Source organism: Streptacidiphilus jeojiensis, from assembly GCF_042510965.1.
Lineage (GTDB): Bacteria > Actinomycetota > Actinomycetes > Streptomycetales > Streptomycetaceae > Streptacidiphilus > Streptacidiphilus jeojiensis.
This window is the reverse complement of sequence record NZ_JBEUKS010000022.1, coordinates 1-57,671: the sequence shown is the minus strand read 5'-3', so window position 1 is coordinate 57,671 and position 57,671 is coordinate 1. Positions and strand designations below refer to the sequence as shown.

The 57,671-nt window shown below is 71.3% G+C and carries 39 protein-coding genes, 1 rRNA gene and 1 other RNA gene (1 of these 41 running past the window's edge); 9 read left to right on the top strand and 32 right to left on the bottom strand.

From position 1 onward, the window contains the following. From ABUW04_RS38495 to ftsE, 8 genes are all read right to left on the bottom strand, one after another. Window positions 1–1,389, bottom strand: partial view of an NAD-dependent malic enzyme gene (locus tag ABUW04_RS38495; protein WP_030260607.1) — the 5' portion only. The gene continues 63 nt to the left of window position 1, outside the view; only the first 1,389 of its 1,452 coding nucleotides appear in the window; it begins with the start codon at window positions 1,387–1,389; its stop codon lies beyond the left edge, outside the window. 315 nt (window positions 1,390–1,704) lie between these two features. Continuing rightward, complete coding sequence (locus tag ABUW04_RS38490) at window positions 1,705–3,957, bottom strand: HelD family protein (protein ID WP_380568966.1); 2,253 nt, start codon at window positions 3,955–3,957, stop codon at window positions 1,705–1,707. Window positions 3,958–4,123: 166 nt separating this feature from the next. Beyond that, window positions 4,124–5,236 carry a winged helix DNA-binding domain-containing protein gene (locus ABUW04_RS38485; RefSeq protein ID WP_380568941.1) on the bottom strand — a complete coding sequence of 371 codons (1,113 nt, stop codon included), beginning with the start codon at window positions 5,234–5,236 and terminating at the stop codon, window positions 4,124–4,126. 99 nt (window positions 5,237–5,335) lie between these two features. Continuing rightward, window positions 5,336–5,705, bottom strand: a transfer-messenger RNA (tmRNA) gene (gene ssrA / locus ABUW04_RS38480). Between the two features lie 167 nt (window positions 5,706–5,872). Continuing rightward, complete coding sequence (gene smpB / locus ABUW04_RS38475) at window positions 5,873–6,358, bottom strand: SsrA-binding protein SmpB (RefSeq protein WP_380568939.1); 486 nt, start codon at window positions 6,356–6,358, stop codon at window positions 5,873–5,875. 45 nt (window positions 6,359–6,403) lie between these two features. Further along, a complete protein-coding gene (locus ABUW04_RS38470) occupies window positions 6,404–7,522 on the bottom strand; it encodes a S41 family peptidase (protein ID WP_380568938.1) in 1,119 nt (372 codons plus the stop codon). 128 nt (window positions 7,523–7,650) lie between these two features. Further along, complete coding sequence (ftsX, locus tag ABUW04_RS38465; RefSeq protein ID WP_030260619.1) at window positions 7,651–8,571, bottom strand: permease-like cell division protein FtsX; 921 nt, start codon at window positions 8,569–8,571, stop codon at window positions 7,651–7,653. Between the two features lie 74 nt (window positions 8,572–8,645). Then, window positions 8,646–9,335 (bottom strand): cell division ATP-binding protein FtsE, encoded by a 690-nt coding sequence (gene ftsE, locus ABUW04_RS38460; RefSeq protein ID WP_030260622.1) that lies wholly within the window; start codon window positions 9,333–9,335, stop codon window positions 8,646–8,648. A gap of 429 nt (window positions 9,336–9,764) precedes the next feature. Here ftsE and ABUW04_RS38455 point away from each other — a divergent pair, with 429 nt between their 5' ends. Further along, the gene (locus tag ABUW04_RS38455; RefSeq protein ID WP_030260626.1) at window positions 9,765–9,959 is read left to right on the top strand and encodes a hypothetical protein; all 195 of its coding nucleotides are present in this window, start codon (window positions 9,765–9,767) and stop codon (window positions 9,957–9,959) included. A gap of 80 nt (window positions 9,960–10,039) precedes the next feature. Here ABUW04_RS38455 and ABUW04_RS38450 read toward each other — a convergent pair whose 3' ends face one another. The 4 genes from ABUW04_RS38450 to ABUW04_RS38435 all read right to left on the bottom strand — a co-directional run bounded on the left by ABUW04_RS38450 (window position 10,040) and on the right by ABUW04_RS38435 (window position 15,460). Continuing rightward, window positions 10,040–10,588, bottom strand: a complete 549-nt coding sequence (locus ABUW04_RS38450; RefSeq protein ID WP_380568937.1) for an LPXTG cell wall anchor domain-containing protein — start codon at window positions 10,586–10,588, stop codon at window positions 10,040–10,042. Window positions 10,589–10,796: 208 nt separating this feature from the next. Further along, complete coding sequence (gene prfB, locus ABUW04_RS38445) at window positions 10,797–11,906, bottom strand: peptide chain release factor 2 (protein ID WP_030260631.1); 1,110 nt, start codon at window positions 11,904–11,906, stop codon at window positions 10,797–10,799. A 52-nt stretch (window positions 11,907–11,958) separates the two neighbouring features. Further along, window positions 11,959–13,488 carry a serine/threonine-protein kinase gene (locus ABUW04_RS38440; RefSeq protein WP_380568935.1) on the bottom strand — a complete coding sequence of 510 codons (1,530 nt, stop codon included), beginning with the start codon at window positions 13,486–13,488 and terminating at the stop codon, window positions 11,959–11,961. 145 nt (window positions 13,489–13,633) lie between these two features. Continuing rightward, window positions 13,634–15,460 (bottom strand): serine/threonine-protein kinase, encoded by a 1,827-nt coding sequence (locus tag ABUW04_RS38435; RefSeq protein WP_380568964.1) that lies wholly within the window; start codon window positions 15,458–15,460, stop codon window positions 13,634–13,636. A gap of 308 nt (window positions 15,461–15,768) precedes the next feature. Here ABUW04_RS38435 and ABUW04_RS38430 point away from each other — a divergent pair, with 308 nt between their 5' ends. Beyond that, window positions 15,769–18,645, top strand: a complete 2,877-nt coding sequence (locus ABUW04_RS38430) for an FHA domain-containing protein (RefSeq protein WP_380568934.1) — start codon at window positions 15,769–15,771, stop codon at window positions 18,643–18,645. A gap of 161 nt (window positions 18,646–18,806) precedes the next feature. Here the strand turns inward: ABUW04_RS38430 and ABUW04_RS38425 are convergent, their stop codons facing one another. The 4 genes from ABUW04_RS38425 to ABUW04_RS38410 all read right to left on the bottom strand — a co-directional run bounded on the left by ABUW04_RS38425 (window position 18,807) and on the right by ABUW04_RS38410 (window position 23,792). Beyond that, window positions 18,807–19,778, bottom strand: coding sequence for a carbohydrate ABC transporter permease (locus tag ABUW04_RS38425; protein ID WP_030260638.1), 972 nt, complete (start codon window positions 19,776–19,778; stop codon window positions 18,807–18,809). Then, a complete protein-coding gene (locus ABUW04_RS38420) occupies window positions 19,775–20,749 on the bottom strand; it encodes a carbohydrate ABC transporter permease (RefSeq protein WP_051726113.1) in 975 nt (324 codons plus the stop codon). Before ABUW04_RS38420 ends, ABUW04_RS38425 begins: the two co-directional genes overlap by 4 nt. A 100-nt stretch (window positions 20,750–20,849) precedes the next feature. Continuing rightward, a complete protein-coding gene (locus tag ABUW04_RS38415) occupies window positions 20,850–22,235 on the bottom strand; it encodes an ABC transporter substrate-binding protein (RefSeq protein ID WP_051726114.1) in 1,386 nt (461 codons plus the stop codon). Between the two features lie 174 nt (window positions 22,236–22,409). Further along, the gene (locus ABUW04_RS38410) at window positions 22,410–23,792 is read right to left on the bottom strand and encodes a hypothetical protein (RefSeq protein WP_380568933.1); all 1,383 of its coding nucleotides are present in this window, start codon (window positions 23,790–23,792) and stop codon (window positions 22,410–22,412) included. A 380-nt stretch (window positions 23,793–24,172) separates the two neighbouring features. Here ABUW04_RS38410 and ABUW04_RS38405 point away from each other — a divergent pair, with 380 nt between their 5' ends. Next, on the top strand, window positions 24,173–25,276 hold the full coding sequence (locus ABUW04_RS38405) for a glycosyltransferase 87 family protein (RefSeq protein ID WP_380568932.1): 1,104 nt from the start codon (window positions 24,173–24,175) through the stop codon (window positions 25,274–25,276). Window positions 25,277–25,294: 18 nt separating this feature from the next. Next, window positions 25,295–26,833, top strand: coding sequence for a methyltransferase domain-containing protein (locus ABUW04_RS38400; protein ID WP_380525267.1), 1,539 nt, complete (start codon window positions 25,295–25,297; stop codon window positions 26,831–26,833). A 69-nt stretch (window positions 26,834–26,902) separates the two neighbouring features. Here ABUW04_RS38400 and ABUW04_RS38395 read toward each other — a convergent pair whose 3' ends face one another. The 4 genes from ABUW04_RS38395 to ABUW04_RS38380 all read right to left on the bottom strand — a co-directional run bounded on the left by ABUW04_RS38395 (window position 26,903) and on the right by ABUW04_RS38380 (window position 35,021). Beyond that, on the bottom strand, window positions 26,903–31,864 hold the full coding sequence (locus tag ABUW04_RS38395) for an NAD-glutamate dehydrogenase (protein ID WP_380568931.1): 4,962 nt from the start codon (window positions 31,862–31,864) through the stop codon (window positions 26,903–26,905). A 263-nt stretch (window positions 31,865–32,127) separates the two neighbouring features. Then, entirely contained in the window at window positions 32,128–33,753 is a 1,626-nt protein-coding gene (pruA, locus tag ABUW04_RS38390) for an L-glutamate gamma-semialdehyde dehydrogenase (protein ID WP_380568930.1), read from the bottom strand. A 13-nt stretch (window positions 33,754–33,766) separates the two neighbouring features. Further along, window positions 33,767–34,423 (bottom strand): HAD family hydrolase, encoded by a 657-nt coding sequence (locus tag ABUW04_RS38385; protein ID WP_380568929.1) that lies wholly within the window; start codon window positions 34,421–34,423, stop codon window positions 33,767–33,769. An 82-nt stretch (window positions 34,424–34,505) separates the two neighbouring features. Then, complete coding sequence (locus tag ABUW04_RS38380; RefSeq protein WP_380568928.1) at window positions 34,506–35,021, bottom strand: DUF6912 family protein; 516 nt, start codon at window positions 35,019–35,021, stop codon at window positions 34,506–34,508. Between the two features lie 308 nt (window positions 35,022–35,329). On the opposite strand from ABUW04_RS38380, the gene ABUW04_RS38375 reads away from it, so the two are divergent. Beyond that, a complete protein-coding gene (locus tag ABUW04_RS38375; protein ID WP_380568927.1) occupies window positions 35,330–35,767 on the top strand; it encodes an Rv3235 family protein in 438 nt (145 codons plus the stop codon). A 33-nt stretch (window positions 35,768–35,800) separates the two neighbouring features. Here ABUW04_RS38375 and secA read toward each other — a convergent pair whose 3' ends face one another. After that, complete coding sequence (gene secA / locus ABUW04_RS38370) at window positions 35,801–38,563, bottom strand: preprotein translocase subunit SecA (protein WP_030260662.1); 2,763 nt, start codon at window positions 38,561–38,563, stop codon at window positions 35,801–35,803. Between the two features lie 245 nt (window positions 38,564–38,808). On the opposite strand from secA, the gene ABUW04_RS38365 reads away from it, so the two are divergent. After that, entirely contained in the window at window positions 38,809–39,354 is a 546-nt protein-coding gene (locus ABUW04_RS38365; RefSeq protein ID WP_380568926.1) for a GNAT family N-acetyltransferase, read from the top strand. Between the two features lie 19 nt (window positions 39,355–39,373). Here ABUW04_RS38365 and ABUW04_RS38360 read toward each other — a convergent pair whose 3' ends face one another. The 5 genes from ABUW04_RS38360 to ABUW04_RS38340 all read right to left on the bottom strand — a co-directional run bounded on the left by ABUW04_RS38360 (window position 39,374) and on the right by ABUW04_RS38340 (window position 46,258). Further along, window positions 39,374–40,225 (bottom strand): endo alpha-1,4 polygalactosaminidase, encoded by an 852-nt coding sequence (locus ABUW04_RS38360; RefSeq protein ID WP_380568925.1) that lies wholly within the window; start codon window positions 40,223–40,225, stop codon window positions 39,374–39,376. Beyond that, window positions 40,222–40,977 carry a spherulation-specific family 4 protein gene (locus tag ABUW04_RS38355; protein WP_380568923.1) on the bottom strand — a complete coding sequence of 252 codons (756 nt, stop codon included), beginning with the start codon at window positions 40,975–40,977 and terminating at the stop codon, window positions 40,222–40,224. The genes ABUW04_RS38360 and ABUW04_RS38355 overlap by 4 nt, the downstream gene beginning before the upstream one ends. A gap of 56 nt (window positions 40,978–41,033) precedes the next feature. Further along, window positions 41,034–42,437: a hypothetical protein gene (locus tag ABUW04_RS38350; RefSeq protein WP_380568921.1), complete on the bottom strand. Its 1,404-nt coding sequence runs from the start codon at window positions 42,435–42,437 to the stop codon at window positions 41,034–41,036. Beyond that, window positions 42,434–43,909 carry a GT4 family glycosyltransferase PelF gene (gene pelF / locus ABUW04_RS38345; RefSeq protein WP_380568920.1) on the bottom strand — a complete coding sequence of 492 codons (1,476 nt, stop codon included), beginning with the start codon at window positions 43,907–43,909 and terminating at the stop codon, window positions 42,434–42,436. The genes ABUW04_RS38350 and pelF overlap by 4 nt, the downstream gene beginning before the upstream one ends. A 117-nt stretch (window positions 43,910–44,026) precedes the next feature. Continuing rightward, entirely contained in the window at window positions 44,027–46,258 is a 2,232-nt protein-coding gene (locus tag ABUW04_RS38340) for a hypothetical protein (RefSeq protein WP_380568919.1), read from the bottom strand. 358 nt (window positions 46,259–46,616) lie between these two features. Here ABUW04_RS38340 and ABUW04_RS38335 point away from each other — a divergent pair, with 358 nt between their 5' ends. Then, on the top strand, window positions 46,617–47,810 hold the full coding sequence (locus ABUW04_RS38335; protein ID WP_380568918.1) for a winged helix-turn-helix domain-containing protein: 1,194 nt from the start codon (window positions 46,617–46,619) through the stop codon (window positions 47,808–47,810). Between the two features lie 16 nt (window positions 47,811–47,826). On the opposite strand, the gene ABUW04_RS38330 is transcribed toward ABUW04_RS38335, so the two are convergent. Together ABUW04_RS38330 and hpf are read right to left on the bottom strand one after the other, a co-directional pair. Then, the gene (locus ABUW04_RS38330; RefSeq protein ID WP_030260686.1) at window positions 47,827–48,555 is read right to left on the bottom strand and encodes a response regulator; all 729 of its coding nucleotides are present in this window, start codon (window positions 48,553–48,555) and stop codon (window positions 47,827–47,829) included. Window positions 48,556–48,737: 182 nt separating this feature from the next. Continuing rightward, the gene (gene hpf, locus ABUW04_RS38325; protein ID WP_030260689.1) at window positions 48,738–49,370 is read right to left on the bottom strand and encodes a ribosome hibernation-promoting factor, HPF/YfiA family; all 633 of its coding nucleotides are present in this window, start codon (window positions 49,368–49,370) and stop codon (window positions 48,738–48,740) included. A 431-nt stretch (window positions 49,371–49,801) separates the two neighbouring features. On the opposite strand from hpf, the gene ABUW04_RS38320 reads away from it, so the two are divergent. Further along, window positions 49,802–50,539, top strand: a complete 738-nt coding sequence (locus tag ABUW04_RS38320) for a ComF family protein (RefSeq protein ID WP_380568917.1) — start codon at window positions 49,802–49,804, stop codon at window positions 50,537–50,539. On the opposite strand, the gene ABUW04_RS38315 is transcribed toward ABUW04_RS38320, so the two are convergent. From ABUW04_RS38315 to mtrA, 3 genes are read right to left on the bottom strand one after another with little or no spacing between them, the layout of a single operon-like run. Next, the gene (locus tag ABUW04_RS38315) at window positions 50,527–52,407 is read right to left on the bottom strand and encodes a hypothetical protein (protein WP_380568916.1); all 1,881 of its coding nucleotides are present in this window, start codon (window positions 52,405–52,407) and stop codon (window positions 50,527–50,529) included. The two genes, ABUW04_RS38320 and ABUW04_RS38315, sit on opposite strands and share 13 nt — an antisense overlap. Further along, complete coding sequence (mtrB, locus tag ABUW04_RS38310; RefSeq protein WP_380568915.1) at window positions 52,391–54,532, bottom strand: MtrAB system histidine kinase MtrB; 2,142 nt, start codon at window positions 54,530–54,532, stop codon at window positions 52,391–52,393. Before mtrB ends, ABUW04_RS38315 begins: the two co-directional genes overlap by 17 nt. Window position 54,533: 1 nt before the next feature. Beyond that, window positions 54,534–55,211: an MtrAB system response regulator MtrA gene (mtrA, locus tag ABUW04_RS38305; protein ID WP_030260697.1), complete on the bottom strand. Its 678-nt coding sequence runs from the start codon at window positions 55,209–55,211 to the stop codon at window positions 54,534–54,536. A 703-nt stretch (window positions 55,212–55,914) separates the two neighbouring features. On the opposite strand from mtrA, the gene ABUW04_RS38300 reads away from it, so the two are divergent. Beyond that, window positions 55,915–56,898: a hypothetical protein gene (locus tag ABUW04_RS38300; RefSeq protein ID WP_380568914.1), complete on the top strand. Its 984-nt coding sequence runs from the start codon at window positions 55,915–55,917 to the stop codon at window positions 56,896–56,898. Window positions 56,899–57,591: 693 nt separating this feature from the next. Here ABUW04_RS38300 and rrf read toward each other — a convergent pair. Further along, window positions 57,592–57,671, bottom strand: a 5S ribosomal RNA gene (gene rrf, locus ABUW04_RS38295); the annotation flags it as partial.

Below are 57,671 nucleotides of genomic sequence, written 5' to 3'. Positions count from 1 at the left end.
CCCGGCCGCGTGCGCAGCGTCACGGACGGCGGCCGCGACGGTCTTGGCGACGTCCGGGTGGAACACGCTGGGGACGATGTAGTTCGCGTTGCGCTCCTCGGCGCTGACGGTGGCCGCCAGGGCGCGGGCCGCGGCGATCATCATCTCGCTGTTCACGGTGCGGCTCTGGGCGTCCAGCAGGCCCCTGAAGACGCCCGGGAAGACCAGCACGTTGTTGATCTGGTTGGGAAAGTCGCTGCGGCCGGTGGCGACCACCGCGGCGGTCTGCCGGGCGACCGCAGGGTCGACCTCGGGGTCCGGGTTGGCCAGCGCGAACACGATGGCGTTGTCGGCCATGGCGGCGATGTCGTCGCCGTCGAGCACGTTGGGCGCGGAGACGCCGATGAAGACGTCGGCGCCGCGGACGGCCTCCTTGAGGCTGCCGGTGCGCCCGCTGCGGTTGGTGTTGTCGGCGATCCAGCGCAGCGAGTCGTTGAGGTCCTCACGGCCGCCGTGGACCACGCCGTGCACGTCGGCGACGGTGGCGTGCTGCACACCCGCGTCCAGCAGCAGCTTCAGGATCGCGGTACCGGCCGCGCCGGCACCGGACATGACGACCCGTACGTCGCCGATCTCCTTGCCGACCACCTGCAGCGCGTTGGTGAGCGCGGCGAGCACCACGATGGCGGTGCCGTGCTGGTCGTCGTGGAAGACCGGGATGTCCAGGGCCTCGCGCAGCCGGGCCTCGATCTCGAAGCAGCGCGGCGCCGAGATGTCCTCCAGGTTGATCCCGGCGAAGCCGGGGGCGATGGCCTTGACGATGGCGACGATCTCGTCGCTGTCCTGGGTGTCCAGGCAGAGCGGCCAGGCGTCGATGCCGGCGAACCGCTTGAACAGCGCGGCCTTGCCCTCCATCACCGGCAGCGCGGCCTTGGGGCCGATGTTGCCCAGCCCCAGCACGGCGGAGCCGTCGGTGACCACGGCGACGCTGTTGCGCTTGATGGTCAGCCGGCGGGCGTCCTCGGGGTTCTCGGCGATGGCCATGCAGACCCGGGCCACGCCCGGGGTGTAGATCATGCTCAGGTCGTCACGGTTGCGGATCGGCACCTTGGAGGACATCTCGATCTTGCCGCCGAGGTGCATCAGGAAGGTGCGGTCGGAGACCTTGCCGATGCTGATGCCGTCGATGGTGCGGAGCTTGTCGACGATCTCCTCGGCATGCGCGACCGAGGCCGCGGCGATGGTCACGTCGATCCGCAGCGCCTCCAGGCCCGAGGCGGTGACGTCGAGGCCGGTGACGGTCCCGCCGCAGGACTCGACCAGGGTGGTGACCTGGCTCACAGCGTTTCCGCGGGCCGGGACCTCCATCCTGACCGTGATCGAGTTCGACACACTGGGCACCGTCGCCATCGACGTTCCTTCTCTCGTACGCGCGCTCATCAGACTTCCGACGTTGTGGTCTGATCGTCGCACCTACTACCGCGTAACTGGAAATGTTGTTCCACACAGTGGAGGCACACGAGGTTTCTCGCGGGAAGGGAATGCGTTCCCGGGAGGCTTTGTTAGTCTGGGTGTACGGCACCGGCTCGATCCAAGCCCCCGGGCCCAACCTTAGTCGCTTCGAGCGACCACTTGCCGCGAGGCGAGCATGGCGGGTCGGTGTCGTATAGAACGTCAGGAAGGGCTCCGCCAACGGAAGTTGGCGGAGCCCTTCGGCGTTCCTGACTACTCGTGCAGCAGTGCCGGGACGCCCGCGGCGTCCGGCAGGTCCAGCGGTCCGGAGAGCACGGTGAGCCGCTGGGTGGCCCGGGTCAGCGCCACGTAGAGGACCCGCAGCCCGGCCTCGGACTCGCCGGCGATGCCGGACGGGTCGGCGACCACGGTGGCGTCGTACTCCAGGCCCTTGGCCTCCAGGCTGCCCAGCGCGACCGCGCGCTCGCCGAGCCCGGTGATCCAGCCGGCCGCCTCGCCGCGCCGGTCCATCGGCACCACGATGCCGACGGTGCCGTCCACCTCGGCCAGCAGCCGCTCCACCTCGGCCCGGGCCGCCCGGCCCACCTCGGCCTCGGCGGCCACCGAGACGAAGCGCGGGTGCACCCCGGTGGAGCGCACCGCGCGCGGCGACTCCGTCCCCGGCGCCGCCTGCGCCAGCACCCTGGCGGCGACCTCGGCGATCTCGGCCGGGTTCCGGTAGTTGGTGGTGAGGGTGTAGCGGCGGCGCGGCTTGGCCCCCAGCGTCTCGTCCATCGCGGCCTGGGCCTCGGCCGGGTCGATCCAGGAGCTCTGGGCCGGGTCGCCGACGATGGTCCAGGTGGCCTGGCGGGCCCGGCGGCCGATCATGCGCCACTGCATCGGCGTCAGGTCCTGCGCCTCGTCCACGATGACGTGGGCGTACTCGCTGCGCTCGACCGGCTCGCGCTCGCCGCGGCGGGTCCGGTCGGCGAAGGTGGTGACCTCGTCCAGGCCGGTCAGCAGGTCGGCGGCGTCCACCTCGCGGGCCCGCGGCCTGGCCGCCTCGCCGAGCAGCACCTGCAGCTCGTCCAGCAGGGCCACGTCGTGCGCGGTCAGGCTGCCGCGGCCGGTGTCGTCCAGATGCCGCCAGGAGGCGGCCAGCAGCCGGGTCTCCTGCTGGCTCAGCGAGCCGCGCGCCTGCCTGGCCAGCTGGCGCGGGTCGCGCAGGGTGGCCAGCACCCGGCGCGGGGTCAGCGCGGGCCACCAGGCGTCGAGGAACGCGAGGAAGCGGTCGTCGTCGCCGACGTGGTCGTCGAAGGTCTCCCGCTCGCGCTGCTGCTGCTCGCGGTCGACCCGGTCGCCGGTCCGGGGCCTGGTGCGCAGCAGCAGGGACCAGAGGGCGTCCAGCAGCAGCCGGCGGGCCCGGGGGCGGAGCAGGTTGATCGGGGTGGCGCCGTTGCCCAGGATCGAGCGGCGCAGGTTGCGCAGCGCGTTGGCGTCCAGCCGCAGCACCTCGCCCAGGGCGCTGACCCGCAGCTCGGCGGGGCTGCCGGCAGCGTCCAGCGCGGCCCGGGAGGCGCGGCGCATCAGCGCGACCATCCGCGAGGAGCCCTTGACCCTGGCCGCCTCGGGGCTGTCGTAGCTGTCCGCCTCGACGCCGTCGACCAGACTGCCGACGGCCCGGATCGCGACCTGGCCCTCCTCGCCCAGTGCCGGCAGCACGCCCTCGGTGTAGGAGACCAGCAGCGGGGTGGGGCTGACCACCAGGATGCCGCCGGCGTAGCGGCGGCGGTCCTGGTAGAGCAGGAAGGCGGCGCGGTGCAGGGCCACGGCGGTCTTGCCGGTGCCGGGGCCGCCGGTGACCAGGGTGGCCCCGGCCGCCTGGGCCCGGATCACGATGTCCTGCTCCTGCTGGATGCTGGAGACGATGTCCCGCATGGTGTGGCTGCGGGCCCGGCCCAGCGTCGCCATCAGCGCGCCGTCGCCGACCACGGCCAGCGGCTCGCCGTCCAGTACCGGCTCCAGGTCGGGGCGGAGCAGGTCGTCCTCGACGCCGAGGACCCGGCGGCCCCGGGAGCGGATCACCCGGCGCCGGACCACCCGTCCGGGCTGCAGCGGAGTGGCCCGGTAGAAGGGTGCGGCGGCGGGCGCACGCCAGTCGATGACCAGCGGGCCGTACTCGGTGTCCAGCACTCCGAGCCGGCCGATGTGCAGGGTCTCGGCGACGGCCGGGTCGGCCGGGTCGAGCGGGGTCTGCGAGGGGAAGCCGTCCTCCTCGGGACCGTCCGGCTGCTGCAGGTCGATGCGCCCGAAGAGGAAGTCCTCGAACTCGTTGTTCAACCGCTGGAGGTGCCGTCCGGCCCGGTAGACCTGGGCGTCCCGTTCGGCCAGGGCGCCGGGGGTGCCGACGAAGGCCTTGCGGCTGGCGTCGCTGAGGATGAACTCGGCCTCCGCCAGCTTCTCCTCAAGACGGTGGTAGACCCGGTCCAGGTGCTGCTGCTCGACCGCGATCTCGCGATCGCGCAGGGTCTCTGCGGTGGCGTTCTCGGGGTCGGCGGCGGTGTTGGCGGCAGCGGCGGTGTCGCTGGGCGCGGTCAAGAAGGCCCCCTGTGTACGTGGTGTGCGGCGCTCGCCCCTTGATGCGCAAAGGGAGACGGACGATCCTACGTCATCCGCCCCCGACTGCGGGTTCTCAGCCCGGGTCGGGGAAACGCGTCATCGACTCGGTCATGGCGGGGCGGTGGAACCGCATCAGCTTCTCGGCCTCCTCCTGCACCGCCTCCATCTCGACCTCGGTGAGCTTGGCGAAGGCGCTGACGGTGAGCTCCGGCCCCTGCTTGGTGAAGCCCAGCGACCAGTGCCCGCGCACCGTGCCGTCCACCAGGAAGGCGGCCCTGAAGCCGTTGCCGGTGCGCAGGCCGAGCTCCGCCTCCTTGGCGGCGATCCGGGTGCGGTCGGCGAGGCCCAGGACCACGTTGTCGTACTCGGGCAGGAAGCGCGTCGGGGCGGGGGTGTCCGGGTCCGGACGGGGCGCGTCGGGGAGGTCGAAGAGCTCGCGGCCGGTCGCCGCGTCCTGGAAGGTGCGCAGCTGCGGGCGCAGCCGCTCGAAGACCTCGACCAGCCGGGTCAGCCCCGACCAGGCCTGGGCGTCCAGCACACCGGCCGGGCCGAAGGCGGCGAGGTAGCGGAGCACCATCGCGTCCGGGCTGGGGTCCGGGTCGAGCGGTCGGCCGAGCCAGTGCTCCAGGGTGGTGGAGGTGGTCTGCCCGCTCTTGCCCCACAGTCCGCGCGGCGGCACCTGCACCAGGGCCAGGCCGTCGCGGATCGCCCAGGCCAGGGTCCCCGGGTCGTGGCCGGGGAAGGCCTCGGCCAGGGCGGCGCCCAGGGCCGCGTTGGTCATCGGCTGCTCCGCCAGCAGCTCGGCCGCGGTCCCCTTGAGCCGTGCCGGGTCGATCCCGGACAGCGCCTTGCGGTAGATGTTCTTCCCGTACGGGCCGCGGTCGTTGACGACCTGGCAGAGCGGGCGCCAGGAGAGCGCGTCGTCGGCGTCGAGCAGGTGCACGGTGCCGCGCATCGCGGAGACCCGGACCAGGGCCCGCTCGGTCATCAGCGCGGAGACCTCCTCGGGGTCGAAGCCCAGCAGCCGGGTCCACAGTCCGACGTAGGGCGCCCCCGGCACCTGCGACTGCATGCCGGCCAGGAACCGAACGGTCTCCAGGGCGCTCCGCTGCTCCCGGGCCAGCAGCAACTGCCGGGCGAGCAGGGCGCGGTTGAGCGAACGGACGGTCAGCTTCTCGGTGGCCATGGCCGAACCCTAGATCACCTGCCGGAACGCCGAAAGCCGCCTCGTCTGCTACGACGGGCGGCTCATGACGCATGGGGGCTGCTCTGCTCTCAAGCAGTGTGGTGGAGGTGGCGGGAATCGAACCCGCGTCCTGTGGTGCAAAACCAGGGCTTCTCCGAGCGCAGTCCGCTGTGCTTTTCTCGGCCCCGGCAGTCACACGGACAAGCCGCCGACAGGCCCAGCCACTGTTTGATTTCCCGCCGCATCCCGTGACCGGACGCGACGGTGGAGTTCCCTAGATTATGCCAGGGTCCGGGACGGGAACACGCCCGGTCTGACACCTTCAGTTACTCGCTCAGGCGGCGAGGGTGAAGGAATCGCGCTTGGAGTTGGCGATTATAGTTTGCGACATATGGTTTACGAGATCATTGCCGCGTTCCTCGGCTCGCTTCCCCTGGATCGACATCCCCAGTCGAAACCGATCACCCCCATGGGGTGCTATTCATTTTTCAAGACCCGCACTCCGGATCTCCGGTCCGAATCGCGTGCCGTTCCGCGTGGACCTGGGGGGTCCTGCGCAACTCTGTCATCCTACGTCCCCGCCGGGGGGACGGTCCAGCTCATTACCGCCGACCGACACCGCGTCAGACCTGCACGTCAGCCCTGCGCCCGGCGGCGCACCGCGGACAGCGCCCGGTCGGTCTCGCGGCGGTCCTGCTTCTCCCGCAGCGTCTGCCGCTTGTCGTGCAGCTTCTTGCCCTGGGCCAGCGCCAGCATCAGCTTCGCCCGGCCGTCCTTGAAGTAGAGGGACAGCGGGACCAGGGTGAACCCCGACTCGCGCAGCTTGGCGTCGAGCTTGTTGATCTCCTCCTTGTGCATCAGCAGCTTGCGCTTGCGCCGGGCGGCGTGGTTCGTCCAGGTCCCCTGCGCGTACTCCATGATGTGGACGTTGTGCAGCCAGGCCTCGCCGTTGGTGATCTCGGCGAAGCCGTCCACCAGCGAGGCGCGTCCCGCGCGCAGCGACTTGACCTCGGTGCCGGTCAGCACCAGGCCGCACTCGATCTCGTCCAGGATGTTGTAGTCGTGCCGCGCCTTCTTGTTCTGCGCGACGATCTTGCGTCCGGGTTCTTTTACCTTGGCCATGATGCGGGCCATTCTCGCACTCCGGAGCGGCTCTCGGCACGGGAGTTACCTCGGGCCCGCGGCCGCCAGGTCGTCCAGCACGGTGATCGCGGTGTGCTCCGCCGCCTGCGGCCCGGCGGAGGGCGGGACCGCGACGTCCGGGGTGATGCCGGTGCCGTCGAGGTCGCGTCCGGCCGGGGTGCGGTAGTGGCCCACGGTCTGCTCCAGGGTGCCGCCGCCGCTGACCGGGCTGGGCTGCTGCACCGCGCCCTTGCCGAAGGTCCGCGAGCCGACCACGACGGCGCGGTCACGGTCCTGCAGCGCGCCGGTGAGCAGTTCGGCGGCGCTCATGGTGCCGCCGTCCACCAGCACCACCACCGGGGTGGCGGTGTCGCCGCCGCGGGGCGCAGTGAGCCAGTGGGTGGCGCCGTCCGCCTGGTAGGAGCCGACCGGGCCGCCGTCCAGGAAGGCCGAGGCGGCCCGGACCGACTCGGCCACCAGGCCGCCGGAGTCGCCGCGCAGGTCCAGCAGGATGCCGCCGCGCGAGCCCGTCCCGCGCTGCCGCACGGCGTCCGCGACCTGGTCGCCGGTGCCGGCGGTGAAGGCCGAGACCGCGATCCTGGTGATCCCGGCCGCCGGCCGGTCCACCACCACGTCGTCGGTGTCCAGGAGTTCACGGCGCAGCTCGACCTGGCGCACCGACCGTCCGCGCTGCAGCCGCAGCACGACGGTGCTGCCGGCGTCCTGGGGGGCGCCGCGGAGCAGGGCGACCGTGTCGGTCACCGGGAGTCCGCCCACCGCGCGGCCGTCCACCGCGAGCAGCCGCTCGCCGACCCGGACCCCGGCCCGGTCGGCGGGGCCGCCGGCGGGCACCTTGGAGACCGTGACCACCCCGGCGGCGCTGCGGGAGACCCACAGCCCGACCCCGGTGTAGCGCCCGTCCAGCGCCTCGGCCATGGTCGCGTACTGCTGCGGTGTGTAGAACGCGGCCCAGCGGTCGCCGCCCGTCTCCACCCAGTCGCGGGCCGCGGCGTCGCCGCTGAGCCGCACGCCGGGCGGCTGCGGCAGTTGCACGGGGCGGCCCTCGCTGCCCCAGGCGCCGGTGGCCGCGCCGGTGGCGAGCAGGGTCCCGAAGACCAGCCCGAGGGCCAGATGCAGGCGGAGCTGCGGATAGCTACCTGACATGGCAGGTGAGTCTAGGGGCGTACGGCGGCCGCGAAGGTCCGTACCCGGCAGAACGCCCCGGACGCAGTACAGCGGCCGGGGCGTTCATCGGAATGTCGGACCGGAAAGAACCGGAATCGGTCCGGGGCTCAGACCTTGAGGTACTTGCGCAGCGTCAGGAAGGCGGCGATCGAGGACATCCCGACACCGAGCACCAGCATCAGCGGCATCACCTGGAACACCGGCCCCCAGCCGATGAAGTTGATGAGCTGGATCTGGTTCTTGAGGAACCGGTCGATCAGCAGGTACTTGCCCACCGCCAGCATCCCCGACGCAAGGACCGCGCCCACCACGGCCGCGAACGCGGCCTCCGCGATGAACGGCATCTGCACGTAGTAGTTGGAGGCGCCGACCAGTCGCATGATCCCGGTCTCGCGTTTGCGGCTGAACGCGGACACCCGGACCGTGTTGACGATCAGCAGCAGGGTGACCCCCAGCATGATGACCATCACCACCAGGGCCACCACCTGTGCCCCGTTGAGCAGGTTGAACAGCGGTTTCAGGACCTCGCTCTGGTCCTCCACCTTCATCACCCCGGGCTGCCCGCCCACCAGACCGGTCACGATCTGGTAGTTCTGCGGGTCCTTGAGCTTGATGCGGAGCGAGTACTCCATGCTGTCCGGCGTCAGCGAGGTCAGCAGCGGGTTGTTGGGGTCCTGCTTGGTGTACTCGGCCAGCGCCTGCGCCGGGGTCTCGGTGTAGATCTTCTCGATCAGGCCGGTCTTCTCCAACTGGCTCTGCACCGAGTCGATCTGATTCTGCGTCGCCGCTCCGGTGGAGCAGTTCTTGTTCACCGAGCCCTGGTTGGCGTCGGTCTTGTTGCAGAAGTAGACCGAGACCTCGATCTTGCCGTCCCAGTAGCCCTTCATGGTGCTGACCTGGTCGCGCAGGAGGAGCGCCGCCCCCGCCAGGGCAAGCGAGAGCGCCACGCTCACGACGACCGCGATGGTCATCGTCAGATTTCGGCGGAGACCGATTCCGATCTCCGACATGACGAACTGTGCTCGCATGACTTCCTAGCTGGTCGGGACGTCGGCCTGGTGCGGACGCCTGGGCGTGCGGTACGTGCGGCGGTTTCCGGCGGTCAGTGCTGGTAGCCGTAGACGCCGCGGGACTGGTCGCGGACCAGGTGTCCGGTGTCCAGTTCGATGACTCGCTTGCGCATCTGGTCCACGATCGCCTGGTCGTGGGTGGCCATCAGCACCGTGGTGCCGGTCCGGTTGATCCGGTCCAGCAGCTTCATGATGCCGACGGAGTTCTGCGGGTCGAGGTTTCCGGTCGGCTCGTCCGCGATCAGCAGCATCGGCCGGTTCACGAACGCGCGGGCGATGGCCACGCGCTGCTGCTCACCACCGGAGAGCTCGCCCGGCATCCGGTCCTGCTTGCCGGCCAGGCCGACCAGTTCGAGCACCTCGGGGACGACCTTGCCGATGACGGACCTCGGCTTGCCGATCACCTCCAGTGCGAAGGCGACGTTCTGTCCGACCGTCTTGTTCGGGAGCAGCCGGAAGTCCTGGAAGACCGTGCCCAGTTGGCGCCGCATCTGCGGGACCTTCCAGTTGGACAGCTTGGCCAGGTCCTTGCCGAGGACGTGCACCTCGCCGATGGAGGGCCGCTCCTCGCGCAGGATCAACCGCAGGAAGGTCGACTTCCCGGAGCCCGACGAGCCCACCAGGAAGACGAACTCGCCCTTCTCGATCTCGAGCGAGACGTTGTCCAGGGCGGGACGGTTCTGCTTCGGATAGGTCTTGGAGACGTTGTCGAATCGGATCACGGCTGCATCACGGTCGGCCAGTCTAGGTGGAAGGGTTGACGCGGGCTCCGGTTACTCCGGAACCTTCACCACCCCCTCGCGGACAGGGACAGGTCTGACGGAGCCGCACCGCAGGACGGCATGGTGCACCCGCGCTGACAGCTCCCCCGGTTGGCCGACCTTACGCGAACCCGACGGCGGCTTGCAGTCGCGCTCACGGAAAGGTGGGGGAGTTCACGGTCAAACGACATCAAATCGGAATTTTCAAGCGTAAGAATCATGGGAACCTGCCATCATGTTCACTCCCCGTGATCATTCCCTGACGGCTGTGCGCCGCCCCTGCCCCCGGTGGCGGAGCCGGAACCCGACCGGATCGCGTTCGGCATGGCACAGTGGAGGGAACCCACCCGGCATGGTGTCTCGTTGGGCAGGTCGAAGGAGGAGATCGACATGACGCTCGACCGTCTGGTGTGCGCCAACTGTGCCGGACCTGTGGCAGAGGGCCGCTGCCCCACCTGCCGCGCCAGCCGGCAGCGGATGCAGGAGCAGCAGGGCCTGTTCGGCTCGCTCTCCCCCGCCGCGCTGATCGCCCTACTGGTGGCGCTGGTCGCCTGCGCCCTGATAGCCAGGCACGCCTTCGCCTGACCCCACAGCGAAAGAGGCCGGGCCCCGGGAAACGTCTCCCGGGGCCCGGCCTCTCTGCTGTCGAGCCTGTGTACCGGCGCTCAGGCCGCGTGCCGGGGCGTGCCGGTACGGGGGCCGAAGCGGAAGACCAGGCCGCCGGCCAGCAGCGTGAGGCCGCCGGCGAACAGCAGCGGGGCGCTGTCGTCGGTACCGGTCTCCGCGAGGGTCTGCCGGGGCTGCGGGGCGCTCGCACCGCCGCCGCCCGAGGAGCCGCTGCCCACGCCGCTGCCGGCACTGCCGCTCGCCGAGGGGGACGCGGAGGCGGAGGCCGCGGCGGACGCCGAGGAGGCGGCCGTGGCGGCCGACGAGGCCGCGCTGCCGGTGGCGCTCGCGGTCGCCGAGGCCGAGGGGGTGCCGGTCGAGCTCTCCGCGGGGTCGCTGGTGGGGTCCGTCGTGGTGGCTTCGTCACTCGCCGTAGCCGTGTCGGTCGCTGCGGCGTCGGACGCCGAGGCGTTCAGGGTGACCGCGCTGTCCTGCGGCCCGTCGACCACCTTCGTCTGCACCAGATCGGGCGTGGTGGCGGCCGAGGCGACCCCGCTGACCAGCAGTCCCGTCCCGGCCAGCGCCAGTCCTGCCGCAGCGACACGCACCCCGCGTGAGCGTATGCCGGTGTACTTCTTCCGGTGTCCGCGCCCTGCCATGGCCACAACGGCCCCTCTCGCAACCTCAGGTCCCGCCCGCACCGGGCATTGCGGGCCAGCATGGTGAATCACACCCGGTAACGTCAACGGCGATCTGTCCCTTTTCAGGGGCAGATCGCCGTGATTGGTATGAATATTGCCGAACTCGCGGCAGGCCCTATTCGGCCTTCTCGTTCTGCTTGCGCCAGCGGATGCCCGCCTCGATGAAGCCGTCCAGCTCGCCGTCCAGGACCGCCTGCGGGTTGCCCACCTCGTACTGCGTACGGAGGTCCTTGACCTGCTGGTACGGGTGCAGGACGTAGGAGCGCATCTGGTTGCCCCAGGAGTTGCCGCCGTCCTTCAGCGCGTCCATCTCCGCCTTCTCCTCCTGGCGGCGCCGCTCCAGCAGTTTGGCCTGGAGCACGTTCATGGCGCTGGCGCGGTTCTGGATCTGCGAGCGCTCGTTCTGGCAGGAGACCACGATCCCGGTCGGGAGGTGGGTGATCCGGACCGCGGAGTCGGTGGTGTTGACACCCTGGCCGCCCGGGCCGGAGGAGCGGTAGACGTCCACCCGCAGCTCGGACTCGTCGATGTCCACGTGGTCGCTCTTCTCGACCACCGGGAGCACCTCGACGCCGGCGAAGGAGGTCTGCCGGCGGCCCTGGTTGTCGAACGGGGAGATCCGGACCAGCCGGTGGGTGCCCTGCTCGACCGAGAGCGTGCCGTAGGCGTAGGGCACCTTGACGCCGAAGGTCGCCGACTTGATGCCGGCCTCCTCCGCGTAGGAGGTGTCGTAGACCTCGGTGGGGTAGCCGTGGCGCTCGGCCCAGCGCAGGTACATCCGCATCAGCCGCTCGGCGAAGTCCGCCGCGTCGACGCCGCCGGCCTCGGCCCGGATGTTGACCAGGGCCTCGCGGGCGTCGTACTCGCCCGACAGCAGCGTCCTGACCTCCATCTCGTCCACGGCCTTGCGGACGCTCTCCAGCTCGGACTCGGCCTCGGCGCGCGCGTCGGCGTCGTTCTCGTCCTCGGCCAGCTCGAACATGACCGAGAGGTCCTCGATGCGGCTGCGCAGCGTCTCCACCTTGCGGAGCTCGCCCTGGAGGAAGGAGAGCTTGCTGGTGACCTGCTGGGCCGCGTCCACGTCGTCCCAGAGGTTCGGAGCGGCGGCCTGCTCCTCGAAGATCGCGATATCGGCACGGATCTTGTCGAGATCGACCACGGCCTCGATCGACGACATCGTCGTCTCGAGGGACTTGATTGCTTCGGAAGGATCGATGGCTGCCACGGTGCAAGCCTAACGGCTTGCGGGAGCGGGTCCCGACTGCCCGTGCCGGAGCTCAGGCGGTGCGGACGGGCGGCGGCATTCGGCTGCCGGACAGGGCCGCCGCGACCGGGGGTCCGCCGACCGGTATGCCGGTGAGCGCGCCCCAGCCGGAGACGGTGCCGGGGGCCCGCTCCGGCCCCGCGGCCTGGGCCGTGCTGGTGGGGTCGGTGCCGGCGGAGGGACTGTCGGTGGAGCTGTCCGTGGAACCGTCGGTGGGGCCGGTGGACGGGGAGTTGGAGGAGTCGCCGCCGGGAGCGCCGGCGCCGCCGTTCTCGCCGGCGAAGGCCTTGTAGGCGCCCAGCGCCCCGGCCGCGACCAGCAGCGCCACCACGCCGACCAGCAGCCGGCGGCGGCGGACGCTGCTGCCCGCGCCGCTGCGCCGGGAGCCGGGGCGGCGGTGGGTGCTGCCGGACCCGGGCCGGGCCGCGGCCGCCTCCCGGGCGGCGCGCTCCTGGCGGGAGGCCTCGGCGAAGGCGGCCAGCTCCTCGCGGTTGGGGCGGCGCAGGCTGGTGTGGGTGTCCCGGCTGGAGTCCGGCTGGGCGCCGGGCACCAGCGGCACCGCGGGGCCGCGCCGGCGGGCGACCCGCTGCCGGGTCCCGCCGCGGCCCGGGTCACCGTGGTCCTCGCCGTCGTCCGGCCCGTGCGGGTCGTAGCCGTCGTCGTACTCGGCCGCCGGCAGGGTCGAGGCGTCGGGGTGGCTCACCCTCAGCACCGGCTGGCCGGCCAGCGAGGGCAGCTGCTCCCGCAGCCGCGCGGCCAGTTCGGTGGCCCGCAGCCGCGAGGCAGGCGCCTTGGCCAGGCACTGCGCGATGACCTTCCACAGGTCCTCGGGCAGCCCCGGCAGCGGGGCCACGCTCTCGGTGACGTGGCGGCGCAGCACCGCGCCGGTGTGGCCGCCGCCGAACGGGGTGAAGCCGGCCAGCAGTTCGTACAGCACCGTGGCCAGGGCGTAGATGTCGACCGCGGCGCGCGGTTCCAGGCCTTCGATGACCTCGGGGGCCAGGTAGTCGGGGGTGCCGATGATCCGGGTGGCCCGGGTCCGGCGGGGCGCGTCGACCAGGCGGGCGATGCCGAAGTCGGAGAGCTTGGCACGCGGCGCTCCGCCGGGGCCCGGCGAGGAGGCCTGGTCGAGCAGGATGTTCTCGGGCTTCACATCGCGGTGGACGATGCCGGCGGCGTGGGCGACGGCCAGCCCCTCGGCGACGTCGGCGGCGATGGAGACGGCGGCCTGCGGGATGAGCGGACCCTCGCGGTCCAGCCGGGAGCGCAGGTCGGTGCCGTGCACCAGCTCCATCACCAGCGCCAGGTCGTCACCGTCCACGACCAGGTCGTGCACGCCGACCACGCGCGGGTGGTCCAGGCTGGTGAGCGCGGTGCGTTCCTGGACGAAGCGGCCCACCAGCACCTGGTCGGAGGCGAGGTCCTCGCGGAGCAGCTTGATCGCCACCGGCCCTTCGGGACCCTCGCCGAGCCAGACGGTCCCCGCCGAGCCACGGCCGATCACCTGGTGCGCGGTGTAGCGGCTGCCGATCTTGCGTGCCAAGGCTGCTCCGTGCGCATAGGGCGGATGTCAGCGACCAAAGTACGCGGAATGGGGCCGGTTGGGGGAACGGGACACCCATTGCCGCAGGTCAGATGTCGACAAAGCGTCAAACCTGGTTCCGCTCCGGACACTTGCCGGTCGCGGGCTAGGGAAGGTTGGTCGGCAGACCCGTGGGGACGCTGTTGACGTCCTTCTTCACCTTGTTCGCGGTGTCGGTGATGCTGCGCACCCAGTTCACCACGTCGTGGTACCAGGTCTGGATGTTGTGGATCCAGTGCTGCATCGGCGTGAAGTACCAGACCACCACCCCGATGACCACCAGGATCAGCAGCGCTCGGAGGCAGCCGCCGCCCGGGATGCGCATCCGTCGGCGGCGCGGGGGCCTGGGCTCACGCTCCCGGCGCGGCTCGGGCTCGCGCTCCGGCTCGCGTCGCGGTTCGCGCTTGGGCGCACGCTGCGGCTCGGGGCGCGCGGCGGGGGGCTCGGAGCGCCGCTGCGGCGCCTGCTGCGGCTCCTGGTAGTCCGGGTTCCCGGAGTACCCCGCGGCCTCCTGGTGCGGCGGCGGCTGACGGTACGGCGGCGGCTGCTGGGGACGCTGCTGCTGCCCGCGGTAGGGCGGCGGGGCCACCTGCGGCTGCTGCTCGGGACCCGGCTGGACCGGGTAGCCGACCTGGGTCTGCTCGTTCCGGGTACGGGCCGCCCGCAGCTGGTTCTCCCACGGGTGCGGTCCGGTCGGCTGCTGCGGGGCGTCCGACCCGAACTGCTGGTTCTGGTTGTAGTTCTGGCCGTAGTTCTGGTTCTGGCCGTAGCCCTGGTTCTGGTTCTGCCCCGGGGGCGTGGGCATCACCCGGGTCTGCTGCGGCGCGCCGGGGGCCTGGCCCGGGTCGAGCCGCTGGGTGCGCTCGGCCGCGCCGGGGGGCAGCACCTGGGTCGGGTCCGCCGCTCCGAAGGCGTTCACCATGGTGGCCCCCGGGCCCGCGGCCGGCGAGCCGCCGAACACCGTGGGGGCACCGGGGTCGTAGCGCATGCCGTTGGGCAGCGTGGGGTCCTGCCCCACCGGGGCGAGCGCCGGGGCCAGCAGTGCGCCGACGGCGATGGCCGCGTCGATCTGGGCCGGGGTGGAGTGCACCCCGATCCCGGCCGCCACCGTGCGCAGCGCGGTGGCCAGCACCACGGCCGTCGGACGCTGCGCCGGGTTCTTGCGCAGGCAGTGCTCGATCACGGTCCAGAGCGGCTCCGGCAGGTTGCGCGGCCGCTCGGGCTCCTGCGAGAGGTGCATCTGCAGGATCTGCAGCGGACCGTCGCCGCGGAACGGGGGCTGCCCGGTCAGCAGCTCGTACATCATGATCCCGGCGCCGTAGACGTCCACGGCCGAGGTCTGCTCGCGGCCCTCGGCGGACTCCGGGGCGACGTAGGCCGGGGTGCCGACGAACTCATGGGTGCGGGTCAGGCCCGGCGAGTCGGCCAGCCGGGCGATGCCGAAGTCGGTGAGCAGCGGGTGCATCTGCTGGCTGCCGTCGGCCGTGACCACCGTCGCCAGCAGCACGTTGGCCGGCTTCAGGTCGCGGTGCACCACGCCGTCCGCGTGGCTGGCCGCCAGCGCGTCGGCGATCTGGGCCATCATCAGGGCCCCGGCGACCGGGCTCAGCGGGCCCTGGCTGCGCAGGTAGCGGTGCAGGTCGGGGCCGTCGATCAGGTCCATCACCAGGGCCAGCAGCTCGCCCTCGACGACCAGGTCGCGGACCCGGACGATATTGGGGTGCACCAGGCGCAGCAGCACCGAGCGCTCCCGCAGGAACCGCATGACCACGTCGGGGTCGGTCGCCAGCTCCTCCTTGAGGACCTTGATCGCGACCTGCTGGAGCACCGCCCCGGTGCCGGACTCGTCCCGCACCTGCGCACGCCACACCGTTCCGGTGGCCCCGCGTCCCAGCGGTTCCTCCAGGAGGTACTTACTGCCGACCGGCCGCACCCGTGCGCTCCTCGCCCATGCTTTCGTCATGCCTGTGGGAGGCAACAGTAAGCCCCTACCCCGAGGACGTGCTCCAGGGTGCTTCAAGTTCCCGTTCCGGCGCTGCGGGGCTCGTCCTCCGGAGTGTCGCGGCGCCGATACGGGTGAGGGGAGCGAGTTGTCGGTGGCGGATGGGAGGATGCATTCAGCACCGTGGCGACCACTCCGCTTGCGGGGTCTGATCGTTGGGTTTGTGGGACCGGGTGGTGCTGTACCGGGTGGGTTGGCAAGTGCCGCTGCCAGGAGCCTGCGGAAGGGGCCGAGGGACGATGCAGATCCGGCTGAGCGTGCTCGCGGCACGTGACGGCGCCGCGCCGTCGCGTGCACATGCCGACGTGCTGGTGACGGCCCCGGTGGGGACGGCCCTCGGCGCGGTGGCGGTCGCCCTCGCGGGCGCGGTGGCCGGGCGCCCGGGGGCGCGCGGCACCCGTTCCGCCACCCATGTGCACCTCTACGCCGGCGACCAGCGGCTGGACGAGCGGGCCGTACTGGGCCACCCCCCGCTGGTGGACGGGGCGGTGCTGCGCCTGGACGAGCCCGATCCGGACCACGTCCCGGACACCAGGGCCGGTTCGCCGACCGAGCTGCGGGTGGTCGGCGGCCCCGACGCCGGGGGGATCCATCTGCTGCTGCCGGGCCGGGTCAGGGTGGGGCGCTCGGCCGAGGCCGACGTCCCGCTGGACGACCCCGACGTCTCCCGGTTCCACCTCTCCCTGGACGTCGCCGCTGACGGCCGGGTCTCGGTCGCCGACCTGGACTCCACCAACGGCACCGCGCTGGACGGCCTGCCGGTGGGCCCCGAGCCGGTCCCGGTGCCGCCCGGTTCGGTGATCGGCCTCGGCGAGTCCGCCCTGGTGCTCACCGCCGGCGGGGGCCGCCCCGGGCCGCTCGGCGGCTCCGGGCTGCTGGCGGACGGCCAGGGGCAGTTGCAGCTGACCCAGCGTCCGGCCGCCCCGCCGCCACCGGCGGCACCCCGGCTGCCGGGCGGTCCCACCGCCACCGGCACCGGCAGTTCCCCGGTGCCGAAACCGTCCGCCGGACGCACCCGCGGGCTGCTGGCCCGCGGCGGGGAGCGGCTGCTGCGCGGCGGCAGGTCGGCGCTCCGCCCGCCGGTGCCGCCCCCGGTCCCGGCCGGGCCCCGGAGCGTCCCGGGCCCCGGCGCAACGCCCCCGCACGGCCTGCGGCTGGCCCCGGCGCCGGGCCTGCGCCGCGCCGACGCCGGGCGCTGGCCCGATCCTGCCGAACTGCTGCACACCGCGCTCGGCCCCGGGCCCCGGCTCTGGGAGCGCGGCCCGGAGCACCCGGACACCCTGGCGCTGCGGCTCGGCACCGTCGGACCGCACGCCGCCCCGGTCACCCTGGACCTGCGCGGCGTCGGCAGCCTCGGGCTGAGCGGCCCGCAGCCCCGGCTGGCCGGGCTGGCCCGCGCCTTGGTCGCCCAGCTCGCCGTACTGCACGGGCCCGCCGCCCTGGAGCTGGTGCTGATCTCCGCCGACCCGGCGCGCCCCGCGGAACTGCGCGCCCAGGACTGGTCCTGGGCGTTCTGGCTGCCGCAGCTGCGCCCGCTGCGGGGGCAGTCGTGCCGGCTGCTCACCGCGCTGGATCCGGAGCAGGCCCTGGCCCGGCTGGCCGAGCTGGGCGCGGCCGGCGGCAGCGCCGCCCCCCGGGCCTGCGCGCTCACCGTGCTGGTGGTCGACGGCGATCCGGGCAGCACCCAGGCCCGCGCCGCGCTGGGCAGCCTGCTGGCGCACGGCCCGGCCCAGGGCGTCCATGTGATCGCCCTCGCCGAACGGCCGGACCTGCTGCCGCACGGCTGCGGCGCCACCGCCGCCATCGGCGGCGAGGTCGACACCCTGCTCACGCTGGAGCGTCCGGCGGAGCGGACCGGCCCCGCGGCCGGCGGCCAGCACCGGGCCGCACCGGCGCCGGAACTGGTGGACGGGATCGCCCTGGACGCGGTCTCCGCCGCCTGGGCCGAGCGGCTGGCCCGCGGGCTGGCCCCGCTGCGCGAGCCCGACGGCAACCGCAGGCCGGGCCGCGGCGCACTGCCGGACGCCCCCCGGCTGCTGGACCTGCTCGGCCTCGACCTGGTCACCCCGGCCAAGCTGGCGAGCCGCTGGGAGGACCTCCAGGTCGCCTCCGGCGCGCTGCCGGCAGTGCTGGTCGGCGCGGACCGCGACGGCGCCTGCGGGCTCGACCTGGCCAGCCATCTGCTGATCGGCGGCGCCCCGGGCTCGGGCCGGACCGAGCTGCTGCGCACCCTGCTGGCCTCGCTGTCGGTCGCCGAACGCCCGGACCGCCTCGGCGTGATGGTCATCGAGGGCCGTCCGCCCCGCGACCCGGCCGACGGGCTGCTGCCCTGCACCGAACTGCCGCAGGTCACCGACTACGTCGACGGCTCGGACCCGCAGCAGCTGCTGCACGCGGCCCAGGGCCTGCTGGGCGAGCTGGACCGGCGTGAACTGCTGCTCCAGGGACGCTCCTTCGCCTCCTGGCACGCCGAGCGCGCGCTGGCCAGGCTGGCGCCCCCGCGCCGGGCCGCCGACGACTACCCGCACGACGCGCCTCCGCCCGGGGCGCCCTCCCCCGCCCGGGTGGCCGTGGACACCGCCCCGCCCGCACACCTGCTGGTGGTCGTGGACGACCACGACGAACTGCTGCTGCCGGGGCGGGAGCGGGCGGCGCTGGCCGCGGCGCTGGACACGGTCGCCGTCCGCGGGCCGCGGCTGGGCGTGCACCTGGCGGTGGCTACCGGCCGTCCCGACCGCAGCAGCGGCACCGAGCTGGACGAGGCCGCCCATCTGCGGATCGCGCTGCGCACCGACGACTCCCGGCTGTCGTCGCTGCTGATCCATGTCGACGACGCCGCGGCGGTCCCGGAGGACCGTCCCGGACGCGGCTGGATCCGTTACACCGACGGCGGGGTGACGGCCTTTCAGGGCGCCAGGGTGAGCGGCCGGATCCCCCGCACCGCGACACTGCGCCCTACCGTGGCGCCGATCGACTGGGCCGCGATGGGCGATCCGCCGGCCCGCCGGCCGGTACGGGAGCTGGGCAACGGGCCGACCGACCTGGCGCTGCTGGCCAGCGCGCTGCAGCGGGCCGCGGAGACCGCTGGGGCGGGGGGCGCCGCGGGGCTGCTGTGACGGTGTCTCCTTCGGCTGCGGACCGTAGGGGGTTGGGCGCGCAGTTCCCCGCGCCCCTACGGTGCTGCAACTGATCCGCCGTGGTCAGGTTGCAGCCCCAGGGGCGCGAGGAACTGCGCGCCCAGCCACGTACGGTCCGCACGTGAAAGTCCGGGCCGGCCCTATCCCTTGACGCTTCCTGCAAGGAGCCCTCGGACGAAGTACCGCTGCAGGCTGAAGAACACGGCCAGCGGAATGATGATGGAGATGAACGCGCCCGCCGTCAGGATCTCCCAGTGGTCCCCGAAGGAGCCCGACAGCTGGGCCAGACGGACCGTCAGCGGGGCCACCTCGGGGGTGCCGCCGGCGAAGGTGAGGGCGACCAGCAGGTCGTTCCAGACCCAGAGGAACTGGAAGATGGCGAAGGACGCCAGCGCCGGGGTGGCCAGCGGCAGCACGATCGAGCGGAACACCCGGAAGTGGCTGGCGCCGTCCACCCGGGCCGCCTCGATCAGGTCGTTGGGCAGCTGGGCGATGAAGTTGTGCAGCAGGAACACGGCCAGCGGCAGCGCGAACATGGTGTGCGAGATCCACACCGGGGCGTAGGTCCCGCCCAGGCCCAGGCTCGGGAAGATGGTGACACTGCCGATGTGCGCACCGCCGGAGTACAGCTGGAGCAGCGGCACCAGCGCCATCTGCAGCGGCACCACCTGCAGCGCGAAGATCACGAAGAAGATGATGTCGCTGCCCTTGAACCGCACCCAGGCCAGCGCGTAGGCCGCCATCGAGGCGAGGGCCAGCGGGAAGATCGTCGCCGGCACGGTGATCGCCAGCGAGTTGACCAGATAGGGCATCAGGCCGTTGGACACCCCGAACCCGCCGTTGAACAGCACGTCGTGGTAGTTGGCCAGGGTGATGCCGGGGTGGGCGAAGAAGGTCCACCAGCCGGTCTGCGCCACGTCCTTCTCCGGACGCAGCGAGGTGGCCAGCAGGCCGAGGGTGGGGATCGTCCACACCACGGTGAGCGCGATCACCAGGAAGGAGGCGATCGGGCTGCTGAACGCCCGGCGCACGGCCTTGGCTCCGGCCTGTCCCCCGGCCGGGACCACCGGCGCCTCCGCGCCCGGTGCAACTTCGACGGTCTCTTCGCTCATCGGGTCGCACGCTCCCTGCGCAGCTGGACGATGTTGTAGCCCACCAGGGGCAGCACCGCGACGAAGAGGATCACCGCGAGCGCGCTGCCCCGGCCCGTGTTGAACTCGGTGAAGGACTGCGAGTACATCTCGTTGGCCAGCACCTGGGTGCCGAAGTTCCCGCCGGTCATGGTGCGGATGATGTCGAACAGCTTCAGCGTGGTGATCATGACCGTGGTCAGCACCACGACCAGGGTGTTGCGGATCATCGGAATGGTCACGTACTGGAACAGCCGCCAGCCGCGCGCCCCGTCCAGCACCGCCGCCTCGGTGATCTCGTCCGGGATGGCCTTGATCGCCGCCGACAGCACCACCATGGCGAACCCGGTCTGCACCCAGACCATGATCACCATCAGCAGGAAGTTGTTCAGCGGGTGCGAGAGGATCCAGTTCGGCGGGTTGTGCCAGCCCAGCCAGAGGCAGATCTGGCTGAGCAGCCCGATCTGCGGCTGCGAGGGGTCCCGGTAGTTGTAGACGAACTTCCAGATGATGCTGGCGCCGACGAAGGAGATCGCCATCGGCATGAAGATGAAGGCCTTGTAGAGCCCCTGGTGCCGCAGCCGGTCCACCAGCAGCGCCAGCACCAGCCCGAGCACGGTGGTGACCACCGGCGCCACGATGATCCACAGCAGCGTGTTGAGCAGGATCTGCTGCTCACCGCTGCTGGTGAAGGCCCAGGTGTAGTTGTTGCCGCCGAGGAACTTGGTGGAGTCGTCGTTGTAGAAGCTGAGGGTGATCGTCCTGATCGCCGGCACCACCAGCCCCACCGCCAGCAGCAGCAGCGCGGGCCCGAGGAAGATGGTCACCGCGAGCGGCTTGGACACCCGGCCGCTGGCGCGTCCGGCGGCGAAGAAGATCAGCAGCAGAACGGCGACAAAGACCACTACGGCACCGGCCGCATTGCCGAACTTGGTCAGCGCGTCAGCCCACATCGTCGTGGCGCTCCTTCGTTCGAAATCGTTCGAAGGGGCGCGGGGAACCGCGCGACAGCGGGACGAGCCTCCGTCGCGCGGTCCCCCGCGCCCGTGCGGGCTACTGGGGCCAGGCCCCGTCGATGTTGGACGCCGTCTTGGCGACCGACTGGTTGTTCGAGAACCAGGCGGTGAACTCGGACCACTCCTTGCCGGAGCCGATCGCGGCCGGCATCAGGTCGGAGGCGTCGAAGCGGAACGTCGCCGCCGGGTCCGTCAGGTACTTCGCCGACAGCTGGTCGACCGGGTCGGTGTAGACCGCCGGGTCGACGCCCTGGTTGGCGGAGACCCATCCGGGCGCGACCTTGATCCTGCTGGTGGCCCAGGCCGCGGTGGAGAGGTAGTTCTGCACCGCCTGCACCTCGGGCCGGTCCGAGAACGCGGCCACGAACTCGCCGCCGCCCTCGACCGGGTCGCTGACCGACGGGTCGGCGGCCGGCAGCTTGAAGGCCCAGATGTCGCCGGAGGGGCCGACCTTGGTGCCCTTGGGCCACTGCGCCTCGTAGAACGACGCCTGCTGCAGCATCGAGCACTTGCCGGTGAGGATCGGCGAGCCCGCGTCCTGGAACGTGGTGGAGGCGATGGTGCTGACCCCGCCGAAGCCGCCGTTGACCCAGGCCGGGTTGTGCATCCAGCCCTGCAGCACGTTCATCGCCGCGATGATCTTCGGGTCGCTGAACTTGACCGTGTGGTTCACCCACTGGTCGTAGACGTCACCGCCGTACTTGCCGAGGACGATCTCCTCCAGCCAGTCGGTGGCCGGCCAGCCGGTGGCCGTGCCGGAGGCCAGGCCGCCGCACCACGGCTTGTTCTTACCGGCCTTGGCGATGGTGTCGCTGAGCTTCATCAGATCGGCCCAGGTCGTCGGGACCTTGTAGCCGGCGGCCGAGAACGCCTTGGGCGAGTACCAGACCAGCGACTTCATGTTGGCGCTCATCGGCGCCGCGTAGAAGGTGCCGTTGACCGACCCGTAGGTCTTCCAGATCGGCGCCCACTTGTCCTCGTTGGTGACGGTCTGCGCCGGCGGCTTGACCACCTTGCCGGTCTTCACCATCTGCGCCAGCAGGCCGGGCTGCGGGATGACCGCCAGGTCGGGGGCGTTGCCGCCGTTGACCCGGACCGGGAGCTGGGACTCGAAGTCGTTGGATCCCTCGTAGGAGATGGTGATGCCGGTGCAGGTGCTGAACTGCTTCCAGGAGGTCTGGAGCGAGTCCGACTCGGGGCTGAGGATCGACGCGAACATGGTGACCTTGGTGCCGGCGTGCCCCGCGTACGCCTGGTACTGGGCGCAGTCCCCGGTGAGGGCCGCCGCCGAGCCCGAGGACTTGGAGCCGCCGGACGAGGACGTGCCGTTGGAGCAGGCCGCGAGCAGTGCCAGGGAGGTCACCGCGCCGACGGCGATGAGCTGCCGACGCCACCCCCCACCCCGACCGACTTGGGTGTGCATAGGACAAGCCTCCTAGAGGGAAGTCGACCGCGCTGTCATATCCCGAGGTGCTGAATCTCTTTGCCGGCAGAACTCTTCGACTGAGCAAGAACTGGACCATAACTTGCAGGGAGAGCCACGCCAATAGATCGCACAGGCTTCGACTCCCGAACGCATACCGATCCGATATCGGTGTCACACAGTGACCGTCCCGGCCTTCGCGGCCGAGGCCTCCGCGACCGGGCCGGCCGGGTGTCGCCGCAGGTGGCGGGCGATGCCGAGGCCCAGGACCAGGGCCACCGTCCAGCATCCCCCGGAGTAACTGGCCTCCAGCCGTGCCATGACAGAACCCGGCAGCAACGCCAACCCGAGGAACACCGCGGCTCCCAGGGCCCACGCGGTGCCCTGGGCCCGCTGCCGGTTCATCGCCAACTGCCCCTGGCTGAGGATCAGGGCCAGCAGCAGTCCGGCGGTCGCGAGCGAGAGCACGGCGAAGTCACCGTTCCCGAGCGCCCGGGGGGTGTGGAACAGCGTCGTCGCGAGCCAGGGTCCGAGCACTCCGCTGAGCAGCAGCCCGGCCGCGCCCAGCAGCAGCGCGCCCGCGGTCGCCCCCAGCAGCTGCCGCCGGAAGGCCGCACGGTTCCCCAGCGCGTAGGCACGGCTGAGCACGCTGAGCACGGACGGCTGCACCGAGACCGCCGCGAAGATCGGCAGCCGGACGATGATCATGGCGCTGAGCAGCGCGGCGGTGAGCGCCGACCCGGCGCTCTTCATCGACGCGCTGGTCATCAGCTCGGCCAGGACCACAGGGGCGTTCGGCAGCACCTGGCCGAGCAGGGTGGAGAAGGTCAGCGGGGCCAGGCCCTTGCGCAGTTCCGTCGGCCCGGCCGCCGGCCCCGGCTGCGCGGTGCGGGCCGTCGTGGCGATGCCGGCGGCCACCGAGATCAGCGGCGCCAGGCTGAGCAGCAGCGCGAACGGGAGCGGCGCGGTGACCCCGGCCAGGCTCAGGGCCAGCGCCAGGACCACCCGCAGGACCGAGTCGATGCCCAACTGCGCGCCGTACGCCCGGAAGTGTCCGGAGCCGGCGAGCAGGCCGCGGCTGATGTGGACCACCGAGAGCCCGGCCAGCGCCGCGCCCAGCGCCCAGACCAGCGACCGGTCGCCGCGGAACAGCTGCCGGGCCAGCGGTCCGGCGAACAGGCCGAGACCGGCCAGGCAGAGCAGCAGCAGGCTCATCGAGATCCGCACCCCGCGCAGCGCCAGCGGCCCGACCCCCTCGCCGCGGGCCCGCCGCGCGGCCACCACCCGCGTCAACTCCTGCTCCAGCGGCAGGAAGAGGCCGGTGCCCACGGAGAACGCCAGCGACCACAGCACCGAGAGGCCCGCCATGGCATCGACCGAGAGGGTCCGCCCGGCGATGGCCAGGTACACGTAGGAGGCCAGCGCCAGGGCGCAGACCCCACCGCCGACCGGGATCGTGCCCGGCGGAAGCCGGCGCAGCGCCGTACGCAGCACGGTACGCAGCGCGCTCGCCCTGGAGTCGGCTGCCGTCCTGGGGGCGGGAATGGGATCGGGCACGGTTTCGGCCTCTCGAAGTGCGGTTCCGGGCGGTTGCCCGCCGTCCACTCCAGGCTGAATAGGTAAACGTATCGGCCTGAATGGATCGAGTACGGTAAGAAGTTCTTGACCGATGCTCAGTTGTATTGCGCGCCGTATAGTATCCGCCCATGTCGCCGCCCGCACAGCAAACCCACATAGGCTCAACCACCCGCGCTCGATCGGTAGTTCTAGCTGTATCACTGGTGTTCCTGGCCTTGAAGGCCTGGCTGGCGGCCACGACCCACGGAACCGACGACGTCCGCACATTCGAGCAGTTCGCCCGAATCATCGGCCGTGTGGGCCCGGTAGGAATCTACGGCGTACCGCACGCGGCCGGTGGCCTTTACAACCATCCTCCTTTGACCGGCGACCTGCTGTGGATCCTCCAGCAAATCAGCCGGGAGGGGGTGTCCTTTCCGCTGCTGATCAGGCTCCCGGCCATCGTCGCGGATGTTTTCACCAGCCTGCTGGTATTCGAATTGGTACGCGACTGGACCGGTAGCGACCGCCGGGCCATGTGGGCCGGGGCGGGAATGGCCTGCAGCCCCGTTCTGATCATCATCTCGGGATTCCACGGGAACATCGACCCGGTGTTCATCCTCCTGGTGCTGCTCTCGGTATGGCTGCTGACACGGCGTCGGCTGCCGCTGCCGGCCGGCTGCGTCTTCGCACTGGCCCTCAGCATCAAGGTGGTCCCGCTGGTCGCCCTGCCGGTGCTGCTGCTGTGGGCGCTGCTGCGCGGCCGCCGCACGCTGCTGCTGTTCGCCGCCGGCCTGGCGGCCACCCTCGCCGTGGTCTGGGGGCCGGCCGTGGTGGCGCACTGGCCCGCCCTGCGCGACAACGTCCTCGGCTACAACGGCTGGAGCACACCGCAGTGGGGCCTCGCCCAGGTCCTCCAGGACCTCGGGATCCGGTCCGCCGAACTGCGCTCCGTACTGGACCATCTGCGCACGCCGGTGGTCCTCGTCTCCGCGCTGCTGGGCATGGGCCTGGTGCTGCGCCGCAGGGACGCCCTCGCCCCCGCCGTGGGCATCTCGCTGGCCACCCTGCTGCTGCTGAGCACCGCCACCGGCACCCAGTACCTCACCTGGGCCGTGGCCGGCCTCTTCCTCGCCGAACCATGGACCGCGCTGGTCTACAGCCTGATGGGCGGTCTGTTCCTCTACCGGCTCTACGACTCCTGGAGCCGGGGGACCTGGGACGTCGCCAGGGCCACCAGCTGGTCCGGCGCCAACACCCAGCTGGCACTGCTCAGCTGGGCCGCGCTGGCCGCCGCACTGGTCTGCTCGGTGCGCGCGGTGCTGCGCTCCCCGGCCGCCGCGGGCCCGGCCCCGAAGCCGGCGGCCACGGCCGACGCCCCGTCAGAGGACTTCCAGGAGCAGCCGGCGGAACGCCGGCTCAGCTCCGCGGTCCGCTCCGCCCTACGTGCTCCCGCCGACGCCGCCGACATCACGGAATCCTGATCCCCAGTGGAGAGAACCTTGTCACCCAGTCCGATCGAGTCCCCGCGCATCGGCGTCCTCGTCGTCGCCTACAACGCCGAGTCGACGCTGGAGAAGACCCTCAGCCGGATACCGGTGGACTTCCGACCGCGGATCAGCGAGATCCTGATCATGGACGACGCCAGCCACGACACCACCTTCCTGGCCGGCTGGCGCTGGTCCCAGCAGGAGGACGCGCCGCCCACCGTGGTCATGCGGCACACCAAGAACCTGGGCTACGGCGGCAACCAGAAGGCCGGCTACCGGCTCGCCATGGAACGGCAGCTGGACATCGTGGTGATGCTGCACGGCGACGGGCAGTACGCCCCCGAGCGGCTCGCCGACATGGTGGCGCCGATCGAGTCGGGCGAGGCCGACGCGGTCTTCGGCTCGCGGATGATGGAGGGCGGTGCCGCCCGCCGCGGCGGCATGCCGGCCTACAAGTACCTGGGCAACCGCATCCTCACCAGGATCGAGAACGGCCTGCTGAACACCAGCCTCACCGAGTTCCACTCGGGCTACCGGGCCTACCGGGTGTCGGCCCTGGCCGAGCTGCTGATCGAGAACAACACCGACGCCTTCGACTTCGACACCCAGATCATCGTCCAGCTGATCGACGCCGGTAAGCGCATCGTCGAGATCCCGATCCCGACCTACTACGGCGACGAGATCTGCTACGTCAACGGGGTCAGGTACGCCAAGGACGTGGTCAAGGACGTGCTGCAGTACCGGCTGGCCCAGAAGGGCTTCGGCACCTGCCCCTGGATACCCAAGCCGGAGGAGTACGCCTTCAAGGAGGGCGACGGCTCCTCGCACGCCGCCATCCTGGAGATGCTGCAGGGCGTCCCGCCGTCCAGGATCCTGGACCTGGGCTGCTCCGGCGGGCTGTTCGCGGAACGCGTCCGGGCCCTCGGCCACGAGGTCACCGGGGTGGACTACATCGAGGTGGAGGGCGTGCGCGAGCGGACCGACCGCTTCCTGCTGGCCGACCTCAACAACGGCCTCCCGGACGACGTGGGGGACGGCTACGACCTGGTCGTGGCCGGTGACGTGATCGAGCACCTGCACCGCCCGGAGCGGGTGCTGGAGGAGATCCGCACGGTGCTGCGGCCCGGCGGTGAGCTGCTGCTCTCGGTGCCCAACATCGGCCACTGGTACTCCCGCGGCCGGGTGGCGCTCGGCGGTTTCGACTACGACCGCCGCGGCATCCTCGACGAGACCCATCTGCGCTTCTACTCCCGGGCCAGCCTGCGCCGGGCGATGCGCACGGCCGGCTACGACCTGCTCGGGCTCAGCTTCACCGGCTCCCCCTTCGTCAACTTCGCCGGCGAGGACAGCGTGGTCACCAGGATCGCCGGGGGCGTCTCCAAGGCCCTGGTGAAGGCCCGGCCGACGCTGTTCGGCTACCAGCTGGTCGCCCGGCTCACCCCGCACGCCGAGCGCATCCTCACCGTGGGCGATGGCGACCACGTCGAGGAGCTGCTGCTGCACCAGTCCGCCAGGGCCGGCAGCGGCAGCATCCACGGCGCCGCCGGCTGAGACCCTGCTCCGAGAACGCCGCTGGGCGGACCCCGAACGGGGCCCGCCCAGCGGCGTCGTGACGACCGGTCAGCGCATCGAACCGCTCTTCAGCAGGGTCCGGATCACCCGCATCGCGACACTGAGGTTGGCCAGGTCGTAGGCCTCCGCACCCCTTATGTCGTCCAGCGTGGCCCGGGCCCGGTTCACCAGCGTGGCGTTGGTCTGCGACCAGGCCTGGAACCGCTGCTCCGGGGTCGACCCCGGATCGCCGTGGTTCAGCAGGTCCGCGGTGAGCGAGGCGTGCGCGGCGAACAGGTCCTCCCTGATCGCGGCCCGGGCCATGGACTGCCAGCGGTCCCCGCGGGGCAGTTCGATGATCCGGTCCAGCAGGTTGGAGATCTGCAGCCGGTCGGCCAGGTCGTAGTACAGCTCAGCGACGGTGCGGACGTCCTGGCCGGTGCGGTCGGCCGTCTCGACGATGTCCAGGGTCGGGAAGACCGAGGACAGCCCGGCCACCCGGACCGCCAGCTCGGCCGGCACCCCGGCCTCCGCCAGCTCGCCGTAGACCAGGTCGAACCACTCCCGGTCCGAGCCGTGCAGCAGCTCCGGCAGCAGGCTCCAGACCTGGTTGCAGCGCTCCCGGAACATCTCGATGGTGCCCGCGATGTCCAGCGGCTGGCGCCGGTTGTTGAGCAGCCAGCGGGTGGCCCGCTCCACCAGGCGGCGGCTGTGCAGCCGCATCCGGGTCTGCACCGCGGCGGGGACCCGGTTGTCCAGGCCCTCGATCTGCGCCCACATGCCCTTGAGGTCGAAGATCGCCCGGGCCGCCGTGTGCGAGCGGACGATCTCCTCGTAGGTGGCCCCGGTCTCCTCCTTCAGCCGGAAGGCGAAGGTGCAGCCGCCGCGGTTGATGGTCTCGTTGACCAGCACCGTGGTGATGATCTCCCGGCGCAGCGCATGGGCGTCGATCTGGTCGCCGAAGCGCTGCTGCAGCTGGGCCGGGAAGTAGCGGTGCAGCTTGCCCTGGAGGTAGGCGTCGTCCGGCAGGTCCGAGGCCAGGATCTCGTCGGCCAGGGTGATCTTGGTGTAGGCCAGCAGCACCGACAGCTCGGGCTGGGTGAGCCCGCGTCCGGCCGAGGCCCGCTCGCGGATCTGCGAACCGTTGGGCAGGAACTCCAGGGACCGGTTGAGGTGCCCGTCGGCGACCAGCCTGCGCATCATCCGGGAGTGCACGTCGAGCATGCTCGGCGCCTGCGCCAGGGCGTTGGCCAGGGCCACGTTCTGGGCGTAGTTGTTCTCCAGGACGTGTGTGCCGACCTCGTCGGTCATCTCGGCCAGCAGGGCGTTGCGCTGCTTGACCGTCAGATCGCCGTCGGTGACCACCCGGTTGAGCAGGATCTTGATGTTCACCTCGTGGTCGGAGGTGTCCACGCCGGCGGAGTTGTCGATGGCGTCGGTGTTGACCGCGCCGCCGGTGCGCTCGCCGTACTCGCCGACCGGGCCGCCGCTGGTGGCGAACTCGATCCGGCCCAGTTGGGTGGCGCCCAGGTTGCCGCCCTCGCCCAGCACCTTCACCCGCAGGTCCGCGCCGTCGACCCGGATCGCGTCATTGGCCTTGTCGCCGACCTCGGCGTTGTTCTCCGCCGAGGACTTGACGTAGGTGCCGATGCCGCCGTTCCACAGCAGGTCGACCGGGGCCAGCAGGATGGCCTTCATCAGCTCGGCGGGGGTGAGCCGGCCGACGCCGTCGGCGATGCCGAGCGCGGCCCGCATCTGCGCGGTGATGTTGATCGACTTGGCGCTGCGCGGGAAGACCCCGCCGCCGGCCGAGATCAGTGCCTTGTCGTAGTCCTCCCAGGAGCTGCGCGGCAGGTCGAACAGCCGCTTGCGCTCGGCGAAGGAGGCGGCCGCCGCCGGGGTGGGGTCGATGAAGATGTTGCGGTGGTCGAAGGCCGCCACCAGCCGGATGTGCTCGCTGAGCAGCATGCCGTTGCCGAAGACGTCGCCGGACATGTCGCCGACGCCGACCACGGTGAAGTCCTCGGTCTGGGTGTCGTGGCCCAGCTCGCGGAAGTGCCGCTTCACCGACTCCCAGGCGCCGCGGGCGGTGATGCCCATGCCCTTGTGGTCGTAGCCGGCCGAGCCGCCGGAGGCGAAGGCGTCGCCGAGCCAGAAGCCGTAGGACTCGGCCACCTCGTTGGCGATGTCGGAGAAGGTCGCGGTGCCCTTGTCCGCGGCGACCACCAGGTAGGTGTCGTCGCCGTCGTGCCGCACCACGTCCTTGGGCGGGATCACCCCGACCTCGGGGACCAGGTTGTCGGTGATGTCCAGCAGACCGCAGATGAAGGTCTTGTAGGAGGCGATGCCCTCGGCCAGCCAGGCGGCCCGGTCCACGGTCGGGTCCGGCAGCTGCTTGGCGACGAAGCCGCCCTTGGAGCCGACCGGGACGATCACGGTGTTCTTCACCATCTGCGCCTTGACCAGGCCCAGCACCTCGGTGCGGAAGTCCTCGCGCCGGTCCGACCAGCGCAGCCCGCCACGGGCGACCTTGCCGAAGCGCAGGTGCACGCCCTCGACCTGCGGCGAGTAGACCCAGATCTCGTAGGCCGGGCGCGGCGCGGGCAGGTCCGGGATGGCCTGCGGGTCGAACTTCATCGAGACGTAGGAGTGCGGCTCGCCGGTGACGGCGTCGCGCTGGAAGAAGTTGGTCCGCAGGGTGGCCTTGATCAGGGTGAGGAAGGAGCGCAGGATGCGGTCCTCGTCCAGGCTGACCACCTGGTCCAGGGCGCCGTCCAGCTCCTCCATGATCCCGTCGGTGAGCTCCTCGCCGCCGGAGCGGTGGGCCGGCGAGAGCCGGGCCTCGAACAGGTTCACCAGCAGCCGGGTGGTGTGGACGTTGTTGGTGAGCGCGTCCTCCACGTAGTCCTGGGAGAAGGTGGACCCGGCCTGCCTGAGGTACTTGGCGTAGGCGCGCAGCACCACGGCCTGACGCCAGTTCAGTCCGGCCCGCAGGATCAGCGAGTTGAAGCCGTCGTTCTCGGCCCGGCCGGTCCAGGCGGCGGCGAAGGCCTCCTGGAAGCGGTCCCTGGCGTCCTCGTTGACCGTGCTGGCGACGTCGGCCGGCAGCCGCAGGCCGAAGTCGTACACCCAGGCGACGGTGGAGTCGCTGCGGCGCAGCTCGTACGGGTGCTCGTCCAGCACCTCGACGCCGAGCCGCTGCAGCACCGGCAGCACGTCGCTGAGCGAGACCGAGCCGCCGACCCAGTAGATCTTGAAGCGGCGTTCGCCCTCGGCGGCGTCCACCGGCTGGTAGAGGTTCAGCCGGAAGTCGGTCGGGCCGGTCAGCAGCTCCAGCTGGCGCAGGTCGGCGACGGCGGTGGCCGGGGTGAAGTCGGCGCGGTAGCCGTCCGGGAAGGCGTTGGCGTAGCGGCGCGACGCCTCGGCGGCGCGCTCCTCGCCGCACTCGCGGACCAGCACCTCGCCGAAGCCGTCCATCCAGGAGCGGGCCGCCTCGGCGAGCTTGGCCTCCAGCCGCTCGACGTCGGAGTCGGAGAGCTTGGGCAGCTCGCTGCCCGGCTCGACCCGGACCACGAAGTGCAGCCGGGCCAGCACCGACTCGGTGTTCCAGGCGGTGTAGTCGATGGCGGTGCCGCTGAGCTCCTTCATCAGCAGGTCCATCAGCCGCAGCCGGACCCGGGTGGTGTAGCGGTCGCGCGGCAGGTAGACCAGCGCGGAGAAGTAGCGGCCGTACTCGTCCTGGCGCAGGAACAGCCGCAGCTTGCGGCGCTCCTGCAGGTAGAGCACGCTCAGCGCGACCGAGAGCAGCTCGTCGGCCGGGGTCTGGAACAGCTCGTCGCGGGGGTAGGTCTCCAGGATCTGCACCAGGTCGCGGGCGTCGTGGCTCTCGACGGTGAAGCCGGACTCGGCGACCACCTGCTGGACCTTGCGGCGCACCACCGGGATGCGGTTGACCGACTCGGTGTAGGCGGCGGCGGAGAGCAGGCCGAGGAAGCGGCGCTCGCCGACGACATTGCCCTGCGCGTCGAACTTCTTGACGCCGACGTAGTCCAGGTAGGACGGGCGGTGCACGGTGGAGCGGCTGTTGGCCTTGGTCAGCACCAGCAGCTTCTTCTCCCGGGCCTTGGCGCGGGCCGGGGCGGTCAGCCGGCCGAAGGAGGCGGAGGCCATCGTGTCGCCGGCGTGGGCGTCAGCGCGCGGGTCGGAGCGCAGCACGCCGAGGCCGGTGCCGGGCAGGGCCTGCAGCAGGTCCTCCCCGTCCGGGCCCTGCACCAGGTCGTACTCGCGGTAGCCGAGGAAGGTGAAGTGGTCGGCGGAGAGCCAGCGCAGCAGCTCCTGCGCCTCCTCCACCTCCTGGGCCGGCAGTTCCTTGGGCGGCTCGGTGCCCAGCTCGTCGGCGAGGCGCAGCGCGCCGTCGCGCATCTTGCCCCAGTCCTCGACGACCTCGCGGACGTCGTTCAGGACCCGGCGCAGATCGGCCTCGATGGCGCGCAGGTCCTCGCGGTCGGTCTCCCGGTCGATCTCGACGTGCATCCAGGACTCGAGCTGGGCGTCCTGCGGCTGGTCGGCGCCGGCGGCGTTGCAGGCGTCGGTGTCCAGGATCTCCAGCAGCCTGCCGGTGATGTCACGGCGGACCAGCAGCTGAGGGTGGATCACCACGTGGATGGCGCGATTCTGACGGGTCAGCTCATTGGTCACCGAGTCGACCAGGAAGGGCATGTCGTCGGTGACGATCTCGACCACGGTGTGGCCGCAGGACCAGCCGTTCTCCTCGACCGAGGGGGTGGAGACCCGGACCTCGGCGGTGCCCTGCGGTCTGCGGGCGGCGAGGCGGTGGTGCGAGGCCGCGGCGCCGTAGACGTCGACCGGGTCCCGGTCGAGCAGGTCCTCGGGGGCGGTGTGCAGGTAGTAGTGCTTCAGGTAAGAGGCGAGCGAGCCGCCGGCTCCGTCGCCGAACTCCGTACCGGAGTCTCCCTGGACTGTCGCCTTGCTGAGCAGTTCGGCCTTCGCCGCGTCCAGCTGGGTCTGCATGGCTATCTGGCTCCTGTCGCGCGCCGTTGCGTGACTCGGTGGTGTGCGTAGGTCTGGCATCCCGCCGGGTCTGTCCGTATCCTCCCGCATGTCCGGATGAGGATGCGAACCGCCCGGCGAAATCCCGCCTTTCGCGAGGTTTCCCAGCGAGCCTAACTGGGGTAAGAGACCCTGTCAGGGGCCGGAACGGTGCACTGCGTCAGGAACATTGGTCCCTCCTGTACGAGTTGTCCAACCCGCCCCCGCGGGTCCCGGCGGCTGCTCTAGAGCATGTGCGGGTAGCGGTAGTCGGTGGGCGGCACGAAGGTCTCCTTGATGGACCGGGTGGAGGTCCAGCGCAGCAGGTTCTGCGCCGATCCCGCCTTGTCGTTGGTGCCCGAGGCCCGCGCGCCGCCGAAGGGCTGCTGGCCCACCACCGCGCCGGTCGGCTTGTCGTTGACGTAGAAGTTGCCCGCGGCGAAGCGCAGCCGTTGTGCCGCCGCCGCGATCGCGGCCCGGTCCCGGGCGATGACCGCGCCGGTCAGGGCGTAGGGGGCGACCGACTCCAACTGGTCCAGGGTCTGCTCCCAGCGGCCGTCCTCGTAGACGTGGACCGCCAGGACCGGACCGAAGTACTCGGTCGAGAAGATCTCATGGCGGGGGTCGGTGGAAATGATCACAGTGGGGCTGACGAAGTATCCGATGGCGTCGTCGCAGTGGCCGCCGGCCACGATGTCCAGGCTGTGGTCGTTGCGCGCCCGGTCGATGGCGTCCTTGTTCTTCGCGTAGGCCCGGGCGTCGATCAGCGCGCCCATGAAGCTGGAGAAGTCGGTGACGTCGCCGACGGTCAGACCGCGCACCTCGGCCAGGAAGTCGTCCTTCATCAGCCGCCACAGGCTGCGCGGGATGTAGGCGCGCGACGCCGCCGAGCACTTCTGCCCCTGGTACTCGAACGCCCCCCGCACCAGCGCGGTGCGCAGCACCGCGGGGTCCGCGCTGGGGTGCGCGACCACGAAGTCCTTGCCCCCGGTCTCGCCGACCAGCCGGGGGTAGCCGCGGTAGCCGGAGATATTGGCGCCGACGGTCCGCCACAGCTGCTGGAACGTCCCGGTCGAACCGGTGAAGTGGATCCCGGCCAGGTCCGGGTGGACCAGCGCGACCTGCGACAGCGCCTGGCCGTCGCCGGTCACCAGGTTGATCACACCGGGCGGCAGCCCGGCCTCCTCCAGCAGCCGCATGGTGTACCAGGCCGACAGGGTCTGCGTGGGCGAGGGCTTCCAGACCACCGTGTTGCCCATCAGCGCCGGCGCGGTGGGCAGATTCCCGGCGATGGCGGTGAAGTTGAAGGGGGTGACGGCGCAGACGAAGCCCTCCAGCGGCCGGTGGTCGCTGCGGTTCCACACCCCCGGGCTGCTGACCGGCTGCTCTGCCAGGATCTGCCGGGCGAAGTGGACGTTGAAGCGCCAGAAGTCGACCAGCTCGCAGGGCGCGTCGATCTCCGCCTGCTGCACGGTCTTGGACTGGCCCAGCATGGTGGCCGCCGCGACGGTCTCCCGCCACGGCCCGGCCAGCAGGTCGGCGGCGCGCAGGAAGACCGCAGCCCGGTCGTCGAAGGACAGCTCCCGCCAGCCGGGGGCCGCCGCGAGCGCGGCGTCCACCGCGAGTTGGACGTCCTCCCGGGTGGCGTTGCCCAGCACGCCCAGCCTGGCCGCGTGGTGGTGCGGCTGGACCACCTCGATGCGTTCGCCGCCGCCCATCCGCTGCACCCCGCCGACGGTCATCGACAGCGTCGCGTACTCCCCGGCGAGCTGCCCGAGTCTGGACTCGATCCGGGCCCGCTCGGGACTGCCGGGGGCGTACCCGTGGATCGGCTCGTTCACGGGCAGCGGTACCTGGGTGACAGCGTCCATACGTCCTATGCTGTCATGATTTGACCAGGTCCTGGGCATATCCGACGGCCTCGGCCAGGGTGTCGGCGACCGGCACGCCGACCCGCTCCAGCTCCGACCGCGCGTGCGAGCCGCCGCTGAACAGCACCGCGTGCGCTCCGACATGGGCCGCCGCGAGCGCGTCGTCGACCACGTCGCCGATGAGCACGGTGCGGGACGGGTCCACGCCCTCGGCCTGAATGGCCGCCAGATGCCGGACCAGGTGCTCGGCCTTGCCGCTGACGCCGCTGCTGGCGGCCCGGCCGTCGACCCGTATGAAGTGCCGCTCCACACCGAGCCGGCGCACCAGTGGGACCAGGTCGGCGTGGGTGTACATGGACAGCAGCGACTGCGACCCGGACCATCCGGCCAGGGCCTCGGCGGCCCCCTCGGTCAGCCGGCAGCCGTCCCTGAGCGCCTCGTAGTGGCGGTGGAAGCGGGCGTCCATGACCACCCACTCCTCCGCGGTCGGGGTCCGACCCATCACCTGCTCGTAGAAGCCGATGACCGGGACCTGGTACTGCTCGCGGTACTGCTGGACGGTGAGCGGGGCGAGTTGGATCGCGGCGAAGGCGGCGTTGCTCGCCTCCACCACCACCTCGATGTCGTCGAAGAGCGTGCCGTTCCAGTCCCAGACGATGTGTGCGCGCATGGCCGCACGGTACCCGGCGACTCCGACAACCGGGGAGGCGGGACGTTCCGCGGGACAGTGCGCAGACTGCTCCGCGGGGAGGTCAGGCCAGCAGGCCGGGGATCTCCTGGGTCGCGAACCAGAGCAGCTCGTGGTCCTCGGCGCCGTCCACGGTGAACCTGGCGTCCTCGTCCCCGGTGTCCGCGGCGGCCACCGCGGCGGCGGCGGCCGCGACGTCCTCGCGGACCTCGGCCTCGTCGGCGTCCGCGTGCACCGCGGCCGCCCTGGCCAACGGCGGGGCCTCGGACAGGGACACCGCGCCGAGGGCGGCGGCGTCCGCGTGCTCGGCGTCGTTCTGCAGCACGACCGCGCCGTCCGGCACGTCCAGGGCGACGACCACCCGGCGGCGCGGAGCCGCGCCGTCCGCGGCGAGCAGGCGCAGCGAGGACTGGGCGGCGCGCACCAGGGCGGCGTACTCCAGTTCCTCGATGTCGTCGCTGAGGTACCACTCGCGCAGCGCCGGGGTGACCGCGTAGGCCCGCAGCGGCAGCGGCCCCAGGCTTCCGTCGGCGTGCGCCTGCGCCAGCGCGTGCAGGGTGGTGGGGACGTACACGCGCATGGGGGCACTCCGGTCGACGGTGGGGTGGGACCGGCGTCCAGCATATGCGGCCGGACCACCGGAGCCGCGCAGCCGGGCCTCCCCCACGAATGCCTGCGGAGAGTCACCGATCGAGTGGGCTTTGACTGCGCTGCGTGACCGGCCGCGGGCCGGAGTAATCGGCGTCCTCCCAGCTCAGGACCGTTTGCTCACTCGGATAGGTGAACTTCGCCGGAGCCTCGGGGGCCGCGGCGGGAGCCTTGTCGCTGTCGGTGGCAGCCGATACCACTGGCCTCACGCACACCACCGCGAGTCAAGGGGGTACGGGCATGGTCGACACTGCGACCACCGGGGTCAGGATCGGGCGGGTACACGGGCTCGGAGCGGTCAGGGCCAGACACGGCGGCCCGATGCCCACCCGTACCGGTCACAACACGCTGGCGCGGCACTACGCGGTACGGCTGCTGGAGGTGCTCAGCGGGCACCGGGTCTGCGACCAGCTCGCCGCGCTGGCCACCGAGGAGGTCTACGACGACGTCAGGACACTGGTCCGGCGGCGCTCCCTGCACGGCCCGGGGCCGGGCGGCGCACGCCCGGTGCTGCGGCGGGTCTTCGACGACTCCCCCGCGCCCGGAGTGCTGGAGGTGACCGCCACGGTCGGCGTCGACGAGCGGCTGGAGTTCCTGGCCTTCCGGCTGGAGCAGCACCGCACGCCGAGGCGCCCGGAACCGGCATGGCGGTTCACCGCCCTGGAGACCAGGTGGTGAACCGCCATGGGGCTGTTCGGAATCCGAGCGGTGCTACTTCTTGCGGCGACGGCCCTTCGCGGCCTTGCGGCGCTCGGCGCGGGTGCCGCTCTCCTCGTCCGTCTCGTCCTCGACATCGCCGGTGGCGAAGTCGCCCTCGATCACGCCGCCCTCGCCGTCGACCGACGGCGCGGTGTAGTGCAGCCGGTCCGGACGCTGCGGGGCCTCCAGGCCCTTGGCGCGGATCTCGGGACGCGCGTCCTCGGGGGCCTTGTCCATCACGATGGTGTTGCCGTCGGCGACCGGGACCTCCTCGACCTGCTGCTCGACCTGGACCTCCAGGTTGAACAGGTAGCCGACGGACTCCTCCTTGATGCCCTCCATCATGGCGGCGAACATGTCGAAGCCCTCGCGCTGGTACTCGACCAGCGGGTCGCGCTGGGCCAGGGCCCGCATGCCGATGCCCTCCTGGAGGTAGTCCATCTCGTAGAGGTGCTCGCGCCAGCGGCGGTCCAGCACCGAGAGCACCACCCGGCGCTCCAGCTCGCGCATCACGGCCTCGCCGAGCTGGCTCTCGCGATCGACGTACTTGGCGTGCAGGTCCTCCTTGATCGCGTCGGCGAGCAGGTCGGAGGTGATGCCGGCCCGGTCGCCGTCCTCGCCCTCCAGCTCCTCCACGGTGAGGCCGATCGGGTAGAGCTGCCCCAGCGCCTGCCAGAGCTTGTCGAAGTCCCACTCCTCGGCGAAGCCCTCGGCGGTGGCGTTCTTGACGTAGGCGTCGACCGTGTCGTCCATGAAGTGGTCGATCTGCTCGCGCAGGTCCTCGCCCTCCAGGACCCGGCGGCGCTCGCCGTAGATCACCTCGCGCTGACGGCTGAGCACCTCGTCGTACTTCAGCACGTTCTTGCGGATCTCGAAGTTCTGCTGCTCGACCTGGGTCTGCGCGGAGGCGATGGCGCGGGTGACCATCTTGGACTCGATCGGCACGTCCTCGGGGACGTTGGCCATCGACAGCACGCGCTCGACCATGCCGGCCTTGAACAGGCGCATCAGGTCGTCGCCCAGGGACAGGTAGAACCGGGACTCGCCCGGGTCGCCCTGGCGGCCGGAGCGGCCGCGGAGCTGGTTGTCGATCCGGCGCGACTCGTGCCGCTCGGTGCCGAGCACGTAGAGGCCGCCCAGGTCCTGGACCTCCTCCTGCTCGGCCTTGACCGCGGCCTTGGCCTTGTCCAGGGCCTCGCCCCAGGCGGCCTCGTACTCCTCCGGGGTGTCCACCGGGGAGAGCCCGCGCTGGGCCAGCTCGGCGGCGGCCAGGTGCTCGGGGTTGCCGCCGAGCATGATGTCGGTGCCTCGGCCGGCCATGTTGGTGGCGACGGTGACCGCGCCGCGGCGCCCGGCCTGGGCGACCACCTGGGCCTCGCGCTCGTGCTGCTTGGCGTTGAGCACCTCGTGCTGGACGCCGCGCTTGCGCAGCTCCTGCGACAGGTACTCGGACTTCTCGACGCTGGTGGTGCCGACCAGGATCGGCTGGCCCTTCTCGTGCTTCTCGACGATGTCCTCGACCACGGCGGCGAACTTGGCCGGCTCGGACTTGTAGATCAGGTCCGGCTGGTCGGTGCGCTGCGGGGTCTTGTTGGTCGGGATCGGGACGACGCCCAGCTTGTAGATCTGGTGGAACTCGGCCGCCTCGGTCTGCGCGGTACCGGTCATCCCGGAGAGCTTGTCGTACAGGCGGAAGAAGTTCTGCAGGGTGATGGTGGCCAGGGTCTGGTTCTCGTTCTGGATCTCCACCCCCTCCTTGGCCTCGATCGCCTGGTGCATGCCCTCGTTGTAGCGGCGGCCGGCCAGCACACGGCCGGTGTGCTCGTCGACGATCAGGACCTCGCCGTTCATGACGACGTAGTCCTTGTCCTTCTTGTAGAGCTCCTTGGCCTTGATGGCGTTGTTGAGGAAGCCCACCAGCGGGGTGTTCACCGACTCGTAGAGGTTGTCGATGCCCAGGTAGTCCTCGACCCGGGTGACACCCTCCTCCAGCACGCCGACGGTGCGCTTCTTCTCGTCGACCTCGTAGTCGCGGTCCAGCTTGAGCCGGGTGACCAGCTTGGCGAAGTCGCCGTACCACTTGGTGGCCTGGTCGGCCGGGCCGGAGATGATCAGCGGGGTACGGGCCTCGTCGATCAGGATCGAGTCGACCTCGTCGACGACGGCGAAGTTGTGGCCCCGCTGCACCAGCTCCTCCTGCGACCACGCCATGTTGTCGCGGAGGTAGTCGAAGCCGAACTCGTTGTTGGTGCCGTAGGTGATGTCGCAGAGGTACTGCTTGCGGCGCTCGGCCGGGCTCATGTTGGCGAGGATCACACCGACCTCGAGGCCGAGGAAGCGGTGCACCCGGCCCATCCACTCCGAGTCGCGCTCGGCGAGGTAGTCGTTGGTGGTGATCAGGTGCACGCCCTTGCCGGACAGCGCGTTCAGATAGGTGGGGAGCGTGCCGACCAGGGTCTTGCCCTCACCGGTGCGCATCTCGGCCACATATCCCATGTGCAACGCGGCGCCGCCCATGATCTGGACGTCGTAGTGGCGCTGCCCGAGGGTGCGCTGGGCCGCCTCGCGCACGGTGGCGAATGCCTCGGGGAGGATGTCGTCGAGGGACTCGCCGTCCGCGAGGCGCTCCCGGTACTCGTCGGTGAGCGCACGCAGCTCGGCGTCCGTCAGGTTGACGAAGTCCTCTTCGATGGAATTGACCTGGGCGGCAATGCGGTGCAGCTTGCGAAGGATCTTTCCTTCGCCTGCGCGCAGGATCTTGTCGAAGACGGACACGTGGGCTGGCTCCTTGCCTGGGCTGGCACTGGGCGGTCTGTGCACTTGTGTTCTGCGCACCGGCGATGGAGACGCACCACCGCGTGGCCATCGTATGCGAGGAAACGAGCGGGTCGGGAGGTCCGTCAGCAGACCAGCTGAGTGTCACTCTCCCGAGGGGGTCGGCCAGTCCGTCCAACAGTGAACAAAACGGACATGAAAAAATCCTGAAGCGGTCCGTTCGCCGCCTGGGCCATAATCTGCCGATGGAACCCGTGATCTTGGAAACACCCCGGCTGATCCTCCGCCCCTTCACCGGGGCCGACCTCGACGCGATCACCGCGGCCTGCCAGGACGAGGCCATCCAGCGTTGGACTCCGGTCCCGGTCCCCTACACCCGCGAGGACGCCCGCTTCTTCGTCGAGGAGGTCTGCGCGACCGGCTGGCGCGAGGAGACCCTGTTCAACCTGGGCACCTTCACCCGGGACGGCGGGGAACTGGTCTCGTCCATAGGGCTGCACCAGGGGCTGACCCGCCCCAGCGGCGTCGTGGAGATCGGCTACTGGACCGCCAAGGAGCAGCGCGGCCACGGCTACACCGCAGAGGCGGCCACGGCCATGTGCCGCTGGGCCTTCGGGACGCTGGGCGCGCACCGGCTGGAATGGCTGGCCGGGGTCGGCAACGAGGGGTCCTGGGCGGTGGCCAGGAAGGTGGGCTTCATCATGGAGGGCACCGTGCGCTCCCGGATGGACCTGCGCGGAGCGAAGATCGACGGCTGGCTCGGCTCGCTGCTGCCGTCCGACCTGGGCTGACCCGGCCTGGGCTGAGAGATCAGCAGGCCTGTCGCCAGGCGTCCAGGGCCAGGTGCTTGCGCAGGGCGCTGAACCCGAGCCGTCGGGCCTGCGGACAGAACGCGGCCGTCGGCAGGTTGTACTCGGCCTCGAAGACCGCCTTCCCGCGCTCGACGAACGGCGTCAGCTGATCGCACTCGCGGTACTCGGCGCACTGCTCGTTCACCGCGAAATCGAAGTCGCCGACCAGTTGCGGCACCTGGTCCAGGTCGTTCTTGAGCCCGACCGCCAGCCCCCTGGCGTGGGCAAGCCCGGCGACCATGCGGTTGAAGGCGAGCTGGTCGGCCGCGGTGAGCGGGAAGCCGCTGTCGTTCTGGTAGCCGTCGACGTTGTCAGGCTCCACTGCGTCGAAGCCCTTGCTGCGGCACAGGTCGAACCGCCTGCCGAGGATCGGCCGCAGCGTGTCGAGGCGGCGGATGTCCAACCAGCGCTCGCCCTGCCAGCCGTTGCCCGATCCCAGCAGCGAAGCGGGGTAGGCGGAGCGGTCCGGGCGGAAGTCCTCGTAGGCGCCGGCGTTGACGTAGCAGATCACCTTGCGGCCCTTGGCGTGCAACGCGGCCACCACGGCCGCGCCGGTGTCGAAGCCGTCGATGTCGTACACCGCCGCGTCCACGCCGGTGTCCACGGTGCCGCTGAGCTGCCACTGCCAGCTGGTGCCGGGGGTCGGCTGCCAGCGGGCGCCGGAACCGGGGCTGGTGCTGGAGCTGGGAGCCGTGTCACCGGAACCAGGAGGGCGGGTCGGCTGTCCGCCCGTCCCGCCCGAGGTGCAGCCGGCCAGGGCCAGCAGCAGCGCCGCGGCGGCGACGGCCGGCCCGGTCCGGGTCCACCTCACGCCGTCCCCTGCCCGGTCCGTACGACCGGTGCGGCCGATGCAGCCGGTGCGGCTGTCAGCAGCAGCTCCGGCATCACCACGGACCAGGGGTTGTCGCCGCTCCCCGGGGTGGCATAGCAGTAGCCGGCGCGGTGGCGGCGGGCGGACTCGCGGATCCCGGCGCAGTCCTCCGGGGTCGCCCCGTGCACCAGGTGCGCGAAGCGCCGCTCCGGGAAGTCCATGGTCCACTCCGGTACCAGCAGCCTCCGGTGGCAGGCCGCGTCGCCCTCGAAGGTGACCACCACGTCGGCGAACTCCGTATATCCCGGGTCCGGGTGCGTCCCCGGGTTGAGCACCACCTGCCAGGCCTCCAGCGAACGGGCCGCGACCGCCAACCTCCGGTAGTGGGCCAGCAGTTCGGGCGCCGCGGCGGCCTGGTCCAGGAACACGCCCCCGATCCGGTACCAGTCCTGGTAGCGCTCGATGTCGGCGACCACCTCGTGGTGGCTCCGCCTGCCGTAGTCGGTGTCCACATAGCCGAGCAGCGGCACCCCCGCCGTGCTCAGCAGTGCGGCCGCCTCGACGAACTCCGGTTGCGGAGCGCTGCCGGGACCGCTCGCCGGGTTGAACACCACCCAGGCCACGGACGCCGCGTGCGCCGCCGTCGCCTCCCAGGCAGCAGGGTCCGCCCCGGGGTGGACGTACAACGGCACCAGCAGGCACCGCTCCACCGGCTCGTCTCCCGGCCCGTCTCCCGGCTCACCGGTCGTCACTTCCGTTCTCCTTCGTCCGCTGGGTTCAGAGTGTCAGTTGTCGGTGTCGGGCGGTGTCACCTGTGCACCGTGACCCGGCCCAGCGACCAGCAGGCGACGGCCAGCAGCAGCGCGGCGGCGGTCGATCCCACCACCAGTTCCGTCGCACCGGCGACCGTCGCGGCCGCCGCCGGGGTGCAGATCCCGGCCGCGGCCCAGGCCAGCCCGAAGGCCTGGAGCAGCAGCGCCGTCCAGATGGTCGCCCCCAGCGCGAGCAGCCCCGGCAACTGCTCCCCGAGCGAGCCGCCGGCCAGGGCCGTCCCGACCGCCCCGCCGAGTACGGCGAGCAGGACGAGATAGCTGGCCAGGCCCAGGGCCAGCGACCGGGCCGACAGCAGCGCGAATCCCCGTGCGGTGTGGGCGGCGCGCAGCGCGCCGTGGATCCGGTTCCGGTACCCGTACAGCAGCCACTCGGCCGGGCCCATGCTGATGGTGAGCGCCACCGTGGGGCCCAGGTCGAGATGGCCGCCGCGCAGGGCGATGCCCAGGGTGAGCAGCGACATCGCCATGCCGAACAGGCCGTGCGGCACCGATGTCCGCAGCGGCGGCAGCGGCTCGATCGCGCTGTCACCGTCCGCCTCCGCCAGGCAGCCGCGCAGCTCGCGCCCGGCCAGACGCAGCGTCAGCAGCACGGTGCAGAGCAGCAGGAGTGCCGTCAGCGGGGTCGGGTGGACCAGCCCCAGCAGGACCGCGGCCCCGCCCAGCGTCGCCGGGGCCAGCGCACGGAGCAGCAGTTGCTCCCGGCCCAGCACCAGCAGCACGCAGGAGCTGCCGAGGTAGACCGCCTGGCCGCCGCAGAAGAGCAGCACCCCGCCGCTGTGGTGGCCGGCCGCCAGCACGCCGACCAGGGCGCCGAGCATCCCCAACCCGGTCCCCACCAGGGCACCGCGCAGCAGGCAGCGTCCGCCGGAGCGGCGCAGGCCACGGCCCAGCCTGGCATGGGTGCGGTGCGCCAGCGCCTGGTTCCAGGCCCAGTTGAACAGGACCGACAGGGCCAGCGCAAAGGTTCCGTGCGGCAGGCCGCCGGCGTCCGGCGGGCCCTTGAGCATCGGGGCGCCCAGCGGAAAGGCCAGGCCGGGCAGGGCGTAGAGGCAGCCGCGCAGCACGCTGGTGGACAGCGGGGCGTGCCACGGCGACACGGCCGCCTCGGGTTCCGGATAACTGCGCGGGGTCTCCGCGTACAGGTCCTCGGCGAGCTCGAAGGCGTCCGATCTGCCGTAGCGGCGCTGGACCTGACGGTCAGTCACCCCCTCGGCCTCGATGGCGGCGGCCACCTCGAAAGGGTGCACTGCGGCCGCTGCGACGCTCCCGAAGCGCAGCGCCGCCTCCGCCGCCGGGTCCAGCGGTCCGACCGGCCTCGGCAGCGGCTCCGGCAGTGGGCTGAGCCGCAGGCCCGGCCGCAACTCCAGGACGGCGCTCATGCGGTGGCCGCCATCCGGGAGCGCATCGGCGTCGGGTCGCCGGCCGGTGACCAGAGCCGGGTCGGATCCTCCAGCAGTGCCTCGTAGACGGTGCGGAAGGTCGCCACCGTCCGGCCCAGGGTGAACTGTTCGATGACCCGGGCCCGGGCGGCGTCGCCCAGTTCCTGCCGGCGCCGCTGGTCCCGGAGCAGGCCGACGGCGGCCCGCGCCATCGCCTCGGGATCCCTGGGCGGGACCACCAGGCCGGTGTCGGCGACGGCCTCGCGCACCCCGCCGACATCCGTGGAGACGGTGGCCCGGCCGCAGGCCATCGCCTCGATCAGGCTGAACGGGAAGCCTTCGGAGATGCTGGACAGCATCACCACGCTGCTGGCCGCGTAGGCGTGCCGGACCGTGTCGATCCGCCCCTCGAAGGTCACCGCGGCGGCGACCCCGAGCTCCGCCGCCAGCGCCCGGCAGCGCTCCAGATAGGCTTCACCGCCGGCCGGGGGCGCTCCGAAGAGGCGCAGCGCGGCATTCGGAATCTCCGCCCTGACCAGGGCGAAGGCCTGGATCAGGGTCTCCAGGTCCTTGATCGGGTCGACCCGGCCGGCCCAGCTGAGCGTCGGCGCCTCGGGTTCCGGTCCGGCATAGGGGAAGAGCTCCGGATCGACCCCGTTGTAGACGGTGCGGATCCGCTGCGGATCGCAGCCCCCGCGCTCCTCCCAGCGGCGGTTGTAGCGGTTGCACGGAGTGATCAGATCGGCGCCGCGGTAGCCCTCGGTGGCCAGCAGCCGGAAGAAGCCCAGGATGAGCGCCTTGACCGGCCAGCGGTACGGCGCCGAGCGGTAGCTGAGATAGCGTTCCCGCAGGTAGATACCGTGTTCCGAGAGCAACAGCGGAACCCCGTGGAAGCGCCGGGCGGTGAGCCCGGGCAGTACCGCGAGACCGCCGGTGACCGCGTGCGCCACACCCCGGCTGGGCGGCTGCACGGTCAGCGGCCGCAGCGCGTGCTCCAGCAGGTCGGTGGCCTCCAGCGCGTCCTGGACCGTGGGCCGGGAGGCGTGGGTCGCCAGGAAGGGCCGCTGCCAGAGCTTCTGCAGCGAGCGCAGCGCGCCCTCGGTGCGCAGCGCCGCCGTGAGCGAGCCGCCGGTGAGGGCGAACTCGGCCAGCTCGTACAGCTCGTCGGCGAAGTACTTCTCGAAGTCCTGGTCCAGCAGCGACAGCAGGAAGCGTTCGTACCCGGCCAGGAAGCGGCGCAGGTCACGGCCGCGCGGCGCGGAACCACCGGGGGTGCGCCCCCACAGCGGTACCGAGCTGACCGAGGCGACCTGCGGTGGCAGCGTCCAGACCTGGGGCTCGCGTCCGCTCCCGGTGATGCCCAGCACATGGAAGCGCACATCGGGCATGCCCTGGACGAGCTGGTCGCACCAGACGCTCACCCCGCCGTGTACATAGGGATAGGTGCCCTCGGTGAGGAGGGTTACTTCCACTGGTCCGTGCATGTCCCTGCGTTCCCCCTGCTCCAGATGTTCGCGGCGCGGCGTGTCCGGGGCCCGTGGTGTCGGAGGGGCCCCGGACGCGGTCCGGTCAGATGCTGCGGTCCTCGGTCAGAGCAGGGCGCCGACCAGCTTGGCGACCCCGGCGACCGTCAGCGGCACCAGGTTCTTCACCCCGTTGGGCACGACCGGCGTGGTGCTGGAGGTGGGCGGCGTGCTGGAGCCGGCGCTCGGGCTGCTGCTCGGGCTGCTGCTGGGCGTCGTGGCCGCGCCGGCCGCCGGCGCCGCGGGAGTCCCGGCGGCGTTCAGCTTGAGCGTGACATTCCCCTGCAGCAGACCCGGGCTGACCCAGCCGGAGAGCTCCCCGGCGTAGGCGCTGCCGAAGGCGCTGGTGCCCAGCAGCTGCTGCTGCACCGTGCCGGTGGGCACGGTGACCTGGGCGGCGACACCGCTGGGAGCGGTGACCGTGACCGTGCTGCCGACGCGGTAGCCGCTGGCGGTCCCGGCGGTGACCGCCGCCTGCCAGGCGGTGCGCTGCTTGAGCTCGGCGCCGATGGCGGACTCGCGCAGGTTGACGATCGGCGCGTTGGCGGCGAAGAGGTTGGCGTAGCTGTCGAAGATCTGGTTCAGCACCGGGTAGAGGATCCGGTCCTCGGCCAGGTTGGACTGGTGCGCGTAGGTCGGCAGCGGGCTGTTGTCGATGATGTGCCCGAGGTCGATCCGCGCCTCCAGCGGCGCGATGTAGCTGCTGTACCCGGTGGACTCGTCCAGCGGCGCGGGCAGGCAGGTGCTGGTGGCCGGGTTGGCGGTGCACAGTCCACTGCCGCCCTGCGCGGTGCTGGTGTAGAGCCAGTTGTACTCGTCCACCTCGTCATTGGTGTGACCGGCGTTGTAGTACACGTTCATCGGGTAGCGCGGCACCGTCAGCGCCGACCCCACCGCTCGCTGGTTCGCCTCGCGGGAGTGGTCGCTGCCGGTCCACTTGACCCCGGCGGCGGCCAGCGCGGGCGCCAGGTTCGGGTTGTCCACCGGCTGCTGCGGCAGCGTCGCCAGACCCGAGTGCTCGCCGGTGACCAGCTCGGTGTTGTCCGTGCTGAAGCCGTGGCTGGCGGCCCACTGCTGGTTCTGGGTGATCGCCGTCTGGATGGTCGCCTTGCTCACCCAGGCGGTGCTGCCGTCGGCGTTGGTGGTGCAGGACCACGGCACCGTGGCGGTGTTCTGGACGCAGCCCAGGAAGGGGTGGTCGTAGGTGTGGTTCACCCAGCGGAACGAGGACTTGGCCGCCGTCAGCGCGGTCAGCAGCGGGTCCGATCCGGTCGCGGCGACCTGCTCGTCGCTGCCCCCGCCGTTGAACAGGAAGTCGAAGGTGAAGTTGTGCGCCTGCTCCCACTGCTGGGCGTAGGTGACGTCGGCAGGGGTCATCCGGATGGTGGACTCGGCCGGGGTGCCGCTGCAGGCCGAAGCGGCGTCACCCGGCGTGCACTTGGCAGTGGAGCTCCAGCGGTCGTCCGGCAGGAACACGTCGTCGATGTGCTGCTCGTAGTAGTTGCGGTCGTAGCCGAGGTGGATGCCCTGGGTCATCCAGTCGACGATGCCGCGGGCGAGCAGCCGGTACTGCTCCTGGTACTGGTTGTAGGCGAAGGTCAGCACCAGTTCGGAGACGCCGCCGTGGTCGTACTCGCCCGCCAGTACACCCTGCGAGCTGCTGCCCGGGATCGGGGCGGTGGCCAGCGGGGTGAAGGTCGCCCCGGCCGCCTGGGTGGCCAGCGGGGTGGCCAGGTAGCCGTAGCTCTCGGTCACGGTGGGGTCGTTGTCCTCGAACGGCAGCGTCCCCTTGAGGTACTTGAACGGCCCGGCCAGCCCGGCCGCCGTGACCGTCCCGGTGGTGCCGTCCAGCGAGCCGATGTAGCCGGGATCGGCGGCGTAGTTGAGCCCGACGGCCGGCTGGGCGTAGGTGTAGGCGTCGACCTGGCGGACCCCGAAGGTCTGCTCGTAGCTGGTCAGTGCCGCCATCTCGGCCGAACCGGCCGCGAAGGGGGCGTTGTTGGGCAGCACCACGGCCTGGAACTTGCCCTCGGCCTGGCCGTTGGCGGTGCCGCTGAGGAAGGCGGCGTTGATCGTCGGCCGGTTGCTGTCCGCGAGCTTCACCACCGTGTAGGGAGTGCCGGAGATGTCCATCTCGTTCATGATCGCGGCGGTGGCCGGCCCGCCGTCGTCCACGACCAGCACTCTGAGGTCGATGCGCTGCGCGGCGGTCGCCGCATGTGCTCCGGCGGCCGGTGCCACGGCTGCCAGCAGTCCCGCCGCGGTGAACGCGGCGGCCCAACGGGTCCTACGACCCATGATGTCCCCTCCAGAGGCACCCCACGTCCGAGTGGGCATGCCGAAGTACGGATGTGGCGCGATACCCCGCGCCTCAATGGAATGAAGTGGCCCCCGACACTCAAGGAAGTCGCCCCGTCGCCCCCACGACTGTCCGCGCCCGCATACGCCCAGCCCCCGTCCGCCGTCACTGCTCGTACTGCCGTGACTGCGGTGCGTGGCGTTGCGTTCATATGCTAGAAGCCCGGACGCGGCGGCTGCGACCCTTACCGGCGAGTGCGGACCAAAGCTCACCCTTGCGGGTTCATCTCCAGCCAGCTGTTCGGTTTCACTCACCCGCAAGGGGGGTGCTGTCAGTGGCAGCTCCTACGCTGACCCCATGACCGAAGCCACCTCACCCGCCGGCGTCCTCACCCTCAGCGCGGACCAGGCCCGCCGCATCGCCCTGCGCGCCCAGGGCCTGCTCGGCGCCCCCGACCGGCGCGGCGGGGTGCGCGGCGTGCTGCGCCACCTGGGCGCGGTGCAGCTGGACACCATCTCGGTGCTGGCCCGCTCGCACGAGCTGGTCCCGTACGCCCGCCTGGGCGCCGTGGGGCGCGCCGGCGTCGAGGCGGCCTACTGGGGCGGCGGCACCTCCTTCGAGTACTGGTCCCATGCCGCCTGCGTACTGCCGGTCGAGGAGTGGCCGCTGTTCGCCTTCCGCCGCCGGGCCTTCCTGGCCCGGGGCCACCGCTGGCACCGGATGGAGGACGCCGAGCGCTCCTGCGCCGAGGTGCTGGCCAGGCTGAGCGCGGACGGGCCGCTGACCTCGACCGAGCTCGGCGGCGCCAGGAAGGGCGGCGAGTGGTGGGACTGGTCCGAGACCAAGATCGCGGTGGAGTGGCTGCTGGACACCGGGCGGGTGGTCTGCACCGAGCGCCGCAGCTGGAAGCGGGTCTACGACCTGGCCGAGCGCGCCGTCCCCGCTGAGCTGCTCGACTCGGATCCCGACGACGCCGCCTGCGTACGGCAGTTGGTGCGCCAGTCGGGCGCCGCACTGGGGGTCGCCACCGTCAAGGACCTCAGTGACTACCACCGGCTGAAGGTCGATCAGGTCGCCGCCGCGCTGCCCGACAGCGGTCTGCTCCCGGTGCTGGTCGAGGGCTGGGGCCGGGGCGGGACCGCAGCGACGGCCTGGGCCGATCCGGCCGCACTGGACTCCGAACCGCGCGGCCGGCACCGCACCACGCTGCTGTCCCCCTTCGACTCGCTGGTCTGGGACCGGGCCCGCACCGAGCGGATCTTCGGCCTCAGCCACCGTCTGGAGGCCTACACCCCGAAGGAGAAGCGGCAGTACGGATACTTCGCCATGCCGCTGCTGGCCGGGGGCCGGCTCGTCGGCCGGGTCGATCCGGCGCGCGAGGGACGGACTCTGATCGCCCGTCAGGTCACACTGGACTCGGCGAAGGCACTCCCGGCGCTGGCCGGGGCGCTGCGCGAGGCCGCCGAGTGGGTCGGCTGCGACGCGGTCAGGGTGGAGCGGCTGGACGACGAGTCCCTGCGCACCCCGCTGGAGAAACTGCTGCTCCAGTAGGCGTTGCCGGCCGCGGTCAGCCTATCTCCAGGATCTTCTCCCGCATCGCGTAGACCACCGCCTCCATCCTGGAGTGCAGCTGCAGCTTCTCCAGGATGTTGCGGACGTGGTTCTTCACGGTGTTCTCGCTGATGAAGAGCTGCTTGGCGATGTCGCGGTTGTTCAGCCCGGTGGCCACCAGCTTGAGCACCTCCAACTCCCGGTCGGTCAACCGCGGCGCGGGCACCAGCCTGCGGTCGTCGGTGCGCTGCTGGATCATCGACTTGAACTCGGTCAGCAGCTTCGCCGCCATCGACGGACTGATCTGCGACTGCCCGTCCGCGACCGCCCGGATGGCGGTCGCGACCTCGTCGGTGGAGATCTCCTTGAGCAGGTAACCGGTGGCCCCGGCCTTGATCGCCTCGTAGAGGTCGGCCTCCTCGTCGCTGATCGTCAACATGATGATCTTGGTGCTGGGGGCCACCTCCTTGATCGAGGTGCAGGCCTCGATACCGCTGCGCCGCGGCATCCTGACATCCATCAGGATGATGTCCGGCAGCAGGTCGGCGGCCTTCTCCACGGCCTCGGCCCCGTCCCCGGCCTCACCGACGACCTGGATGTCCTCCTCCTGGGCGAGGACGATCTCCAGGCCGCGCCGGAAGAGTGCGTGGTCGTCCACGACCAGGACCCTGATCGGCTCGGCGGCACGCCGCGGCTCGTCGAGCTCCCGGTCGTCGCCGCGCCGCTCGTCCCATCGCTCCGCCATCCGGTACTCCCCCTCGGCTGGTGGCTGTTGCCGCCATGATTCCACGCTCCGGCCGCCGTGCGATCATTCCGCAGGCCAGCATTGGCTCGGACGAGTGACTCCGGGCGCGCCGCAGGGGCGCGGCAACGATTGCCGCGCCCCTGCCGCGCCCCTGCTTCGGGCGCCGGATCGCTGCCGGAGTCCTACTCCGGCCCCTCCAGCTTGAGATGGATGACGCCGTAGTCGTAGCCGTGCCGGCGGTAGACCACGCTCGGCTGCATGGTGTCGGTGTCCATGAAGAGGAAGAAGTCGTGGCCGACCAGCTCCATCTCGTAGAACGCCTGGTCGAGCGCCATCGGCACGGCCGCGTGGGTCTTCTCCCGGACGATCAGCGGACCGTCGCCCTCGATCTCCAGCGAACCGATCTTCGTCTTCGCCGCCGGCGCCGCGATCTGCTCCGGGGTGGCCACGTCGGGAGCGGTCGAGAGCCGCGCCGTGGCCTCGGCCACGCTCATCGGCGAGCGCGGTCCCTTGTGCACCCGCCGCCGGTCGGCGACCTTGCGCAGTTGGGCGTCCAGCTTGGCGGAGGCCAGGTCGAGCGCGGCGTACGGGTCGGGGGCGCATGCCTCGGCCCGGATCACCGGTCCCCGGCTGTGCAGCGTGATCTCCACGCGCTCGGAGCGCTCCGCCTGGCGGGGGTTGCGCTCCTTGGAGAGCTCCACGTCCAGGCTGATCACCTTGCCGTCGAGCTTCTGGATGTGCTCCAGCTTCTCGCTCACGTGCTTGCGGAACCGCTCGGGCACCTCGGTCTTCCGACCCTTGACGACGATGTCCACGCAGAACTCCGATCCCTTGCACTGTCGCCGGTCGGACCCTCAAGGTCCGCGCGGCCCATCGAGTACGCAGCACCGCCCGCTCGGGATGGGCGGAACCGCCCCTCACATCCCTTCCTCCCCACTGGGGACGGTTGAAACCCCATGGAACAACGGTTCCGGGGATTCCGCCCGCCCGCTGCCGGGAGGATGCGGTGCGATCGGGGCGACCAGAGGGCACCGGCACCGGCCGGAACCTCCTGAGCACCCAAAATCGCGGCAGTACGGGGCCTTGTACAGCCCTCGCGTCAGTCCTACCCCCGTACGGATGAACTCACGGTAAAACTCCGCGGCCCTTTCCGTCGCTGCAGCATCCTGTTGTCCCCGCTCTGCGGAGTCCGACCCCCCGTCCCGCGACCGTCCCGCGATCCGCCGTCGACGCCCGGAGGACCCCCGTGACCAGTGCGTCCGTCCGCCTCTTCGATGCCGCCCTGGACCTGCTCGTCCCGGCCCAGTGCGTGGGCTGCGGCCTGCAGCACGCCCAGCTCTGCACCGCCTGCCGGGAGGAGCTCGATCGAGCGCGGCCGCGCGCCGCGCGCCCCCACGCCGCGCCGCCCGGGCTACCGGAGGTGTATGCAGCAACCACCTACGAGGGGGCGGCCCGGCAGATCCTGCTGGCGCACAAGGAGCGCGGAGCGCTGCGGCTCGCCCAACCCCTGGGCGGCGCACTCGCCCGCGCGGTACGCGCCGCCGTACCGACCGGCGGCACCCGGGGCGCGCCACTGCTGCTGGTCCCGATGCCGTCGGCGCCGTCGACCGTACGGGCCCGCGGCCACGATCCGACCCGCAGGCTCACCCTGGCGGCCACCCGCGCCCTACGGCGTGCGGGCGTCCCCGCCAGACTGCTGGCCGTACTGCGCCAGCAGCGGGCCGTGGCCGACCAGTCCGAACTGGGCGCGGCGGAACGGCTGCGCAATCTGAGCGGCGCACTCGCCGTGCCGCGACACCGGCGCGGACTCCTCGACCACGGCCGGATCGTCCTGGTCGACGATCTGGTCACCACCGGCGCAACCCTGGCCGAGGGCGCCCGCGCCCTGGCCGAGGCAGGCGGGGACGTCCTGGCGGCGGCGGTCGTCGCCACGACGGTCCGCAGGGACGGGGGCGGCCGACCCGGGTCCGGTCAGCCCGGGTAGCTCGGCATGGGGCCGAGCGCCGAACTGCTCCCCGTCGTGAGGAACTCCCAGCCGCCCTTCTCCCAGCGGTAGACCTTGCCCCTCTCGCCGACCGCGGAGGTCCCGCTCGCGTCCCGCAGGTACGGCGCCTTCACGCCGGTCCCCAGCGTGCTCGGATCCTGCTGGAGCGCGCTGATGCTGTTCATCCCGTCGGCGGACGAGGGCGCCTGCACACCCGGCATGACGGCGGAGGAGCCGTCGATCTCCCAGACCGAAGGGGCCTTGCCGGTCGTGGTCTGCTGGCCGAGCACGATGATGCTGTCGCCGTCGTTCCAGGACAGCGATGTGACGCTGGTCAGGTCGCTCCCCGGCATGATCGGGTGCAGCCCGGCGATGGTGAGTTCCGGCGAACCGCTGGTGGTGGCGCGCTGGACCCGGCCGACCTGGACCGAGATGGTGCCGGCGTCGTCCACGGCCAGAGCGATCCTGGCCCCGTCCTGTGCGACCTTGGCGTTGATGACCCGACCCTTCAGCCCGTCCACAACGACCGGGACGACCTTCCCCGTCTGGCCGGAGACGGCGCCGATCCCCTGGCCCGCAGGGTCGGTGCTGACCGTCCACAGCGTGCCGAGGCTGTCCCAGCTCAACGATCCGAACCCGACGCTGTCGGTGCTCGCCGCATGGGTGGGGGCCGTTGTGCTGGTCAGCGTACTGAGATAGAGGGACTTCTGATCGTTCGACAGCACCGCGGTCCTGCCGCTGAGGTCGGGAGCCACGGCGAAGCCGCCGATAGACTTGACGGTGGCGGGTGCGAGCAGCCCGGTCACCTGCTGTCCGCCTCCGGAGCCGCGACTGGCGGCGTCAAGGCTGGCAAGGTGTCCGGCCGCGTCCACGAAGTACATGGTCGGCGCCCCGGTCGCCGACTGGACAGGCGAGTAGGAACTGCTCCCCAGCGAGTCGCAGGACTGCGTGGAACCGTCACCTTCGTACAGGCTCACCTTGGTGATCTGCTGGCCCGCCTCCTTGGCCTGCTGGGTCGAGACCTGGGCCAGGGTGAAGTAGAGCTGCGCGGCCATCCGCTCACAGGTCTGCAACCCGCCCGCCACCGCCTTCTTGAGCCGCACGGACGCGGTGCCGTCAGCGGAGACCTGCACCGCGGGCGCGGAGGCGGCCAGCGTGGTGCCGCTCGGGAACCCGGGCTGCACCGCCGGGGCCAGCCACGAACTAGGTCCGCTCAGCAGGATGTTCGCGGCCTCGGTCAACGGGTCGACATGGCTGCGCACATAGACCGGATCGGCCGCCAGCGGCGTCTGCGTCCCGCTCGGGGACTGGCCGGCGATCGGGAAGTAGACGTTGACGGACTCGTATATCCGTTGGAAGTCCTCCTTCTTGAGCACCAGCCCGTTCGGCAGACTGTCGATCCGCCACCCGCTGGGGCCCTTGGTGAAGGTGTAGTCCTCTTCGAACGGAACGTTGTTGACGGGCTTGAAGGCGTGCCGTGCGTCCAGCGTTGCGACCTGTTTGCCGGTGACCCGCATGACGACCTTCTTGGAAGTGGAAGCGTCGTTGATCTCCGTCATCTTCAGACCGTCCAGAACGGTCGCGCTCTGCTCCGGGTTCCAGGTCTTGTCGGCGCTCTGGGACAGGAACTGCTTGGCAGTGGCGTATCCGGACTCGTCGGACACCAGGTCGTCGAAGAAGCCCGACAGCAGTTGATCCGGCAGACTCCCCGCCTTCGGCGGCTCGGCCACGACCACCACCTGCTGGGCGTCGTTCTGGCTGGTGCTCAGCCGTGGCGGGGTGCCGCTGTCCGGCATCGCGGCGCAGCCTGCGAGCAGTAGCGCGGAGCCGAGCACCCCCAGGAAGCGGACGTCACGCCTCATCGTCATCCGTTCCCTCATCGCGCCCTTCCTTGGACACCACGATCTGCGCACCGGTGACGCCGTACCCCGACGAGGCCCGGACGTCGGCGGGATTGCTCGGCGGCAGCGCCGCACGTCCGGCGACCTCGGGGATCACGGAACCGTATCCCAGCACTCCGCCGAGACCGGAACCGAGTCCCGTGCCCAGCACCGCCCCGCCGCGCGGGCCGGGAACCTCCTCCGCGGACGTGGCCGTACCGACCCGCGAGGCGCGCATGTACGGCATGCCCGGCACGGCCAGACCCCGGTTGCCCAGGGAGTCCGCCGGTTCGAGCGGGATCGGGGACCGCAGGATCTCGGCACCCGCGTTGCGGGGAACCGTCAGCCGGAACTGCGAACCGCCGCCCGGCTCGCCCCAGGCGTGCAGCCAACCGCCGTGCAGCGCCGCGTCCTCCAGGGCGATCGAGAGGCCGAGGCCGGTGCCGCCGGTGGTGCGCGCCCGCGCCGGGTCGGCCCGCCAGAACCGGTTGAACACCCGGGACGCCTCACCGGGCTTCAGACCGATCCCGTGGTCCCGCACCGCCACGGCGACGGCACCGTCACCTGCGGCCAGGATCACCTCGATGTCATTGCCCTCACCGTGCTCCAGTGCGTTCACCACCAGGTTGCGCAGCACCCGCTCGATCCGGCGCGGGTCGACCTCGGCCACCACCGGCTCGTCGGCGCCATGCACCACCACGGCGCTGCCCTTGGTCCTGGCCAGCGGCTCGGCGGCGTCGATCACCCGGCCGACCACCTCGCGCAGGTCCGCGGGCTCGGCATCGAGGATCGCCGCGCCCGCGTCGAACCGGCTGATCTCCAGCAGGTCCGCGAGCAGCGACTCGAACCGGTCCAACTGGTTCTGCAGCAGCTCGGCGGAGCGCTCCGCCGCGGGATCACCGAAGTCGTCACGCGACTCGTACAGCAGGTCGGCGGCCATGCGAACGGTGGTGAGCGGGGTGCGCAGTTCGTGGGAGACGTCCGAGACGAAGCGGCGCTGCACCCGGGAGAGCTCCTCCAACTGCCGGATCTGCGTCTGCAGCGCAGCGCCCATCCGGTTGAAGGACTCACCGAGGCGGGCGATGTCATCCGTTCCGGAGACCTTCATCCGCTCGTCCAGCCGCCCGTCGGCGAGTCGCTCGGAGATCTCGGCGGCCATCCGCACCGGGGTGACCACCTGACGGACCACCAGCCAGGAGATGGCACCCAGCAGGACCACCACGAAGATCCCGGCCGTGGCCAGCGTGGTGCCCACCAGGTTCAGCGTGGAACTCTCCAGCGTGAAGGGGAAGACGTAGTAGAGCTGGTAGGGCTGCTGGCCCGCTCCGGTGGTCTCCAGCGTCTGCCCGACCACCAGGCCGGACTCGGGGGACTTGTTGGCGGAGTCCGTGTAGTAGATCGTCGTGTACTCGGCCTGGTAGGCGCTCGAACCGCTCACGCTGTCCCGGAAGGTCGAGCTGATGGTCCGGTCCGGGTCCACACCTCCCGCCTGCCGGGGCGTCTGGGAGCTGGCGGCCTGCGGGGGCGTGGGCTGGCTCTCGTCAGGCACCATCCCGATCACCATGTACTGGCCCGCGCCGCTGGTGGCGAGAAAGCTGACCTGCTGCGACAGCAGGGTCCCCATGTCCAGTCCGCCGTCGGCGCCGGTGGCCGCGGTCTGTCCGGCTCCATTGGTCGACTGGGTGTGCTGCTGCGACAGGCTGGCGTAGAGGGAGGTCTGGTTCTTCTGGGCGGCCGTGAACCCGGCCTCCGCCTGGGTGACCGCAGCCTGGTCCTTGGCATTGAGCAGGCCGTTCCGGACCGTCTTCATGACGACCAGGCCCAGCATCAGGACCGCGCCGAGGGACAGCACCAGGGTGATCGCGACCACCCGCACCTGGATGGAACGCTGGTAGAGCGCGGTCATCCGCCGGTACGGACGCCGCAGCCGCCGCCCGAGCAGCGACAGCAGCGACTTGGTACCGGCGAAGGTGCCTATCCGGTGCGCCCGGGCGGATGCCGCCGGGTGCGAGGACAGCGCATCGTCCGGGTTGGGCGCAGGAACGCCCTGCAGCTCAGGAGGAGTCGACCGCCCGCCGTCCGGCCCGGGCGCGACGGGGGTCCGACCGCTCATCTCAACTCGGTCCCGCCTTGTAACCGACGCCGCGCACGGTCACCACGATCTCCGGACGCTCCGGGTCCCGCTCGATCTTGGAGCGCAGGCGCTGCACATGGACGTTGACCAGCCGGGTGTCGGCAGCGTGGCGGTAGCCCCACACCTGCTCCAGCAGCACCTCGCGGGTGAACACCTGCCACGGCTTGCGGGCCAGCGCCACCAGGAGGTCGAACTCCAGCGGCGTGAGCGGGATGCTCCGCCCGTCCCGCTTCACGGAGTGGCCGGCCACGTCGATCGTCAGATCGCCGATCGCCAGCTGCTCGGGGCTCGGCTCCTCGGCCCGACGCAGGCGGGCCCGGACCCGGGCCACCAGCTCCTTGGGCTTGAAGGGCTTGGTCATGTAGTCATCCGCACCGGACTCGAGCCCGACCACCACATCCACGGTGTCGGTCTTGGCGGTGAGCATGACGATCGGCACACCCGACTCGGCGCGGATCTGACGACAGACGTCGATTCCGTCCCGGCCGGGCAACATCAGGTCGAGGAGCACCAGGTCGGGCTTCACCTCGCGGAAAACAGCCAGAGCCTTGTCGCCGTCCGCGACAAAAGAAGGCTCAAAACCCTCCCCGCGCAGCACGATGCCAAGCATCTCAGCCAGAGCAGTGTCGTCATCGACGATCAAGACGCGTCCCTTCATGGTTCCCATGGTCTCATTACGGAAACGTGACCTGGGGCACAGTCGGCAGAGACTTCCGCCACTCGTTCGACTTTCCTGGGCTTACTTGCGCCATTTTCGGTACAAATCGGACAGAGTGTCATCTCACATCCGACTCGTGCTGCTGCAGCACACGGCCGTGTCGCGAACCCCGGCACCGCCGATGTGGCTCAAAGTGATCTCTCCCCGGGAGACGCCGAGCCCGAGCCGTCGATGCCTTGGAAACCGGGGGCGCCGACATGACACGATGTGCGCTACTCGTTGCCACGCTGCGCCGACGGCTCCGGGACGGCACCACCAGGGCATCACGACAGAGACGGACCAACGACGCATGACCGACACCCCGAGCCGACGCCCCGCGGAACCCTCGGCTCCCGAGTCGGCCGACACGCCGGTCAACCAGGTCGACGCGGTTGACGCGGTCGACCACGGCACCCCGGCGGGTGAGGCGACGAAGGCAGGGGCCGGGACGAGGGCGGGGGCGGGGGCGGAATCGGCAGCGGAGCCTGCGTCTGCGTCTGCGTCTGCGTCGGGGACGACGGCCAGGCCCTCGATTCCGGTGCAGACCGGAGCGACAGGGCAGCCGCCCCGCCGCGCGTACGCCCGTACCGACGCCGACAGGGGTGCCAACGCGGGGCCGGCCTGGTCTCCGGCATCCGCCTGGGGCCAGGTCCCGCCTGCACCGGTGCACGGTTGGGTCTGGTCGGGAAGCTGGATCCCCAAGCCGGGCATCGTGCCGCTGCGCCCGCTCGGCCTCGGTGAGATCCTCAGCGGCGCGATCGCACTGCTCACGCGCTACTGGCGAACCGTACTGACGGTCTCCGCAGCGGTGGCCGCACTGTCCCAGCTCATGGTCGCCCTCGTCACGGCATTCGTCCCGATCCCCTCCGACAACATCGACCTGACGCTGTCGAGCACCGGCGACCCTTCCGCCGATCTGCATCGCGCTCTGGTGAACCTCGCCGACATCGCCCCCCACGGTGCAGCCACCGGGGCCATCGGCCTGTTCGCGGGAACCCTCGCCACGGCCGGCCTGGCCACCGTGGCGAGCAAGGCCGTCATGGGCAAGCCCGCCTCCGCGGCCGAGGCGTGGCGCGCCGTGGGCTCCCGGCTACCGTCCCTCATCGGACTCGCACTCGTCACCACCTGCGCCACCTTCGGCACCCTGGCTGCCTCCGCCGCGCCCTGCCTGATCGCCAACGCCGCCCACAGCTCCGACGCCACCGTCTCGGCAAGCGCCCTGCTCCTGCTCCCCGGGTCGGCCGTCGCCCTGTGGCTCACCATCTCCATGGGCCTGGCGGCACCGGCACTGGTCCTCGAACGCCAGGGCATCCGAGCGGCACTGAGCAGGTCCTTCCGACTGGTACGCGGTGCCTGGTGGCGCGTCTTCGGCGTCACGCTGATCGTCGCCATCCTCACCGCCATCGTGAGTGGGCTCATCGCCCTACCGTTCACCGAGGCGGATCTCATCGCCAACGGCAACGGATCCGACGGCACGGCGGTCTCGTCCCTGCTGCTCGGTGCCATCGGCGGATTCATCGCCGGCGCGGTGACCCTCCCAATCAGTGCCGGCAGTTCCGCGCTCCTCTACATCGACCAACGAATCCGCCGCGAAGCCCTCGACCTCGAACTCGCCGCAGCCGTCGGCATCCCCAACTACGGCCACTGAGACGAAGGGCGGCAGCGGGCCGCGGACGCACCGATCCCAGTGCGTTGGTTGGGGGTGATGCGGGGTCTGTTTGGCTGCCGAGCCCCCGTCTTGTGGCCGGGTGATCGGTGTGTGTTCGCTCCCGGTGATCCGCCATCACTTCCATGGGGCGCGTTGGTGTGTTGGTGGCTGGGGTGGCTCGCTCCGCTCGCGGCCAACTACGAGGAGCCGGGGGGTGGGTAGGGCTCCGTTGCCGGGAGGCGGGTGGGCGCGGGGCGGTGCAGAAACGTTCCTGCCGAGGTGTCAACGGGCCTTGGACTGAACCGGGGTCACTTTCGGGACAAGGTGTCACTCGATCATGCCGTAATGCCCCATTTGACCCGGTCTTGGCGTACCACGAGTGACCCGACGTCCCGGAATCGACCCCGGTTCGCGCGAGACCCGGCCGCAGAACCGTTTCTGCACCCCGCCCCCCGACGCTCTGCCCGGCAACGGCGCCCAGGACCGGCCCCGCTCCCCCGCTGTAGTTGGCCCGCGAGGCGAAGCCGAGCAACAGCAACAAGCCACGGACGCGCCATTCGGCATCGGTGGCGCCATGTAAGCCACCTGCAGTAGCCGCCAGCCCGTGGTGGCGGCCGGCCTCCCCCACCGCACTGGTGCGGGAATGCAGAGAAGCCCCCTGACCGGTGGTCAGGGGGCTTTCTGTTAATGGTTGTTCGGCGGCGTCCTACTCTCCCACAGGGTCCCCCCTGCAGTACCATCGGCGCTGTGAGGCTTAGCTTCCGGGTTCGGGA

Excerpts from the sequence above, each read along its gene's own strand:
- ABUW04_RS38455 (WP_030260626.1), top strand. The coding sequence starts at position 9,765 with ATGACGCTCGACCGTCTGGTGTGCGCCAACTGTGCCGGACCTGTGGCA.
- ftsX (WP_030260619.1), bottom strand. The coding sequence starts at position 8,571 with ATGCGAGCACAGTTCGTCATGTCGGAGATCGGAATCGGTCTCCGCCGA.
- mtrB (WP_380568915.1), bottom strand. The coding sequence starts at position 54,532 with ATGAGCGGTCGGACCCCCGTCGCGCCCGGGCCGGACGGCGGGCGGTCG.
- ABUW04_RS38365 (WP_380568926.1), top strand. The coding sequence starts at position 38,809 with ATGGAACCCGTGATCTTGGAAACACCCCGGCTGATCCTCCGCCCCTTC.
- ABUW04_RS38350 (WP_380568921.1), bottom strand. The coding sequence starts at position 42,437 with ATGAGCGCCGTCCTGGAGTTGCGGCCGGGCCTGCGGCTCAGCCCACTG.
- ABUW04_RS38425 (WP_030260638.1), bottom strand. The coding sequence starts at position 19,778 with ATGAGCGAAGAGACCGTCGAAGTTGCACCGGGCGCGGAGGCGCCGGTG.
- ABUW04_RS38420 (WP_051726113.1), bottom strand. The coding sequence starts at position 20,749 with ATGTGGGCTGACGCGCTGACCAAGTTCGGCAATGCGGCCGGTGCCGTA.
- ABUW04_RS38340 (WP_380568919.1), bottom strand. The coding sequence starts at position 46,258 with ATGGGTCGTAGGACCCGTTGGGCCGCCGCGTTCACCGCGGCGGGACTG.
- ABUW04_RS38395 (WP_380568931.1), bottom strand. The coding sequence starts at position 31,864 with ATGCAGACCCAGCTGGACGCGGCGAAGGCCGAACTGCTCAGCAAGGCG.
- mtrA (WP_030260697.1), bottom strand. The coding sequence starts at position 55,211 with ATGAAGGGACGCGTCTTGATCGTCGATGACGACACTGCTCTGGCTGAG.
- ABUW04_RS38385 (WP_380568929.1), bottom strand. The coding sequence starts at position 34,423 with ATGCGCGCACACATCGTCTGGGACTGGAACGGCACGCTCTTCGACGAC.
- pruA (WP_380568930.1), bottom strand. The coding sequence starts at position 33,753 with ATGGACGCTGTCACCCAGGTACCGCTGCCCGTGAACGAGCCGATCCAC.
- ABUW04_RS38470 (WP_380568938.1), bottom strand. The coding sequence starts at position 7,522 with ATGTCAGGTAGCTATCCGCAGCTCCGCCTGCATCTGGCCCTCGGGCTG.
- ABUW04_RS38430 (WP_380568934.1), top strand. The coding sequence starts at position 15,769 with ATGCAGATCCGGCTGAGCGTGCTCGCGGCACGTGACGGCGCCGCGCCG.
- smpB (WP_380568939.1), bottom strand. The coding sequence starts at position 6,358 with ATGGCCAAGGTAAAAGAACCCGGACGCAAGATCGTCGCGCAGAACAAG.
- ABUW04_RS38330 (WP_030260686.1), bottom strand. The coding sequence starts at position 48,555 with ATGGCGGAGCGATGGGACGAGCGGCGCGGCGACGACCGGGAGCTCGAC.
- ABUW04_RS38375 (WP_380568927.1), top strand. The coding sequence starts at position 35,330 with ATGGTCGACACTGCGACCACCGGGGTCAGGATCGGGCGGGTACACGGG.
- ABUW04_RS38415 (WP_051726114.1), bottom strand. The coding sequence starts at position 22,235 with ATGCACACCCAAGTCGGTCGGGGTGGGGGGTGGCGTCGGCAGCTCATC.
- ABUW04_RS38335 (WP_380568918.1), top strand. The coding sequence starts at position 46,617 with ATGACCGAAGCCACCTCACCCGCCGGCGTCCTCACCCTCAGCGCGGAC.
- ABUW04_RS38380 (WP_380568928.1), bottom strand. The coding sequence starts at position 35,021 with ATGCGCGTGTACGTCCCCACCACCCTGCACGCGCTGGCGCAGGCGCAC.
- ABUW04_RS38485 (WP_380568941.1), bottom strand. The coding sequence starts at position 5,236 with ATGGCCACCGAGAAGCTGACCGTCCGTTCGCTCAACCGCGCCCTGCTC.
- ABUW04_RS38315 (WP_380568916.1), bottom strand. The coding sequence starts at position 52,407 with ATGACGATGAGGCGTGACGTCCGCTTCCTGGGGGTGCTCGGCTCCGCG.